The organism is Erythrobacter sp. LQ02-29 (assembly GCF_022576075.2).
Lineage (GTDB): Bacteria > Pseudomonadota > Alphaproteobacteria > Sphingomonadales > Sphingomonadaceae > Alteriqipengyuania.
Window position 1 is genome coordinate 1,021,432 of record NZ_JANCNT010000001.1, and the last position, 53,994, is coordinate 1,075,425.

Below are 53,994 nucleotides of genomic sequence, written 5' to 3' on the forward strand. Positions count from 1 at the left end.
ACATTGGGCTCGACGACATAGCGCGTGTCGCCCATCCGCTTGTGCCGCGCGTCCCGCTCGGCCAGCTTCTCGGACACGAACTGACGCTCGGTACCCTTCACGACCTCGGCCCTATAGCGCGCCGCGGCGGCGTCGTAGAGGTCGCGGTCGCCCCACAGGAAGCGCCCTTCGAGCAGGGCGGTGCGGATCGTCAGGTCTTCCTTCGACATGCGGATCACGTCGTCGGGGGTGCGGCTGGAATGGCCGACCTTCAGGCCCAGGTCCCACAGCAGGTACAGCATCGCCTCGGTCACCTGCTCGCACCACGGCGTGCGGCGGGCGGGGTGAAGGAAGGCGATGTCCACGTCCGAATGCGGCGCCATTTCCGCCCGGCCGTAGCCACCCACCGCCATGACCGCGATCCGTTCGGAGGCGGACGGGTTGGCGACGGGATGGACGTGCTGAACCACGTAATCGTGGATCAGCCGCACGATCTGGTCGATCAGGAAGGCGTAACCGGCGGTGATCTGATGCCCGGCGGACGGCTGATGTTCCAGCCGCGTGCGCATTTCCACCCGCCCGGTATGGAGCGCGTTGCGCAACAAATGGAGCACGCCGGCCCGCGCGTCCTTCTCCTCCCGCTCGATCACCTGTTCGATGGCGGTGGAAAGGGCGCGCCGGTCGATCACGGCGCGCTGGTTGGGGATCTTCAGATTATTCAATCGCCGAGGATTTCCTTGGTGTAGTGGTCGCGTAGGGTACGCTTGTCGATCTTTTGCGTGCCCAGCCGGGGCAGCGGCTCATGCGCCTGCCAGATTTTCTCCGGCCGCTTGAAAGGTGCCAGGCGCGTCTCGAGGAAGCTGCTCAGCTCGTCCGCGGACACGCTGTGCCCTTCCTTTGCCAGATAGGTAGCGCCGACGATTTCGCCATAGCGTTCGTCGGGCAGGCCGAACACGGAACATTCGGCGATGCCTTCGCAGCCGTATATCGCTTCCTCCACCTCGATGCACGAGATGTTCTCGCCGCCGCGGATGATGATGTCCTTCTTGCGGTCGACGATGAAGAGATAGCCGTCCTCGTCGAAGCGCCCGAGGTCCCCGGTGCGGAAGAACATATCGTCGGTGAAGGCCGCCCTGGTCGCTTCCTCGTCGTTCCAGTAGCCGATGAAGTTGCACGCAGTGCGCAGGCAGATTTCGCCGATCGATCCCTGCGGCAGCCGGTTTCCGTCATCGTCCATGATCGCCATGTCCACCAGCGGACGGCTCGGCTTGCCGGTGCTGTTGGGCTTGGCCATGTAGTTCTCGTTGAAATTGCCGCAGCCAACCGCGTTGGTTTCGGTGAGGCCGTAGCCGAGCAGGGGGAAGCCTTCGGGAAACGCTTCCTTGATCTTCGCCACATGGTCCGCCGGGCGCGGTGCGCCACCGGCGGCGAAGCTGCGGCAGGTGGACATGTCGAACCGGTCGCGTTCGGGATGGGTCGCCATCTCGTAGGTCATCAGCGGGACGCCCGCGAAGTAGGTCACGCGCTCCTGCTCGATCAGCCGCATCGCTTCGGCCGCGTCCCACTTCGCCATCAGCACGATCTTGCGGCCCAGCGCGTAGCTTTGCAGGAACAGCGGCACTTCGCCGGTAACGTGGAACAGCGGCACCGCGATCAGAGTGCACGGCTGTTCGCTGGGAGCGTCCCCGGTGGCCTCGAGATAGCTTTTCGCCATCAGCGATTGCAGCGCGTAGCTCATGGTGCCGTGGACCACCCCGCGATGGTCCGAATAGGCGCCCTTGGAGCGGCCGGTGGAGCCCGAGGTGTAGAGAAGGGTCGCATAATCGTCCGGGCCGACCTCGGGCAGCGATGTCGCATCGGGATCGCCCCAGACGGCGGCGAGACCTTGCGCCGGCGCCTTGTCGTGTTCGAGCGGCAGCAGGGTGGCACCGTGATCGATCCCGTCGAGCCGCGCGGCGCGCTGGCGATCAGCCAGCACCAGCCGGGAATCGACCATGTCGATCGCGTCGGCCATTTCCTCGCCATTGGAGAAACCGTTGACCAGCGTGGCGCAGCCGCCCGCCATCATGATGCCCATATAGGCGACGATCCAGTTGACCGAATTGCGCGCCGCGATCCCGACCCGGTCGCCCTTGACCACCCCGTGGCTCGCGATCAGGCCCGCCGCGACGTGGCGTGCCGCATCGAAGGCCTGGGCGAAGGTCAGCCGGTTGTCCGCATCGACCAGGAATTCCAGGTCGGCATGCTCCGCGCAATAGTGCGCGAAATAGTGCACCATGCTGGGCGGCGCGTTCTTCAGCACCGGCATCTGCGCGCCGTTGCGCGTGAACGGAACGGTTTCCGCCGGGGCCCCCGGTGCGGTCATCTTGTCCATGATGGCATCGAGGGAATTGTCGAGCTGGGTCGGCATGGTCTCTCCTGGTCGTCGTTCGCCCCGTCCGGTAAACGCGCAGGGTTTCTTCGGGCTCCGGCATGTGCCAAAGCCCGCCCCAGCAAATCCGACGGGTTTCTTGCTGCTACCGATAAGGGGTCTCGCGCGTGCTGTCACTACTGGCCGGGGCTGTGGCCCAGCATCCGATCTACTGGGCCGATCTGGGCCTGCGGCCCGGCATCGATCTCGGCTTCTTCACGCTGCGCTTCTATTCGCTCGCCTACATCGCGGGCATCGTGCTGGGCTACTGGCACCTCAGCCAGATGGTGAAGGCCCCCGGCGCACCGATGGCGCAGCGGCATGCGGAGGATCTGTTCTTCTACTGCACGCTCGGCATCATCCTGGGCGGGCGGCTGGGCTTCGCGCTGTTCTACCGCCCCGAACTGTTCACCGATTTCAGCCATCCCGGCTGGATGCCGTGGGGCCTGTTGCGGCTGTGGGACGGCGGGATGAGCTTCCACGGCGGGGTGTTGGGCGTGCTCGCGGCGATCGCCTTCGTCAGCTGGCGCGGCCAGCTCAACTGGATTCGCGTGTGCGACTACATCGCGGTCAACGTCCCGTTTGGGATGTTCTTCGGCCGGATCGCGAACTTCATCAATGGCGAGCTCTACGGCCGCCCGACCGATGTGCCATGGGCGATGATCTTCCCGACCGACCCGCTGCAGGTGCCGCGCCATCCCAGCCAGCTCTACCAGGCGGCGCTGGAGGGGCTGGTGCCCGCGATCGTGCTGCTGTGCGTGTTCTGGTACACCAAGGCGCGGTGGCGGCCCGGCCTGCTGGTCGGCCTGTTCACGGTGTTCGTCGCGGGTGCGCGCTTCATCAACGAATTCTTCCGCGCGCCGGACAGCTACCTCGCCTATGTGGTCACGGAAACCGGGCTGTCGCGCGGGCAGTGGCTGTCGATCCCGATGATCCTGGTCGGGCTGGCGATCATGGCGTGGTCGCTCTGGCGCCGCCCGACCGTGACCAAGCCCGTGGGAGATACGCGCCTCGATGCCTGACGAGCCGGGCGTGGAGGAAGGGGTGCGCGATACCGCAGCGCGCTTCCGCCGCCTGATCCGCACCCACGGGCCGATCCCGGTCTCGCAGTTCATGGGCGAGAGCAATGCGCGCTATTACGCGGCGCGCGACCCACTGGGCGAAGCGGGCGATTTCACCACCGCGCCGGAAATCAGCCAGATGTTCGGCGAGCTGGTCGGGTTGTGGCTGGCCGATCTGTGGATGCGCGCGGGCAAGCCGGAACGTGCGCACTATGTCGAGCTCGGCCCCGGACGCGGAACGTTGGCGAAGGATGCCCTACGCGCGATGCGGCAGGTCGGCCTCGCGCCAGAGGTGCATCTGGTGGAGGGTTCGCCCGCCTTGCGTGCGGTACAGGCGCAGGCCGTGCCGGAGGCGCATTTTCACGACGATCCCGCCAGCGTGCCGGAGGATGCGCCGCTGCTGCTGGTCGCGAACGAGTTCCTCGATGCCCTGCCGGTGCGCCAGCTGGTCCGGTCCGGGCCGGGCTGGCGCGAGCGGATGGTGGGGCTCGACGGCGAGGCCTTCGTCTTCGTCGCTGGCGACCGACCGATGGACAGCGCCGTGCCGCCGGAACGCCGCGACGCGCCCGAGGGGACGATCATTGAAACCAGTCCCGCCGCGGCGGCGAGCATGCAGGAGATCGCGCGGCGACTGGCGGCGCAGGGCGGTGCGGCGCTGCTGATCGATTACGGATACGACGCGCCGCGCACCGGCTCCACGTTGCAGGCGGTGAAACGGCACGAGAAGATCGGTGTCTTCGCGCATCCGGGAGACTCCGACCTGACCGCGCATGTGGACTTTGCCGCGCTGCGCGATGTGGCCCATGCGCATGGCGCGCGCTGGGACGGTACGACCGCGCAGGGCTGGTGGCTGCGCGCGCTGGGTATCGACGCGCGCGCCGCCGCGCTCGCCCGCTCCGCTCCGGACCGCGATGAGGAGATCCGGGCCGCGCATCGCCGCCTCACTGACCCGAAAGAGATGGGCGCGCTGTTCAAGGTGATGGCGATCGCCTCTCCCGACTGGCCGGAAGGGGCGGGGTTCGGCTAAGGTATCCGGCGCGGGGCCATGGACGCTCGCACTTTTCCGGAAGGATTGCCGATGAGATCTCATTTCACCGTCGCCGCACTCGCGCTTTCACTCGCGACCCCGACCGCAGCCGCGCTGGCGCAGGAATCGGTCGCCGGCCGCTGGATCACGCAGGATGGCGATGCGATCGTGGAGATCGGGCGCTGCGGCGAAAGCGTGTGCGGCAAGGTCGTTAAGTTCCTGAAGCCGCCGCCCCAGGGCGTGGGCCAGCGTGACGTGAACAATCCCGATCCGAAGCTGCGCAGTCGCCGTCTTCTCGGTATGGCGGTGCTGACGGGCTTCCGCCCCTACAAGGGCGACGAGTGGAAGGGCGAGATCTACGATCCGAAGGCGGGCAAGACCTACAGCTCCCGCCTCCAACGCGCGGACGCCAACACGCTGACGGTGAAGGGCTGCGTCGGCCCGTTCTGCAAGTCGCAGACCTGGAAGCGCGCCCGCTAGTCCAGCCCGATCCTGCGGGCGAGCCATTGCGCGGCCTGCTGGGGCGAGACCTTCTTCGCATCGGTGCGGTCGACCGAGAGGTTCGCCTGCCGCATCGTTTCGACGTCGATCGCGCCCAGCAATGGCTGCAGCGCCGCGCGCAACCGCGCATCGTCGGCCACGGTCGGTGCGAGCAGGATCAGCGCATCGTAGCTCGGCAAGGCGCCTTTCGGATCGGCCAGCGTCACCAGGCTGTCCGCCGCGATCCGCCCGTCGGAACTGTAGGCGCTAATGACGTCGGCCTCGCCCGATTTCAGCGCATTGTACATGAAGGTGGGTGAAAAGGTGCGCGCGTCGCCGAACCGCAGGCCGTAGGCGTCCGTCACCGCGACCCATTCGGGCCGCTCGAACCATTCGGGATCGCCGCCGATCACCAGCCGGGGGGCGAGGGGCGCGAGGTCGGCGATGGACGAAATGCCCAGCGCGCGGGCTCGGTCCTGCCGCATCGCCAATGCATAGGCGTTCTCGAAACCCAGCCGACCGAGCACGGTCACACCCGCTTTCTGCTTCTCCCAGTCGACGATGGTGCGGTACATCGCCTCGCGCCCCGGATTGTCCTCCCGCTTCAACTCGTTGGCCCACAGGGTGCCGGTGTAATCGACCGCGATATCGATCGCGCCGCTCGCAACCGCCTGCTGCACCACCGCCGAGCCGAGCCCGTCGCGATAGTCGACCCGGTAGCCCGCGCTCTCCAGCCGGTCGCCGATCAGGCGCGAGAGGATGTATTGCTCGCTGAACGGTTTGGACGCGATGGTGATCGTTCGCCCTTCCCCGCGCGGTGTGGGGCCGTACAGGACCCAGGCAGAGGCGGCGATGCCGAGCGCCGCGATGCCCAGCCCGGTCCAGACCAACCAGCGTTTGCGGCTGGCGAAGCCGCGCTCGATCGTGCCCAGCAGGGCGTCGGCCACCATGGCCAGCGCCGCGCTGGCGACGCAGCCCGCCAGCACCAGCGTCCAGTTCTGCGTCTGCAACCCGGCGAAGATCGGATCGCCCAGGCTCGGCTGGCCGATCGTGGTGGAGAGCGTCGCCGCGCCGATGGTCCATACCGCCGCAGTGCGGATGCCCGCCATCACGTAGGGCGCGGCCAATGGTGCCTCGACCAGCCGCAGCTTTTGCCACCCGCTCATGCCGACGCCGTCCGCCGCCTCCAGCACGCCGGGCTCCATATGCTCGCGCGCGGTGACCGCGTTCCGCAGGATCGGCAGCAGCGCGTAGAGCGACAGCGCCAGCAGAGCGGGCAGGAAGCCGAGCGTGGGCAGCCCGTCGCCGAACAGGCCGCGCGCGAACAGCAGGACGGGGAAGAACAGGGCGAGCAGCGCCAGCGCGGGGATCGTCTGGACCAGACTGGCGAAACCCAGCGAAAGGCGCGCCACGGCGGCGTTGCGGCTCGCCCATAGGGCCAGCGGCAGTGCCACCGCGATGCCCAGCGCGATCGCGGCGGAGGCGAGCACGACATGCGCGGCGAGCTTGTCGCCGAGCCCGAACAGCGTGGCCCAGAACCCGCTCAAATCTCCAGTTCCGCCAGCCGCTCGGCCTGCGCGCGCGGCACCGCGACGAAGCCTTGCGCGACGGCGCCGCCCGCCCCGTTGACCAGTGCGCGCGGTTCCTCGTCGGCGACGACGCGTCCGCCATCCATCACCAGCACGCGATCGGCCAGCAGCAGCGCCTCGGCCATGTCGTGCGTCACCATCACGCTGGTGAGGTCGAGATCGCGGTGCAGCTTACGCACCCGCTCGCCCAGCTGGTCGCGCGTGACGGGGTCGAGTGCGCCGAACGGCTCGTCGAGCAGCAGCAGCACCGGATCGCCCGCCAGCGCCCGCGCCACGCCGATGCGCTGGCGCTGCCCGCCCGACAGCTCGCTCGGCATGCGGGTGGCATAGCTGCCGTCCAGCTCCACCAGTTCGAGCAGTTCGGCAATCCGGTCGGACCCGATCCGATCGCCTGCCAGGCGCGGAATGATGCCGATATTCTCGGCCACGGTCATATGGGGGAAGAGGCCGATCGACTGGAAGACGTAGCCGATCCGGCGGCGCAGCTTCGCGGGCGGCAGGCTGGCGACGTCTTCGCCGCGCAGGAGCACGCGCCCGCTATCGGGCACCACCAGCCGGTTGACCGTCTTCATCAGCGTCGACTTGCCCGAGCCCGACGCACCGACCAGCGCGACGAAACTGCCGCGTGCTATATCGATCGAGACATCGTCCACCGCGCGGACGCTGCCGAAGCGCTTGGAAACGCCTTCGAAACGCAGCGCGGTGTCGGTTTCCCCCTTGGCCATCGCCCGACCGTCGCAGGCGGGCGGGCCGGGCGCAAGCGAATCAGTCGCCGGTCTCGATCGTCAATCGTAGTCGCTGGCACGCATGTCCTCGGCGAGGTCGGAGAAGCGGGTGATGCGCGGCTCGAACTTCAGCCGCACCTTGCCGGTGGAACCGTGGCGCTGCTTGGCCACGATCAGCTCGGCCAGGCCATAGACCTGTTCCATCTGCGCCGCCCATTGCGCGTGTTGTTCGTGGATCGCCTGATCGTCCGCCTCGGTGGGGCGCTTGGGCTCCTTCGCGGCGACGTAATAGTCCTCGCGATAGACGAACCAGACCATGTCGGCGTCCTGCTCGATCGAGCCCGATTCGCGCAGGTCCGACAGCATCGGGCGCTTGTCGTCGCGCTGTTCGACCGCGCGCGACAGCTGGGACAGCGCGATCACCGGCACCTCCAGCTCCTTGGCCAGCGTCTTGAGGCCCCGGCTGATCTCCGAAATCTCGTTCACGCGGTTGTCGTTGGCGCGGCCCGAACCCTGCAGCAACTGGAGGTAGTCGACCACGATCAGGCCGATCTCGTGCTTCCTCTTCAGGCGCCGCGCACGGGTGCGCAGCCCCGCGATGGTGAGGGCGGGGGTGTCGTCGATGAACAGCGGCAGCTCGGCCAGCTTCTGGCTGGCGATGGCGAGCTTCTGAAAATCGTCGCGGCTGATCTTGCCCATGCGCAGCGCCTCGGAACTGATCTGCGCCTGTTCCGCCAGGATACGCGTGGCGAGCTGGTCGGCGCTCATTTCCAGGCTGAAGAAGGCGACGCCCGCACCGATCGATTCCTCGATCCCGTCGCGCCGGTCGCGCAGCAGCCGGTCGGCGCAGTTGAAGGCGATATTGGTTGCGAGCGAGGTCTTGCCCATGCCGGGCCGCCCGGCCAGGATGATGAGGTCGGAATCGTGCAGGCCGCCGACCTTCTCGTTGACGCTCGTCAGCCCGGTGGTCTTGCCCGAAATGCCGCCGCCCGCATTGATCGCGAGCTGGATCAGGCTCAGCGCCTTTGTCGTCGCGGCGGAGAACTTGCTCGCCTCGTTCGCGGTGATCGCGCCTTCGGCCACGGCGTAGAGCGAGGCCTCGGCCCGCTCGATCTGCTTCATCGGCTCGACTTCCTGCGAAGTGTCGAACGCCTCCTCCACCAGCCCGCGGCCCACGCTGATGAGCTCGCGCAGCAGGGCGAGGTCGTAGATCTGCTGGGCGAGGTCGCGCGCCGCCAGCAGCCCGGTACCGTCCTGCGTCAGCTGCGCGAGATAGGTCGTCCCGCCGAGTTCCTTGAGCAATTCGTCCCCTTCGAAATAGGGCTTCAGCGTCACCGGGCTGGCGGTGGCGTTGCGATCTATCAGCGTCAGCACGCGCTCGAAGATGCGGGCGTGGATCGGCGCGTGGAAATGCTCGGGCCGAATCGGGGCGGCCAGGTCCTCGACCACGCGATTGTCGATCAGCACCGCACCCAAGAATGCCGCCTCCGCCTCCAGATTCGCGGGCAGCGCGCGCGCGCCGGCAGCCTCGGCAGAGGATGCGATTTCGGGGCGTTCGAGCAGGGTATCTTGGGCCATGCGCTCTCTCATGCGGATCGCCCGGGATGCTGGCAAGCGATCCGGCAACACCCGCGCTGTGGAAAGCGGGGATGATGCGCGAGCCCCTTGCCGAGCGGTCGCTTCTTCTGCGATTGCGCTTCCCGAACCGATGGACCAGCACCGCATCTCTCACATCTCGCTCGACGAGGAGACCATCCTGTGGCGCAACGCCGATATCGAGCAGGAACGGCGGGTGGCGATCTTCGACCTGATCGACGAGAACACCTTCCGCCCGGTGCGCAGTGCGGAAAACGGGCATGACGGGCCGTACCGGCTCCAATTGAGCGTGGTCGATGGGCGGCTGAAGATGGACATCCGCTCCGACGACGACGAACCGCTGGAGGAGCTGCAGCTCGGCCTTGCGCGGTTTCGCCGCCCGATCCGCGATTACTTCGCCATCTGCGACAGCTATTATCAGGCGATCCGCAAGGCGACTCCGGCGGAAATCGAGACGATCGACATGGCCCGGCGCGGGGTCCACAACAACGCTGCCGAGCTGCTGATGGAGCGGCTGGAGGGGAAGGTGGAGACCGACTTCGCCACCGCCCGGCGGCTGTTCACGCTGATCTGCGTCCTTCACATCAAGGGCTGAGGGCGATGGCGCGCACCACGAAGAAGGCCAGGCGCTGGCGTGCGCGGATCATCGGTGCGCTGGTGCTCGTTGCATTGCTGGCTGCGGGCTGGGGGTGGTGGGAAATGCGCAACTTCCGCCCGGCGGAGGATGCCTATCCCGATCAGGGCGCTTTCGTGAGCGCGGAGAGCGGTGCGGTCGAGTTTCCCGTGCTGCACGCGATCGGGGCCGACTTCGTCTATCTGCTGGCGACGTCGGGCGCGGACGGGGAGGATCCGGCCTTCGCGCGCGATTACGCGGCGGCGCGCGCCGCCGGCCTGCAGGTCGGGGTGGTGCATGTGTTCGACCCGTGCCGGCTGGCGGACGGGCAGTCGGCTAATTTCGTCACCACCGTGCCGCGCGGCCAGGCCATGCTGCCGCCCGCGATCGCGCTGACAAAGACCGGCGAGGAATGCGACCCGCAAGTGGGCGACGCGCAGGTCGAAAGCGAGCTGATGACCTTCATCAACCAGATCGAGATGCATGTCGGCAAGCCGGTGATTCTGAAGGTCTCGCCCGAATTCGAGGACCGCTACACCATCGCCGCGCGGCTGGAGCGCCAGCTGTGGCTCACCCGCGACCGCTTCGCCCCGACCTATGGCGGGCGGCCCTGGCTGCTGTGGAGCGCCAACCACGCGCTCCCCACGCAAGCCGCCGACGAACCGCTCGAATGGGTGGTGGTGCAGCCGTAAGCGCGCTCGCCATTCGGCCGCGCACGCAGTAGGGCACACCGCATGACCGAAGACGACCTCATCGCCGCCGCGCGCGAAGCGGCGGAGCGCTCCTATGCCCCCTATTCGAACTTCGCGGTCGGCGCGGCGCTGGCTTTTGCCGATGGCTCGGTCGTGACCGGCACCAATATCGAAAACGCCAGCTACGGCCTGTCGCTGTGCGCCGAGACGGTGGCGGTGTCGAAAGCGATGGCCAATGGCGTGCGTGGCGGACTGGTGCGGGTAGCGGTGACCGGCCCCGGGGTGGAGCCGATCACCCCGTGCGGCCGATGCCGTCAGGTGCTGAACGAGCTGGCCCAGCTGGGCGGAACCGACCCGGAAATCCTGTGCGTCGGCCCGGAGCAGACGCATCGGGTAAAGCTGAGCGAGCTACTTCCGCGCGCCTTCGGACCTGCCAGCCTCGGCTGACGCGGGTCGGTTATCCCAGACACAGCCGCGCGCGCATCGGGCGGTGATCCGCGCCGACATCGCGGAGCACCGAGAAGCTTTGGACCTCCATCGCGTTCTTCACCAGAACCTGGTCGAGCGGCCATCCCAGCCATACATGACCGGCGGGAAAGGTCGGGAACGTCCCGCGTCCGATCCGCGGATCGCGATAGCCGCCCTCGTGCCGGAAACGGCTGGTGGTGCTCGACCAGGGGACATCGTTGAAATCGCCCATTACCAGCACATCGGCTAGTCGGTTCGGCGTGACCTGCCCCGCGCGGGCGATGTTGGCATCGCGCGTATCGGTATCCTGCCCCGGTCTGGGCGGGCGCGGATGAAGCCCCACGAACTCGAACCTTCGCCCGTTGGGTAGGCCCAGCGTCGCGTACATAGTCGGCGTGTCGGCGGAGGTGTTGGCCACCATTCGCGCCTGTTCGAGTTCCAGCCGGGTGGCGAAGATCATGCCGTAGGTGTTGTCGAGCGGCATGGCGCTCACATGGGCGAACCGGGCCAGTTCGTCGGACAAAGCGCTTTTCCAGGCGCCATCGGTTTCCATCAACAGCAGCAGGTCCGGCTCCTGCTCGCGGATCAGGGAGGCGACGCGCCCATACTGGTCGTTCGATTGTTTCACGTTGAGCGCAAGGGCGGTAAAGCACGCCCCCGCGCCGGTCTTGTGCGACAGACGGATCTGGTCGTTCGCCAGCGGGACATAAGGCCAGATACGCACCAGCTGGATCAGCACGGTCGCCACGAACAACGCGCCAACGGCATAGCCCGCCGGACGTTTGACCAGGACCGCCACGACCCCCAGCAGCAGCGCCAGCCAACCCCAGGGTTCGCGCAGGAAATCGAGCACCCGCACGAACCACTGGTTGGAATTCGACAGCGAAATCAGGCTGGCGACGAGAAAGACGGCTCCGACGACACCCAGGGTGACGACGGTAAAGTTACGTACCGGTTCAGCCTTCATCGAGCCATTCGAGCAGTGCGGCGAGGCAGTCGCGCGCCAGAGCCTTGCACCGCTCGGGGCTCCACCCCTGCGCCGGATCGGGCCAGTCGGCGTTGTCCTTGAACGGCATTTCCAAAGTCATCGCGGTCGCGCCGTAACGCTCGGCGACCTGGTTGGTGCTGATCGTCAGGTTGGCAGTGCCGGGCTTCGATTTGGGATAGCCCTTCTCGGCCTGGAAGTCGGGCGTGCGCCGGGCGAGGATACGCTGGAAGCGATAGAAGCGCTCGCCGCCCTCCTCGGTCCAGCTCGGGATGCCTTCGTACCCGGCGAGGAAATTGGCCGCGATCGCCTCGTCGCCGTGGACGTCCATCGCGAAATCGACGCCGGTCTGGTCCATCGCGTTGCGGATGGCGAGCACTTCGGGCGATTTTTCCGCGCTGGGGCTTTCCCATTCGCGGTTGAGATTGGTGCCAATCGCATTGGTGCGCAAATGCCCGCGGCGCGAACCGTCCGGATTGCAATTGGGCACGATGTGGAAACGGCACTTTTCACGCAGCGCGCGGGCGAGCGTGTCGGCCGGGTCGGTCAGGCATTCGAGCGCGCCCTCCATCCACCATTCGGCCATGCTCTCGCCCGGATGCTGGCGGGCATAGAGCCACACCTGTTTGTCGCCCTCGCCCATTTCGAGGCAATCGAGCGGCTGGCCGTCGAGCGTCGCGCCCAAGCGGCGATAGGCGACGCCCTCCGCCGCGGCGGCCTCGGCCACCAGATCGTGGTGCCGCTCCATCGAATAGGGCGCGAAATAGGCGAACCACGCGATATCGCTCGCGGGGGTATAGCGGATCGTGAGCGTGCCGTTTCCGGCATGCTTGTCGAAGGTCGTGTCGGCCCGTCCCCAGAAGGCGCGATCTTCCGACACGCAGGCGCGGTAGTCGGGCCAGCCCGCGGGATAGGCGCTGTCGTTGAGGCCGGTCAGCGTCAGTTCGAGCGCGCGCCCCGCGGCACCCGTCACCCGAAAATGGAACCACTGCGCGAATTCGCTGTCCTTATCCTTGCGCAAGGCGAGCTGCGCGCTCGCGCCGTCCACCGATTTGACTTCGATATTTCCGCTGTCGAACTGGGTATCGATCGCGATGTCGCTCACTCGGGCACCTCCACTCTTACTGTTTCGCCATTATTGCCGGGAAAGTTCTGGAACACGGCGTCCGCCAGCACCTGCGCGCTCCCGGCAGGGGTCGCGTAGCGCGATGCGGCGGGCGCGTCGAAATCGGCGCGGCCTTCCCACAGCACCTCGTTGGTCGCGCGGTCGCGGATCATCACGCCCAGCTGGGTTGCGATGCGCGGGCCGCCGCCGCCGCCCAGATTGATGCCGAGGCCGAGCCCCAGGCCCGAGCCATAGCTGCCGGTGCTACCGCCCACGCCGACGCTGACGGGGCCGCGCCGGCCCTGCGCGTCGATCTGCGAACGCTGGATGCGCACCTGCACCACCTGATCCGCCGTGCCGCGCGCCATTTCGCGATAGCCGATCCGGTTGAGCTGCGAGGCGACTGCGGAAATATAGGGGCTCATCGCCAGCCCGTCCTCCGGCGATCCGGGCGCCGCCTCGACGAAAGCGGTGCCGGTGCCCAGCCGCGCGGTCGCGCTTGGCTCGACGAAGCGGGTCACGTCGACCGGGCTGGGGCTGCCCATGGTCGCGCACGCGGCGAGGGTAATGGGCAGGGACGCGGCAAGCAGGGCGGACCGGATACGCATGGGAGGACTCCTCTCTCTTCCCCACCCAAACGCGCCGCCGGCGCTTCTGTGCCGAGCCGTGCTCTCGGCGGTTCGGCGCTTGACTCGCATCGGGCCCCCGATTATCCGCCCGCCTTGATTTTTGCGGCATCGCAGACCATCTGCGGTGCCGATTTCAATTCCCGGGAACGAAACCATGAAGATTCGCAACAGCCTCAAGTCGCTGAAGAACCGCCATCGCGATTGCCGCGTGATCCGCCGTCGCGGTCGCACCTACGTCATCAACAAGACGGTGCGCAAGTTCAAGGCCCGCCAGGGTTGATGGCGCGCGTCCGCATGCCGGACGCTTCGCAGAATCCGACAGCATGAGCGACCGGGCGGGCCCTTCCGCGCCGGTCGTTTCGCGTGTGGACGCGGTCGTCTTCGATGTCGGCCGCGTGCTGGTGCAATGGGATCTGCGTGTGCTGTTCGCGCAGGTGCTGGACGATCCGGACGAGATCGCGTGGGTCTATGCCCACGCCGTGACGGAAGCGTGGCACGGGCAGGTCGATCGCGGTCGCGCCCTTGCTGACATGGTGGCCGAACGCCGGGCGCTGTTCCCGCAATATGCCCCGGTGATCGAGGCCTACGCGACCCGCTTCCCGCAAAGCATTCCGGGGCCGATCGCGGGCACGGCCGAGCTGGTCGAGGCGCTGGCGGCGCGCGGGATGCCGCTCTACGCGATCACCAATTTCGGTGCCGAGTTCTGGGACCAGTTCGCCCCCGACTGGCCGGTGCTCGACCATTTCCGCGACATCGTCGTCTCGGGCTGCGAGAAGCTCGCGAAGCCCGATCCGGCGATCTACCGCCTTGCCGCGCGGCGGTTCGGCTACGCGCCCGAACGAATGCTGTTCATCGACGACAATGCCGACAATATCGCCGCGGCCCGGGCGCTGGGCTGGCAGGGGCACCACTTCCGCGATGCCCCGACCTTGGCGGTGGATTTGCGCGCACGGGCGCTGATCTAGCGCCTTATTTCGCGCAGTCGGCGATCTCTTCGGCGCTGAAATCGACACCTTCCACAGTGAAGCGAGTCACTTCGCCGGCCTTCTTCGCCAGATGGCGGCAGACGTGGATCGGGCGCAGATTGCTCTTCTTCGGAGCGGCGCAAACCGTATCCTGGCACGACCAAGCGGTGCCGCGCGCGATGATCGTCGCCTCGCCCGCAGGCTGGGCCAGCTCTGCGCGATAATAGGGGCCGCCATCGGCGGAGGCGGGCGCGGGGCTCAGCGCCGCGCCGAAGCTCAGCGCGGTCCAGCCGAGGGCGAGCCCGGCGATGGAGGCGCGGGTGGCGAGAGAGCGGTTCGATTTTGCGGGGTTCAGCATGGGTTGTCCTTCCTTCGTGCATCGAACCGCCGATGACGACGCAACGCTTTCGATCCGGTTCGAGTTGCGGATCGCCACCTATTATGAAAGGTAGCGGGTTGCAACCTGAAACGTATATTCCCTTGGGTGATTGCCTGCGCGGGCGTAGCGTGGCCCGTTCGAGAGGATTGCGATGAGCGACAAGGTACGAGAGCCCCTACGCGAACTGAGTGCCTGCGGCCTGCCCGAAGCGCTGGAGGTGATGGGCGAACGCTGGGCGTTCATGATCCTGCGCGCCAGTTTCAACGGGCTGCATCATTTCGAGGAATTCCTGAACGAGCTCGGCATCGCGCGCAATATCCTCTCCAACCGGCTGACCAAGCTGGTGGAGAACGGCATTCTCGATCGCGAGCCGCATCCCGAGGACCGGCGGCGGATCGAATATCGCCTGACGGAGAAGGGCAAGGACCTGCTCCCCGCCATGCTCGCGCTGCGCCAGTGGGGGCAGAAATACTCCGCCGAATGTACCCCGACCGACCCGGTTCTCGTCGACGAACGCGACCGCATGCCGGTCGGCCCGATCGCCCTGCTCGCCCATGACGGGCGGATGCTGACCGGCATGGACCTGACCATGATCGCCCGCGCCGACCTCCCCGAACGAGCCCGCGGCGTGCGCGAGGGCACGCTCGATGGCGAGTTGGCCGAGCCCGCCGAGTAGGTGAGCGAGGGGGACGACGGGCCGGAGCATACGCCCGATGGTCGCTACATCGTGGTCGATGGCGTGCTGTGGCGCGCGACCGATCCTTCCCTTTCCGAAGACCGCAGACAGGCCTTGGTCAACGACCTGATGGATGCCCGCCGCGCGGTCGGCGCAGCGAAGCGCGCCGGCGATGCCGGGGCTGAGAAAGCCGCCCGTGCAAAGGTACACGCGGCGAAAGTCGCGCTCGGTGAACGCGGCCCCGTCTGGTGAAGCGACGGCGCGCCCGACTACACGCGTCACAAGCTGGAGAACACGCCGTATTCGGAAGCCTAGGCCCGCGCCTCCCCGCCCGGATGCGATCCGGCGCGCTGCGGTATCAGCCACACTAGCAGCGCCACCGCCGCCAGCAGCACCAGCGAGGCGATCGGGCGGCTGAGTGCGAGCCCGCCTTTCGCCACCGGCTTGTCGAGGAAATCGCCCACCGTCGCTCCCAGCGGGCGGGTCAGCACGAACGCCGCCCAGAACAGCGCCACGCGGTTCGCGCTGGTGGTCAGATAAAGCAGCGCCAGGATCGCCAGCCCGCCGCCGAACAGCGCCGCCCCGCCCAGATAGCCCAGCCCGCCGGTATCCGCCGCCCAGTCGCCCAGCGCGGTGCCGAGCGTCTGCGAAAAGGTGATGGTTATCCAGTAGAAGGTCTCTGCCCGGGGGCTGTCGATCCGGTTGACCGAGACGGTGCCCATCGCGCGGTGCCATACCAGCAGGCTCAGCAGGACGAGCGCCAGCAGCAGGCTTGCCCCGCCGGGATAGCCGATCCCGATGGAGCGGGTCGCGAAATCCGCCATCGTCGTGCCCGCCGTGGTCGAGGCGATGATCGTCGCCCAGTACAGCGCGGGGCGGAACTTCGCCGCCCGCACCTGCCAGATCACCAGCGCGACCAGCGGCACCACGAAGATCGCGGTGCTGACGAGGTAGCCCAGGTTGAAGGTCATCGACAGCGTATCGCCGCCGGTTTCGCCGAGCGTTGTGGCGAGAATCTTCACGATCCAGAAGCCCAGCGTGACGGCGGGCACCTTGGACAGGGTGTCTGTGGCAATGTCTCGATCGGTGGTCATGGCGTACCTCGTGCTGCGTGTGAGCGGGGAGCTAGTGCCGGGCGCACGCAGCGGCCATAAGCAGGCGCTTACCCGAGAGGATTCCAGCGAAAGCGGATGCACGAATGACCACCCGAACCCTGCCGCAAGACGCCGTCGCGCCGCTCGCCATCGTGGCGGTGCAGCTTGCCGCCGCGCTCTATTTCGTAATCGACGGGGTGGCCGACTGGCTGGAGCTGGCGACGCGCGGTGCGGTGGGCGAGGTGCTGCTCGAATGCCTCGTCGCGCTGGCCCTGTTCCTCGCCGTGGCATTAGGCGCGAAGGTGCTGCGCGACACGCTGCGCCGCGCGGCGCGGCAGGAGGAGGCGCTGGCGATCGCGCGCGGGGCCATGGCCGACCTGCTGGACGCGCGCTTCGCCGCCTGGTCGCTCTCGCCCGCGCAGTGCGATGTCGCGGTCTTCGCGCTGAAGGGCTGCAGTGTCGCAGAAATCGCTGCGATGCGCGGCGCGGCAGAGGGCACCGTGCGCTCCCAGCTCAGCCAGGTCTATGCCAAGGCCGGCGTCACCAGCCAGGCGATGCTGATGGCGCTGTTTATCGAGGAGCTGGTTTAGCGTTGATGTGTTTAGCGTTGATGTATTGTGGTCTATTCGGCGAGCATCACCCGAATCCGATCGAGAATAAGGTTCTTGTACTTGTAGATATCGTGCACTGCATCGATGGGGTTTAGCGCCTCTTCCTTATCCTTGTCGAAAGTCCCGAGATGCCGGGTCGTGCTAGAATTGAACCGCAATCGAACGACGGGCTTCCGATTGTTGTCGTCGAGCAAAACTGCACAGTACGATTTAGAATCTCGAATCACGATGCGGGACGGTTCAACTAACTCCGATCCGATAGACCTCACTATACGAAAACCTTCGAGTTCGTCGGGCGTAGTTTCGATCTCGGAACTGCTCGCAGGCTCGATTTCATCGGCATCGCTCATTGCTGAACTGATCCGCTCGTTGAACCGGTCCCGAATGATCGCATTGAACGCATTCGGGATATGACGCGCCACCGCGGACCGAATGCCTGAGGTGAGGCGTCGATCAGTCACTCGCGCTGCGATCAGCTTGACGAACTCGGAAGATGGTTCGCGCATTTCAGTCTCGATCGCCTTGGTCACCGCCCCTTCCATCTGGAGGTTTGCAGCGGTTTCCACGATCTGGTCGATGTCGAACCCCGCGCGCTGAAACTTCGCAAGATTCTTTACATCGGTTTTTTTGAGCGAGCGAAGGTCGAACTCAAAGAAGGGCTTCTCGTCCATTCGATTAGAAGAGTCGAGGTCAGAGAATATCTTAAAATGCGCTCCGTTCGTAAGGATCGCGAATTTCGCATCGGTAACGCTAAAATAGCGATATAGTTGGGAGGCATGTCGCAGGGAGAGGTCTTGATTGGCAGGTTTGCATTCCACCAACATTCGCACGTCGCCATCGAGGCAGATTGCGTAATCGACTTTTTCCCCTTTCTTTGTTCCAACATCACACGTGAACTCGGGAACTACCTCGGCGGGATTGAAGACATCGTACCCCAAAGCTTGCAGAAACGGCATTACCAACGCGGTTTTTGCTGCCTCTTCGGTTTCAAGAATGCTGGCATGCTGTTTTACCTTGTCGGCAAGAGCTTCGATGCGAGCTTCAAATTCCATTCGTCATCCCCCTGAATTTGGCGCAGCAAAAACTTTCAGAACTAAAAGTCAATAAGTTCTCACCCCCGCACCCCCATCCGGCGGTAGCTCAGCGCTTCCGCCACGTGGATGCGCCCCACATTCTCCGCGCCGGCGAGGTCGGCGATGGTGCGCGCGACCCTCAGCATCCGGGTGTAGCCGCGCGCGGAGAGGCGCATCGCCTCGGCCGCCTGCATCAGCAGTTTGCGGCCCGCCTCGTCCGGGGTGGCGAAGGCTTCGAGCGCATCGCCGTCCAGCTCTGCATTGGTGCGCGCGCCGCTCGCTTCGCCGCGGGCGGTCTGGCGGCGGCGGGCCTCGGCGACCCGCGCGGCGACTTCGGCGCTGCCCTCCGCAGGTGGGGGTAGAGCGAGGTCGGCGGCGCTGACGGGGTCGACCTCCACATGCAGATCGATCCGGTCGAGCATCGGGCCCGATACCTTGCTCTGGTAGTCGGCGGCGCAGCGCGGCGCGCGGCTGCAGGCGAGCGCGGGGTCGCCCAGATGGCCGCAGCGGCACGGGTTCATCGCCGCGACCAGCTGAACCCGGGCGGGGAAGCTGACATGCGCGTTGGCGCGCGCGACGTCGACCTTGCCCGTCTCCAGCGGCTGACGCAGCGAATCGAGCACCGCGCGCTGGAATTCGGGCAGCTCGTCGAGGAACAGCACCCCCAGATGCGCGAGGGAGACCTCTCCCGGCTTCACCTTCAGCCCGCCGCCGGTCAGCGCCGCCATGCTGGCCGAATGGTGTGGCGCGCGGAATGGGCGGGTGCGGCTCATCCGTCCGCCCTCCAGCGTGCCGGCGACCGATTGCACCATGCTCACCTCCAGCGCTTCCCCGGCGGAAAGCGGCGGCAGGATGCCGGGCAGGCAGCTGGCGAGCAGGCTTTTCCCTGCGCCCGGCGGCCCGACCATCAGCAGGTTCGATACGGCTACACCGTCAAGCGAGATTGCTGTGGAAAGTGCTTGGGAATGGCAGGAGGTGGGCCGATTGCCGACTGTCCGCTCCTGGCGGCGGCACCTCAGAAGTTGGCCGCTCGGGCACTCGGCAGCCGCCAGTCTCCTCACGACCCCGTTGTGGACAGATAGGATGCGACAGGCCGTGCGGCTGAGCGGGCGTTACTAGCAGTGGGCCGCTGTGATAGTTATGAAATCAGCATGGAATTTTCTAAGCGCAGCTTTATCGCGGCAATTTTGAGCGGGTCGATGGCCGCCTGCGTGCCGCTTATGCTTGGCCGCACAACTGAAGGTAAGCCTATGTACGGATTGATCGGCAAAATAATCGCAGTTGATGGACAGCGCGATGCGCTGGCTGAGATTCTGCTTGAGGGTTTGCGCGATATGCCAGGCAACCTGTCCTACATCGTGGCGGCGACGACCGACGATGCGCACGCTCTTTGGATAACGGAAGTTTGGACTGATGCAGAAGCTCACTCCGCTTCGCTCTCTCTCAATTCGGTGCAGGAAGCCATAGGCAGAGGAAGGCCCCTTATCGCGGGAATGGAGCGAATAGCCGAGACCAGCCCAATAGGGGGTCATGGCCTAATCTGATTGCGACCGTTCTTGCGGCTTTTGGATTATAGGCCGACATTTCGCTTCCCACCCCGTTCGAGCCGTTCGGTAGAACATCTCGTTTCCACCCAGAGGGTCGGCGGCTTCTGGGCCGAGTGCGGAAGGCCCGCTTTAAGGCGATTCCCCTCTCTATAGGGCATCGAAATGTACTCCCTCATCGTACTAAGGTGATCCCCTTCGATCCCAAGCCTAGGGCCTACCGTTCAGGGCTCCCTCCATCCCAATCCCAAGGACTTCTGGATCGCGATCCAGCCATTTGTCATGGCGGCGATCGCCCGATCGAGATTTGCTCTGGCCTGTTCGCGCTGGCGGATCGAAGTGTTGAGTTCGCCTTGCGAGATTACCCCCGCGGCGCGGCGTTGCTCGTTAAGCTCCGCAGCCGTGTCGGCCTGTCGACTGATCTGCGCCAGCGCGGCTACGTTGGCTCTTTGTTGCCCGAACCGGGCAAGCGATTGTTCGGCGTCGCGCAGTGCGCCAAGGACCACTTCAACATAACGCGCTTCGGCCTCGTCGCGCGCACTCTCGGCCTGATCGATCGATGCTGCCGTGCGGCCGAAGTCAAGCAGGTTCCACTGCAGCCGCGGCAAAGCGATTGCCGATAAGTTGCCCGGGTCCAGGATGTCGTCCGGCTCTGATCCGCCCAAACCGAGAATCCCCATGAAGGAAAGCTTAGGGAAACGAGCAGCCTCTGCCACGCCAATGCGCGCATTCGCCGCGGCCAGCGTGCGTTCGGCGGCTCGAACATCCGGCCGCCGCGCTATCAGCGCTGCGGGATCGCCCACCGCGACCCGTTCGGGGGGAAGCGGAATTTCGGCCTGAGCCGCCAGGAGCCCGTCGAGTGCGCCGGGCGCTTCGCCCGTCAGCACTGCGAGCGTGTCCTTGAACACATCGATGTCCGCTTGAGCTTCCGCGATCTGCGACTTGAGCAGTTCGAGCTCGGCGTTCGCGTCACCGACCGGAAACAGTGGGAGAGTGCCCTGTGTATAGCGCTGATAGGTCAGTTCGAGAATCTGCTGCTGCAATTCCCGTTCTCGCTCGACAAGCTCGAGCCGCCCCTGCGCTTCTCGCAGGCTCACATACGCCCGCGCGACTTCGGCGGCGAGCTGGACTTTCGCATCCTCGGCGTTCGCCACCGAGGCCGCAGCCTGAGCGTTAATGGCCTCGACACGCCGTGCCTGCCCCCCAGCGAAATCGATCTCCCAGTTTGCGTTGAGCCCGACGTTGTAGACGCTGAGGCTGTCCTGCTCTTCGTCGTCAGCAGGAGCGCCGGGCGATCCCGGTGGCGGGCCGCTGCCGATATCTAGCCCTGGGATATTCGCCTGGACCGCAGTCGCCTGCGCAGCCACGGCGGGTAGCCGGTTGGCGCGTTCCTGGCGGACAGCAGCCCTTGCCTGTTCGATGCGAGCGCGCGCCGCGGCCACGCCCGGATTGCCGGCCAGCGCGCGCGCCTCCAGTTCATTGAGAACCGGATCGCCGAGCAACGTCCACCAGTCGCCGGCAATCGGCGCTAACGGATCGATTTCGGGCCCGGCCCGTACGAACGCATTGCCTGCGGCGGTCGCAAGTTGCGGGGGACCGGCATAGTCGGGACCGGACATGCAACCCGCGAGGAGCGCCATGGGAGCGAGGAGGGTTAGGGTCTTGCGCATAGAGTTCTCAGTGCATCGAAAGGGATACGTTCTTCGGGAGAGGCTTGAGGAACAGTACCAGCGGCACCGTGACCAGGGTAATCGCGCCCATGGCGAAAAAGACATCGTTGTAGGTCATCACGAACGCATCGCGCTGAATGATGCGGGAAAGCATCTCCAGCGCGGCCTGTGGGCTGCCCAGCGACGCCGTCATGCCATCCAGATATTCCTGTAGTCGGGGGCTGTTAGCGTTGAGGGTTTCTTCCATGCGCCGACTATGATGCCACAGGCGCTGATCCTGGAACGAGGCGAGCCCCGCGAGCGCGAACGAGCCCCCGAGGTTTCGCGCCGCGTTGAAGATCCCGGAAGCATCGCCGGCATCCTCCTTGGCAACCGAAGCTACCGTCGCCTGGTTGAGGAACATCATCGTGAGGATCATGCCGATGCCACGCAGGAACTGGCTTTCGGTGAACACTCCACCTCCCGATTCCGCTGTCAGATTTATGCTGACGAAACAGCTTAGCGCCATGATGAACATGCCCGCGCCCACAGCAATCCGGATGTGAATCCTTCGTATCATGAAGGGCAGCACAGGCATCAGCAAGAAGGCCGGAACACCCATCCAGAAGATTACGAACCCAGTCTGCAAGGCGTTGTAATCGGAGATTATCGCAAGAAATTGCGGGATCACGTAGGTCGAGCCATACATGACCATGCCGAGCGCCAGTGCCATCACCACGACGCTGGCAAACTGCCTGCTGAGCATCAGGCGCAATTTGAGCACCGGTTTGCGCGCGTAAAGCTGTCCGTAGGTCAGAAGTGCAAATCCCACGACCGTCATCAGTGTGAGCTGGACGATCAGCGTGGAATCGAACCACTCCTCACGGTGGCCTTCTTCAAGCACGATGGTCAGCCCACCCAACCCAAGGATCATACCAGCTATTCCCGCCCAATCAGCCTCGCGCAGGTAAACCCAGTCGGGCTTTTCATGGGGTAGCCCGATGAATAGTAAAGCAAGGAGCAACGCGCAGACGGGCACGTTGACGAAGAAGGCGTAGTGCCAGCTCAGGTTCTCGGTAAGCCAGCCCCCCACCAACGGGCCCATTACCGGCCCAAGAACCACGGTCATTCCGAAGAGCGCCATGCCGATCGGCTGTTGCGATGGAGGCAGTCGCTTTGCGACGATGGTCATGGCGGTTGGAATAAGCGCGCCGCCCATGAACCCTTGACCGGTGCGACCGATGATCATCGTCGTCAGATCGGTGGCAATGCCGCACAACACCGAAAAGGCCGTGAAGGCAGAAACCGCGACGATGAGCAGCGTGCGAAGGCCGAGCAGTCTTTCCAGCCACGCGCTCAGAGGGATGACGATGATCTCGGCAACAAGGAAGGCTGTCGCGATCCAGGTGCCCTCGGTTCCGGTCGCGCCGATTTCCCCCTGGATCGTCGGCAGCGCCGAATTGACGATCGAGATGTCAAGCGTTGCTAGCATCGCCCCCAGCGCACCGGCGGCTACGGCGATCCAGGCCGTAGCATCGGCCTTTTCGACCGGCGGCGAAACCGCTCCAGCGGCGCCTGCCATCGGTCAGTCTCCGGCCGCGTTGCGGATCGAATCGAGTTCGTCTCTGGCGGCGCGCGTATCGACACTCGCGACAACAGACATGCCCGGCACCAGCAGACGCAGGATCTCGGGCGAAGCCTCGATGGATATGCGGACCGGCACGCGCTGAACGATCTTGGTGAAATTACCCGTCGCGTTTTGCGGAGGTAGGATCGAGAATTCCGCCCCGGTCCCGGGGGCGATGCTTTCCACTCTCCCCGATAACTCGAGATCGGGCAGCGCGTCGATTTCCAGGGTGACGGGTTGCCCGGGGCGGACGAGGCCGAGCTGCGTTTCCTTAAAATTCGCCGTCACATAAAGACGGTCGGTGGGAACCACGCTCATCAGGCGCTGGCCGGGCTGGACAAATTGTCCGGGCCGGACCGTGAGGTCACCCACCCGCCCGGAAATGCTCGCCCTGAGCGTGGTCGACGACAGGTTCAGGCGGGCCGCCTCAAGCTGCGCACGAGCTGCGTTGGCTTGCGAATTGGCCTGGTCTATCTGTTCGCCCAGCGTGCCTTGCCGCCGCTGTGCAGCCGTGAGCGCGGCGCGCGCCGCCGCGACCTGGGCTTGCGCTTCTCTGGCCTGGGCCTGCAGCTGGTCGAGCCTTTCGCGCGGCTCCGCTCCGGAAGCGGCAAGGGGGCGATAACGCGCAACCTGCTCCGCAGCCAGACCGGCCTGCGCAGATGCCGCGGCAAGTTGGGCACGGGCCTGCTCGATAGCCGCATCCTGCTCTCGCTGTTGTGCGCGAACCGTATCAGCTCCGGCGAGCGACGCCGCGATCTGGGCTTCGACCTGGCTGGTCTGGGCGCGATAATCCCGCACGTCCAGCTGCACAAGTGCATCGCCCGACGCAACCGTTTGATTCTCGGTCACCAGTACGCGCTCGACATAGCCGGCAATTTTGGGGGAGATGATGACGCTGTCGGCGGCGATATAAGCGTTGTCGGTGGACTGCTGGAATCGGCCGTACGTCTGATGATTGTAATACCAGTAGCCCCCGGCGAGCAGGACCAGAATGACGGCGATCAGCAGACCAAGCCGGACCCGCGGACTGGACAACCCCTTCGGACGTTCGCCTTGATCGCTATCGCCTGCTGTCTCGTCCGCCATGGTAATTTCGCTCCTCGCCATCGTTTGGCCCGTTGCACGAGCGATATAGCGGTCAAAATAAAATACGAAAGTCCTTTACTATTTTTTCCTGATCGATAGGACCCACTCATGACGGAAGACGAGGACACTCTCGCACTCGACAATGTCATCACCGACGATGATCGAGCGATCTTCATGATGGACGAGATCAGTCGCGCCGCGCGCAAGGCATTCGATGACCGGGCACAGCCGCTTGGCCTCAATCGTACGCAGTGGCGTGTGCTGGCGCAGCTCATCAAAGATCCTGCCCTGAACCAGACCGACATCGCCAGGCGCCTCGAACTCGAATCCGCCACCATTGGCTTGGCGGTCACCGCCTTGACCCAGAAAGGCTTTATCGAGCGCCGCCGTGACCCGGCGGACGGGCGGTCTTGGAGTCTCGGCCTGACGAGACGGGTTGAGGAAATACTCCCTGACCTCAGACGGGCCGCAGACGCGACCCACCTGCGAATATGGAGCGGAATGACGCCGCAACAGAAGAGTACTTTGCATTCGCTTTTGGAGATGGTCAGCGAAAACGTACGGCGGGATGCTCTCTGATGGCAGACATGCCGCCTTCGCGCATGAGTGACCGGAAGCGGCTTGCGCAGGTCATAGCAATTCTCGGCCGTCACGGGCTGGGCGGCATCGTGTCCGCGTTGGGATCCGGCCGATCTCAAACCAATGCACATCCGACGCGCCCGGAAGCCCTGGTCGAGGCACTGCGCGAACTGGGACCAGTCGCGACCAAGCTTGGCCAGATCCTCGCGATGCGAAGCGATCTCTTGGGGCCGGATTGGACGGCAGCGCTATCGCAGCTGCACGATCGCGTTCCGGGTGTACCGTTCGAGCGTGTCGAGGCTCCGCTCACCCATGCTCTCGGGGAAGACTCCGGCCAGTATTTTCGTGAGCTGGATCGGGAGCCGATCGCGGCGGGCTCTATAGCGCAGGTGCACGCAGGAATACGGAGCGACGGCGTACCGGTCATCGTCAAGATCCGGCGACCGGGAATCGAAAGTGTCGTGGATGCCGACATGCGTTTACTGCGGCGCATTGCCCGATTGGCACAACGCGCCAGTCCCCTTGTCGAAAGACAGAGGCCCGATGAGCTGTTGCGGTTCTTCGCCGAAAGCCTCGATCGTGAGATGGATCTGGGCGCTGAAGCACGCGCGAGTGCGGAGATCGGCAGCTATCTTGCACGGTTCGGGATCGAGACAGCCCACTTCGACAACGAGGTGAGCGGGCGCAGTCTCAATGTCCAGGAGCGGGTCGACGCGATCCCGGCGACCGACTTGGCCACACTGAGGGACGCCGGCGTGGATTTTACGTCCGTCGCGCGCGGCTATTCACGCGCGGTGCTGAGCATGATAATCTTCAACGGTCGCTTCCACGCCGATCCGCATCCGGGCAATGTGCTGATCCGCCCCGACGGGACCTTGGTGTTCATCGACTTTGGCGCGGTAGGCACTCTGCTGCCAGAGCGGCGGGACGAACTGGTGCGCCTGTCACTGGCGATCGCCGGAGAAGATATCGACGATCTGGTCGATGTTCTCCTTCAGTGGGCAGGCAATCCGGCGGTCGATCGTGAGGCGCTGAAGGCATCGCTTAATCAATTGGTCGGCAAGTTTCGCAACACGCTTCTCGACCAGATCGACCTGTCTGGCATTTTCGCCGATGTATTCGATCTTCTGCGGACTTACCAACTGGCCCTACCCGGCGACCTCGCCTTGATGCTGCGCACGCTGCTCACCGCCGAGGGGTTCGTACGCCGTCTTGACCCGCGCTTCGACATAACGTCCGAACTTGCTCCGATCGGCAAACAACTGCTGATGGAGCGCGCCAGCCTGGCAAACCTGCGCGGAAATGCCCGGCGGACAGCATCGACGCTGATACGCGCGCTTCTCGGCACCCCGGAGATCGTCGAGAACCTGGCGTCGATCGCTCGCCGCGGACAGCTGCCGATCCGGTTGGATCCTCAGGATCTTGCGCGACTGGAAAGGCCGTCAGGTGCGGCGCCCATGCGTTCCAGCGACCTGATTGCGGCAGCGCTCATCGTATCGGCAGCTATCCTGGCAGACCTATCGATAATTGCAGCCATTGGCTGTGCCTTGGCGGCGCTGACATTCTTTTTTCTTGCCCGGAGGCCGCGCTCGTGAACGAGGATCGCCTGTTGCTTCCTGGTGCCGACGGCCTGACGCTTGTCGCAAGTACATTCGGACCGGCTGACGGTTTCCCTGTGCTTCTGGCTCATGGAGGCGGACAGACACGGCGCGCCTGGAGAAAGGTCGGCACTCGCCTGGGCCGGGCCGGATACCGAGCGATTGCCCTCGATCTCAGAGGGCATGGCGAAAGTCCATGGTCCCCGACCGGCGCTTATGATGTGCACGATTTCGGCCGGGATCTCGTTGCAGTTGCGCAGAGTTTCGAGCGCAATCCGGCGCTGATCGGTGCGTCGCTGGGAGGATTGGCGGGCCTTGTGGCCGAGGGCACGATCGCGCCCGGCACGTTCGCCTCGCTAACCCTCGTAGACATTACGCCGCAAATGGAAGCGAACGGGGTCGCGCGGGTCCTCGGCTTCATGGCGCAGCACGCCCGAGAAGGGTTCGAATCGCCCGAGCACGCTTCCGCTTCAATCGCAGCATATCTGCCGCACCGCGAGAGACGGCAAAGTTCCTCGGGATTGAAGAGTTACCTTCGAAAGGCACGGGACGGGCGGTATTATTGGCACTGGGATCCGGCATTCGTCGAGAACGTTACGCGCCGACGCACCATTACCGACGACGTTTCCGCCGGGTCGACCGAGCTTGTTCAGGCTGCGTCGGCGCTGTCGCTCCCGGTCCATCTCGTGCGCGGTGGATCTAGCGACCTTGTTTCTCCCGAAGGCGCCGCTGAATTCCGGAAACTGGTTCCCCATGCAAAATTCAGCGATATCGCTGGTGCGTCGCATATGGTCGCGGGCGACGAGAACGATGCGTTCGGCGACGCAGTACAGCGTTTCCTGGTCGAAACTCACCCTGTAAAACTGTGACCCTAATGATTGCGCCACAAGGCCAACCTCGGTCAGGTACTGTGGCGGACACCCTAGGAGCACGCGGGGCGCGAACTTTCAATGTTTCGGCACCTCTGCCGGACGGAAAAATCCCTGTTTGCGTGCAAGATGGAAACTAACGCAAACTTTTCCTTAGTGGGGTGGATCGTTGGCATTCTGATGCTTGCCACCATCGCTTTTGCGGTGTGGCTTCTCGATCCCACGCCCAATCAGGAAACATATCTCGTCAGGTTTGATCGCTCCGTGGAAGGCCTTCAGCCGGGGTCGACCGTAACATTGTCGGGTGTTCCTGTGGGTCGGGTAACATCGGTCCGCCTGGCGGAAAATGGACCGGGAAACGTTCTCGTTGTGCTGACTCTCGATCCTGATGCAGCGAAAGTTGACGGCCTTGAAGCGACAATCAGTACCAACCTGATAACCGGCGAGGCCGCGCTGGTGCTCGAGGGTCGAAGGGGCCGTCAAGGCATATACGCCGACAATTCAGGAAGGAAGATCATCCCGGCCTCGGACGGAACCGGACTTTTTGGGGGGAATGCGACCGCTACCGTCGAGAGCGTGGCAAACAGTGTCCGCGCTTTGAACGAAGGACTGGAACCAGAAAAGCAGCGGGCGATCACCTCGGATCTTGCCCGGCTTCGAGTCACGACGGCCGATCTGGCATCGGACGCGGAAGGATGGGACGAAGATTTGGCCTCAACAAAAGGAAGACTGTCGGACTTGCGGCAACGGGTCGGTGGATGGGGAAATGATCTTCGAGACGCAGATCGCCGAATTTCCGACGGAAGCGCTTCCACCAGCGCGCGAAGACGTCTTCGCCAATTCCGCGAAGGGGTACAGAACGCTGAGAATAAGCTTTCCCAGGCAAAGAGCGGCATTCCGGCGATCGAAAATTCTCTGATCGAAGGGGAAGCGGTCTTTCGCGGACTCAGTCGCGACCTCGGGCCTGTCAGAGAGAAAATCGAAGATGTCGAGGTCAGGGGAATGACATCAGATCCTCCTCTCCCAGACTATCGGGCTGGGAGAAGAGACGCTGGAGCGAATTCCGAACATTAAAAGTGAGCCTAACGAACGACGGCTCTCGGAGAGAGAGCACAGCCCGTTGAATGGCGGAAAGGAGGGCGCAAAGCTGACATCACGGATCCTAAACTCCGAGGTGCTTGGGCTGCATGTCGCGAGCGACCTATAACCGGTTCGAAGTTCTTGCCGGTAGAGGTGCTATTATGTCCAACTCACACACGTCGATGCATTCGAACCGTGTCCAGAAGATCGTGTTTACGAACGATGAGATGGACCGGCGCGCAGTTTGGACAAACGCTCAAGGGTACGAGCATGCCTTCCGCAAGGTCTTGCGTCGGATGGGCTTCGAGCAATCCTTCCCCATGGAACTAGCGGGCGGTCACGGGTTCACTAATATTGCCTTAAGTGTGCTCGACTGCCAGCAGGCATCTGGATCGGGACCTCGGCTTCTCATTCCGATAGATCCTCAATCCAATCCCGACGAGCGCGTGATTGAGGCATCGCTTGCCCGATCCATCGGACTGATGCTCGCGGACGCGGCGATGTACGATCAGATCTGGGTCGATACCCACAGCGATCTCCAGTCAAGGTTTGCGAAAAGACCGGAGGCTTCCTTGGAAAGGCTGGATTTTGCGGCGGGGCCTCATGACGGTCTGCTATTTCATGCCGAGTTTCTTCGGCTCAATCACGATTTCTCGACAACCCGATCAAGGCGAAGCGCTTCCGATATCGAAGAGCTGATCGAGGCGATTGATTTCGACCTTCGCGAACATGATCGCATCGTCGCGGCCCTGACAGTCGACGAGCTGGGATCTTATCGACGGAAGATTACAGGTCTTTCCGCCCACGTTCTCGAGCTCGCTGACATCAGCCCGGACGACCTGCCGTCGCTTTTCAATGAAAATGGTGATCAACCCTTCACATCGATCGATGGCTCTCTCCCGTTTTCCGCAGGGCGGTTCTATTGGTCGAGAGGAACGCTCGAGTGCTCGCTCGAAATGCGCAACGGCCGGGGCTGGATCGATGGCAGAAGGGTCGTACTTTCGCACCCTTCCAACCTACCTGTGACAACCCTTTCGTCCTGTGTCGGACGGCCACTACATACTCTACTTCAGATTGAAGGGTTGAAATTCGAAGCGACCATAAAAGAAGTACACGCGGCAAGGGATTGCATTGTAGTTGAAATCGAGATGCCCAACGATGAATTCCTGGAAAAACTCGGTTGAAACGCAAAGAACAGATCTGATTGCGCATCTTGCAATACCCGGTCGCGCAAATTTGAGCAGGTTAGATATGCCTACACTCGCACCGACATTAGCTGTGGAAAGGTACCGGAATGGCCGAAACTGGGCCGGCAGGAGACTGTCCGCTCATAGGAGCTTGGGCCTCCGAAGCCGCCATTAGACTGACGCCATCTGTCGCGCCCCTTCGAATGGGCGGTCGAGCGTTGCAAGTTCGCCTGTCGTGTTGCCTGGGATACGGTTCGCGCTCTGGTTTTGGCGTTGACCCCGGCGAAGCAGGCGCTTCTGCGCCGCCGGGGTTCCCCATCACGAATAAGCGCCTTCCGAATAGGTTAGCTCGTAGCTGTGGCTGTAGACTTCGAAGACGATGCCGAACGGATCTTCGACATAGCACATGCGATAGGGCTTCTCGCCGGGATAGTATTCGCGGATCGGCATGCGCTGCTTGCCGCCGGCGGCCACGATCTTCTCGACCAGCCCTTCCACGTCCGGATCCTGCACGCAGAAATGGAAGGTGCCGTGGCGCTTGTGGTCGAGATTGTCCTTCGGCGCGTAGTTTTCCGGAAACTCGAAAATCTCGATGCCGACACGGTCGGCAGTGGCCAGATGGGCGATCTTCAGCGATTTCCAGTCCGGGCCGAACACGTCGGTGCACATGACACCGATCGGGCTCTCGTCCTCGAACACCTCGGTCGGCTCCATGATCGTGTAGAGCCCGAGGACCTCGGTGTAGAATTTAACCGCGGCTTCGAGGTCGGGGACCGAGAGACCGATGTGCGAGAAAGTCTTGGGGGATACCTTCATTGCAGTTCCTTTCGTTGGGGTGCAGCCAAGATCGGGCCTGCAAGACCAAAATAGAAATTATCATATGCCATAGTTGTGATAACAGCATGTTATGCGCGAACTGAATTCGACTTGGCTCGAATCCTTCCGGATCCTCTGCGAAGAGCGAAATTTCACTCGCGCCGCCGCGCGTCTCAACATGACCCAGCCGGGCATGTCGCAGCACATCGCGAAGCTCGAAGAGCGGCTTGGCACACGACTGGTCGAGCGCGACGCGCCGGGCTTCATGCTGACCGAAGCTGGCGAGAAGACGCTGGCGCTGGCCCGGTCTCGCTGGCGCGAAGAACGCGACTTCCTCGCCAGTCTCGAGGATGGAGATGCCGACAGCGGCAAGATGGCCCTAGCCTGTTCGGGCAGCTTCGCGATGCTCGTCTATCCCGGCCTGATCGGCTGGATGACATCGGCCCCCGACCTGACGGTCGTTCTCGACGCTGCTCCCGAAGACCGGATCGTGGAGGGCGTGCTATCCGGCGCTTTCGATCTCGGTGTCGTGTCCGGCGAACCACGTCATCCCAGGCTCAGCGTGGAGCGGCTGTGCGACGAGCACCTCGATCTCATCCTCCCGCAGGACTGGGCGGGCCGCTCTCCGACTTTCCAGGACCTGCAAGCGCTTGGTTTCATCCAGCACCCCGACGGCACGCGCTACGCCGACCGCGTGCTAAGCGCGAATTTCGCGAACGACTATCGCGGCCCCGAGGGACTACGCATTCGGAGTGGGGTCAACCAGATCGGCCAGATCCCCGCCCCGGTCGCGGCAGGACTGGGCTACACTGTCCTTCCTCGCAGCGGCATTCTTGCATTTCCGGGCCGTCATCGACTGGCCATCGCCGAGCTCCCCGAACCCAACATGCTCGAGCTTCGCCTCATTGAGCCGAGGGGCAAGAGCAGGTCGAAGCGGATCGAAAAACTGGTCGATTTGGTGCGGCGGGAAGCGGCGAAGCTGGACTGAAGCGGCGGGGATCGGGCTCCCGCCACCGCCCCAGTCCACCTAGGAGCCGATCAGGCCTCAACTGCGAGCGCTTCGAGCAGCTTTTCGGCAGCGCGCTCGCTCGAGGGCGGGTTCTGGCCGGTGATGAGCAGGCCATCCTCCACCACATGGGTCTCGAACGGGCCGGCCTTGGAGAAGGAACCGCCCTGCTCCTTGAGCACGTCTTCGAGCAGGAAGGGCACTACCTCGGTCAAGCCGACTGCCTCTTCTTCCTCGTTGGTGAAGCCGGTAACCTTGCGATCCCTTACGATCGGGTCGCCGCCGGGCGCGGTCACGTTCTTGAGCACGGCAGGCGCATGGCACACCAGTGCGACCGGCTTCCCGGATTCGAGCGCACCTTCGATGATCGCCTTCGATACCGGGCTTTCGGCCAGATCCCACAGCGGGCCGTGGCCACCGGGATAGAAGACCCCGTCGAAGGCCGCGACATCGACATCGGCCAGTTTCACGGTCGCCGCGAGTTGCGCCTGTGCCTCCTCATCCTGCTTGACCCGTTTGGTCGCATCGGTTTGCGCGTCGGGTTCGTCCGACTTGGGATCGAGCGGAGGTTGGCCGCCGGCGGGGCTGGCGAGCGTGATCTCGTGCCCGGCATCCTTGAGCACATAGAAGGGTGCGGCGAACTCCTCGAGCCAGAAGCCGGTCTTCTTGCCCGTATCGCCCAACTCGTCGTGGCTGGTCAGAACCATCAGGATTTTCATGCTCTTCGCCTTTTCGCTGCATTGGGGAACGCGAACGCATCTGCGCACGCCTTGCAATTCGAACCGGCGACCATCCTTTCGGTTTCGAAGAGGCGAAATTTGTGCGCTGCGGAACCGTTCGGCATCCCGCGGTTATCCTGCAGTAAGGGTCGCGCCTTGCCGCGGGGACGACCGCCAGTTTGGACGAATATTCAACGACTATTGAATATTGGGTCAAAGGCCCCATCTTGCTGCTTTCGAGGAGCGGCAGATGACCCAGCGACGCGGCCGCGGACGGCCAAAGCACACCGATAGTGATACCGGCGCCGCGATCGCCAGCGCCGCCCTGCAGCGCTTCGCCGCGCAGGGCTACGAGGCGACCTCGCTGCGCGAAGTCGCCGCGGACGCTGGGGTCGATGTCGCGCTCATCTCCTATCGTTACGGCGGGAAGACCGGGCTCTGGCAATCCATTGTGTCGCAGGCGGCGTGCGACTTGCGCGAAGCGCTCGAAGAAACGCTGGCCGCCACGAGCGACCGCCCCGCGATCGAGCGCCTGCGCCATTCGATGAAGGCGTTCCTCGCCTATCTCCTGAAGCGCCCCGAAGTCCCGCGCCTGCTGCTGCGCGACATCACCATCGACACCGAGCGCTCGCAATGGCTGCTCGACGAATTGTCGCTGCCCCTGCACCGGCACTTCAACGAGCTCGCACAGGAGGCAGTCAGCGACTGCCCGGCCACACCGGCACACCTCGATTTCCGAGTGGCGAATTTCATCTATTCCGCGGCCAGCACGGTGGCCCGGCGCGAGCGGCTGGCGAGGCTGGTCGACGACATCGCCGAGGAAGACCAATTCTCCGCGGCCCTCGAAACCGTGCTGATCGAAGGAGCCCTGTGCGATGACTGAGCGCCAGGTCCTGATCGATGAAGCTGCCGGTTACCGGTTCAAGCCGCACGAGATGCCGATCCTGCCTGGCTCGCCGGCCAATCCCGATCACCCGCCCGCAAGGCGCGCAGCCTATCTTGGCATCGGCATATTGCTCGGCCTGATCGGGGGTGCGCAGAACGGCTTCCTGCTGGCGAACACCGGCGCCCTGCAGGCGGAATTCGCGCTGACTCCGGTCGAGGCCGGCTGGCTGACGGTCGCCTTCTATTCGACCTATGCCTGCATGAGCATGCTGCTGTTCCGCGTGCGGCAGGAATTCGGCATCCAACCTTTCGTGCGCTGGGCGATGGCGAGCCTCGTCGCGGCCAATTTCATCCAGATGATCGGGCCGGGATATTATCCCGAGCTCGCGGCACGGGCGGTTGCGGGGATCACCGCGAGCGGGTTGTCGGCGCTGTCGATCTACTACCTCATGCAGGGCCTGCCCGCCGCCATGCGCGTGGGCGGCCTGGTGATCTCGCTGGGGCTGGTGCAGATCGCCTTTCCCCTCACCCGCGCGCTTTCGCCCGCGCTGCTGGTCGATGGCGACATCACCCGCGTGTTCCAGTTCCAGTTCGCGCTGTCGCTGCTGGGCTTCGGGCTGGTCTATTTGCTGCGGCTTCCACCGGGCATCCGGAAGAAGACCTTCGAGCCGCTCGACATGCCCAGCATCGCGCTGTTCATCGTCGGCGTCGGTGCCCTGTGCGCCTTCCTGATCCAGGGCCGCATCCAGTGGTGGGACACGCCGTGGCTCGGGCTCGCGCTGGCGATCGCCGTGGTCGGCCTGGGCGGGTGCTTCCTGATCGAGGCGAACCGCAGGAGCCCGATGCTGGACCTCAGCTGGCTGTCCAGTCGGGCAATCCTGAGCCTTGCCATCATCGGCGCGACGGTCCGCATCCTGGTCGCCGAACAGGGCTTCGGGGCCAGCGGGATGTTCGCCGCGCTGGGTTACGGCAACCAGCAGCTGACCGGCTATTTCTGGATTCTGGCGGGCGCGACCTGCGGCGGGATGGTGCTGTCGGTCGTCCGGCTCGATCCCAAGGATCTCACCCGCCCGGTGCTGGCTGCCGTGCTGGTGATCTGCATTGCCGCCTTCGCCGACACGCGAACCGGGGTGATGACGCGGCCGCAGGACCTCTATCTCACGCAGGCCGCCATCGCCTTCGCCGCCGTTTTCGCCATGGGGCCGATCATGATGGAAGGGATGCTGCGCGCGCTCGCGGCGGGGCAGAGCTACGTAATCAGCTTCATCGCCGTCTTCTCGCTGTCGCAATCGCTTGGCGGGTTGGCGGGGATTTCCCTGCTCTCCGCCTTTCACACGGTGCGGCTCAAGACCCATCTGATCGACGCCGGGAACACGCTGACGCTCGGCAACGCGCCGCTGGCACAGGCGCTCGCGAATGCTGCCCGCCGCGCCGCGCCGTTGCAGCCCGATGCGGCCCTGCGCCAGCAAGCGGCGGCAGCGTCCATCTCGCAGGAAGTCGGACGCGAAGCGGCAGTGCTCGCCTTCAACGACGTCTTCTTCCTCATCGGCACGCTCGCCGCGGTGACCTTCGCGGTGCTCTTCGCCGGCTGGCTGACCAACAAGATCCGCGGGCGCAACCCGCTCGCCAAGGAACTGGCCTTCCTCGAGGCCATGCTCGCAAGGACCCGACAATGAACGATAGCATATCCACCACGGCCGAAAGTCCCGAGACCGTGACGGCGGAACCGGACGAGACCGAGATCGAAACCGAGACCCAGACCGAAACCGCAGGCGGCTGGTCGCCCAACCCCTCGCGCCGCCGGATCGGCGTGGCTGTGCTGCTCATCTTCGCAGGCGTGCTCGCGGCGCTTTACGCATGGGGCTTGCCGCCCTTTGACAGCGGCAAGGAAACGACGAACAACGCCTATGTCCGCGGACGCACCACCATCGTCAGCCCACAAGTCGCGGGCTATCTGGTCGAAGTTCCCGTGACGGATTTCCAACGGGTCGAGGAGGGGGACCTCCTCGCCCGGATCGACGACGCCCCGTTTCAGGAGAAGGTCCAGCAGGGCGCGGCCAATACCGAGGCGCAGAAAGCCACGCTCGCCAACAGCGCGCAGAGCTTGCGTTCGGCGAAGGCGCAGCTCGAACTGCAGGATGCCGCCGTCGCCAGCGCCCGCGCCGGACTTCAGAAGGCGCAGGCGGACATGAACCGGATCGCCGAACTGGTCGACGAGGGATCGGTATCGCTGCGCGAGCGCGACCAGGCCCGTGCCGCGCTGCAGCAGGCGCAGGCCGGAGTAAGGCAGGCCCAGGCCCAGCGTGCCATCGCAGCGGAAAACGTCCGCTCCGTGACCGTTGGCAGGGGTGCGCTCGAAGCACAGGTCGCGGGCGCCGAAGCATCGAAAGGCCTCGCCGAATTCGAACTTTCGAAGACCGAGATCCGCGCGCCGCGCTCGGGACGGCTGAGTGAGGTGACCGCCCGCGTGGGTCAGCTCGTCAGCGCCGGGACGCAGCTCATGTACATCGTTCCCGACGATCTCTGGGTGGTCGCCAACTTCAAGGAAACGCAGACTTCCAGGATGGCAGTCGGCCAGCGGGCCACACTCGAGATCGATGCGCTCGGCGGGGTCCAACTCACCGGCAAGGTGCAAAGCATCGCGCCCGCAGCCAGCAGCGAGTTCAGCCTGGTCAAGCCCGACACGGGGGCGGGCAATTTCGTCAAGGTGCCCCAGCGGATCGCCGTCCGCATCGTGCTCGATCCGGGTCAGGAGGCGGCCAAGCGATTGGGGCCGGGCATGTCGGTCGTCGCGACGGTGCACACGAGGGACTGATGGCCATGCGCAGCTCGCTCCTCCTCGCCGCGACCTCGGCCCTGGCCCTGTCCGCCTGTGTACCTACGCTCCAGGACGCCCCCGTCGGCGCAGCCGTTGCTCCGCCTGTGGAATGGCGGACGCAACTGGCAACGACCGCGCCGGTCGAGGCGCAGTGGTGGGCGAGTTTCGGCGACCCCCAACTGACCCGGTTGGTCGAACAGGCACGGCTCAACAATCCGGATGTCCGCATCGCTGCAGCCAAGGTCGAGGAAGCGCGTGCAACCGAACAGGGCTCACGCGGCTATCTCCTCCCCTCGCTCGGCGCAGGTGTCGAGGGCGGCGTGAGGCGCGAGGTTTCGCCCTTCGGGCAGGCACAGGAATCGGTCGTTGCCCGACCTGCCTTCCGCGCTTCCTACGAGGTCGACTTGTTCGGCAAGAACGCCGCCCGCATCGATGCCGCCGAAGCCGGCGTCGCAGCGAGCGCTGCGGGCGAGGAAGCCGCCCGGTTGGCGGTGACCGCCGCGACCGCCAGCGGCTACATCACGCTCCTCGCACTGGATGCGCGGCTCGCGGTGCTCGAGGAAACGCTGACTTCCCGGCAGGAGGCGGTCAAGTTCGCGCGCGACCGGGCGGAAGTGGGCTATACCTCGCAGCTGCCACTGCGCCAGGCGGAGGCGGAATATCAGGCCACGGCGCAGCTGGTGCCGCAGCTGAAGGCGCAGATCACGCGGCAGGAGAACGCCCTATCGACCCTGACCGGGGAATTGCCCGGCAGCATCGAGCGGGGAGGCACGCTGGCCGATCTTAAGGCGCCAGCACCTCCGGCGACACTGCCTTCCGAACTGCTCCGCCGCAGGCCCGATATCGCCGCTGCCGAATATCGGATCGCGGCCGCCGATGCCAAGATGCGCGTGGCGCGCGCCGACTTCATGCCCTCGCTGGACCTCGGGGCGAGCGCGGGCCTCGTCCTGTCCGACCTCCTCGCCGACCCGATCGGCATCTGGTCGCTCGGCGGGAGCATCCTCGCCCCGGTCTTCCAGGGCGGGCGGCTGCAGGCGCAACTGGACGGGGCAACCGCCCAGCGCGACCAAGCGGCCTTGGCCTATCGCTCGACCGTTCTCACCGCCCTTCGCGAGGTCGAGGACCGCATGGCGGTGCTGGCCAACCTCGGCGACCAGGCGGCCGCATTACAGGCGCAGCGCGCCGCAGTCGCCGATGCGCTGCGCCATGCGCGCAACCGCTACCGCGCCGGCTACACCCCCTATATCGAGCAGGTCGATGCCCAGCGCGCGCTGCTCGGCGTCGAGCTGTCGCAGATCCAGACCAGAGCCGACGAACTGACGACACTGGTGGGCCTGTATCAGGCGGTTGGCGGCGCGCCGGAATGAAAAATGAGGGCACTCTGGTGTGTGACTGAAAACGGCTGCTTTCCACCCATCATTTAATTGCCGAAGCAATGCTGGCGGTCCGCTTTTAGGGATTCTCTGAGTGAGCTCGAGCGTCCGAAATTAGGGCGCGAAGCTGCCGTTGCGCGCAGCGCAATCAACGGCGACGCGATCAAGAGCAGGTTGGATATGCCTACACTCGGCGCGTTATGAGCTGTGGAAAGGTGCCGGAATGGCCGGAAAGGGCCGGAAGCGGACTGGCCGCTTGCGGGTGAAGCGATAACGAAAGCCGACGTTCCGCAAACGACCCAACGTGGCCGTTCATGATCCTCGTCAGTTCGGTCGAACACGTCCTTTAGGAAGGCAAGATCATTAGGCGCGACTTCGCGAGCCGAGAGGGCAGAGCCAGGATTCCGACATGTTCCCGAGTTCAAGAATCAAGACGAACTCCGACGTTTTGCATCTTCCGTCCTGACTTCATCATGCCTGTCCGCCGTGTGCCGAGGGATCATGTATTCGTCTGGTCGGCCGGCACATCACTCGGCAAGTTGGCCGCGCCCGTTTTTTCGGTGCATGCCACACCTTCAGTGCCAAGACCGTAACACGTCATGGACACTGAACCCATCGAATAGCCGCGCACCAGCGGATCAAGGGTTTCGTTGCGGGCAGCCGCCATTCCGGCAAGATAAAGCAGCGGAACGAAATGGTCGGGCGTGGGAACCGCCGCGGCATAATCGGGATGCTCCACAAGGCGCAGCAGATCGCCCGGGTTTTCTGCCAGTTGGCGAACCGCTGCTTCGTCGAAACGCTCTGCCCAGTCGAACGCAAAATCGGGCTGGTTCCAGCGCACGGCTCGGAGGTTGTGAACGACATTTCCGCTAGCGACCACCAGGACGCCGCGGTCCTGCAAGGCTGCCAGTCTTGCGCCAAGGTCAAGATGATAGCTCAGCGGCTTGAGCGCGTTGATCGAGAGCTGCACCACCGGGATGTCCGCCTCAGGGTAGAGGTGCGCGAGCACCGACCACGTTCCGTGATCGAGACCCCACTGATCCTGGTCGAGACCCACCCACTCGGGCTTCACCAGCTCAACGATCTCTTTCGCGAGGTCCGGATCGCCCTTGGCCGGATATTCAAAGTCGAACAGCTCCTGTGGGAAACCGTAGAAATCGTGGATTGTGCGAGGGCGCGCCATGGCCGTGACCGCCGTGGCACCGAAATACCAATGTGCAGAAACCACGAGGATCGCCTTGGGGCGGGGCAACTCACGCCCGAATGCCCGCCAGGCCGAGGTGTAGCCATTGCTCTCGAGCGTATTCATCGGGCTTCCGTGGCCGATAAAGAGTGCGGGCATCCGATCCATAAGAAGACTCCTAGTGGTTCACCTTGCTGCGCGAAGGCTTGCGAAGTGATAGTTCACGCTCCAGTGGCAGGCTCAACAAGTTTAAATTCCGCTTCTACCGCTGATCCGGCTTACGCTCTGTTCCTTCGAGCGATAATATCGTCATCTGATGCTAAAGCATCTCGAGTGGACGGCGGTCGCGTGGCCTGGGAAATGCCGCGTCGAGTGTCGCAAGCTGAGCGTTGGAAAGAACGATATCGGCGGCCGCGCGGTTCTCCCGCACATGTGCGACTGAACTCGCTTTCGGGATGGCGATGAGACCATCTTGCCGCAACGTCCACGAAAGTGAGACCTGCACAGGGGTCGCGCCAACCTCGGCTGCAATTTTGTTGAGAGCGGGGTGGGTAGAAAGTCGTCCCTGCTCGACTGGACTATACGCCATAACCGGTATGTTATGCTCGGCGAGCCACGGCAGCAGGTCCAATTCGGGACCTCGCCGGACCAGATTGTAGAGGATCTGGTCGGTCACGCAGTCATCCCCGCCCGCAGCGACGAGCTCTTCCATATCATCGGTATCGAGATTGCTGACACCCCAGTGCCGGATCTTTCCTGCCGATTTGAGCGCCTCCAATGCCTCCGCAGTCTCAGCGAGCGGCACCGATCCCCTCCAATGGAGCAGGTAGAGGTCCAGCCGGTCGGTGCCGAGCCGCTTCAGGCTCGCCTCGCACGCACCGGCAAGGCGGGAGCGCGATGCGTTCTGCGGATATGCCTTGCTGACGAGGAACAACTGGTCACGAACGCTGCCCAGCGCCTCGGATATCAGCGTTTCCGCCGCACCATCGCCGTACATTTCGGCCGTATCGATGAGCGTCATGCCCAGTTCGACACCGGCGCGTAGCGTGGCGATCTCATCGGATCGGCGCTCGGCACGTTCGCCCATCTTCCAGGTGCCTTGACCCAGTGAAGGAACCACTTCCCCGCCGGGCAATGTCACGTGTTTCATGTGCTTTCGTCCTATGAGATGAGTTCGACTGTTCGGTCGCGGGAGGCGGATTGGCAGATGACCACCAAGTAACGATCATATCGCGGCCGGCCATCGATCGAGCGCCATTTTGGCGATGGAGAGCAGTTCGTTGAGCGTAGCGCCGTCGCGCGCCTGAACGGACATGCCTTCCATGACCGTATTGATGAATTTGCCTAGCACGGCCGGATCGGTGTTGGCCGCAAGCTCGCCCTGCTCGACGCCGCGTTGCAGACGCTCGATCAGGAGGGCCTCCGCCGCGATACGCTTGTCGCGCAGCAGGCATTCGATGGTGGCGGACGCTGGCGAAACCGCTGCCGCTGCCGAATACATGAAGCAGCCGGCCGGCGTTCCAGGTTCCGAGAATGATGACGCTGCTCGTTCCAGCAGGCCTTTGACGGCCTCGTAGGTGGACAACGCCGGATCGTTGATGGGTGCATAGAGGTGGACGCTGAACGTCGCGGCGTAGCGCTCGATCACCGCCGCAAACAGCCCCGCCTTGTTGCCAAACGCTGCATAAAGGCTGGCTGCGGCGACGCCAGTCTCCGCCACCAGATCGGCCATCGATGTCGCCTCGTAGCCGCGCTGCCAGAACAGACGAACCGCCCTGTCGAGCGCAGCGTCAGTGTCGAACACACGAGGGCGACCTGCGCGGCGACGGGCTTTCGTCTCTGTCATTTCTGGCGCACCATATGGAACGATCGATAAATAATATCTTGAAACTGGTGGTTTGCACCCTTACAGAACGATCATTCAATAATCAAGGAGCATCCCATGAGCCGCATTGTCCGTATTCACGAATATGGCGACGCCAGCGTCCTCAGGATTGAAGATGTGGAAGTCCCCGCGCCGGCGGCCGACGAAGTGCAGATCGCGGTGAAGGCGATAGGCATAAACCGCGCCGAGGTGATGTTCCGCAACCATGCCTACCTTCAGGAAGCCGAGTTCCCGAGCCGCCTCGGCTACGAAGCTGCCGGCACTGTCGCTGCGGTCGGCGCGGACGTGACCGGGTTTGCGGAAGGCGACGCCGTCAGCGTCATCCCTCCGCTCGATATCGCGCGCTGGGGCACTTATGGCGAGGTCGCCAACGTTCCCGCCCGCCTCGTCGTCAAGCATCCGGCGGCGCTGTCGTTCGAGGAAGCGGCGGCCGTGTGGATGCAGTATGTCACCGCCTGGGGTGCGCTGGTGGAGCAGGCGAAACTCGGCAAGGGCGATTTCGTCATCGTCACTGCTGCCTCCAGCAGCGTCGGCCTTGCTGCCTTCCAGATTGCGCGGATGGTCGGCGCGACGGTAATCGCGACGACGCGTACCGGCGCCAAGCGCCAGGCTCTGATCGATGCCGGTGCACATCATGTCCGCGCGACCGGGGAAGAGGATCTGGTAGCGAGGGTGATGGAGATAACCGACGGCGCAGGTGCGCGCGTGGTGCTCGATCCGGTCGGAGGCCCGTCGTTCGAGCCGCTGACCGAGAGCATGGCACGCGGCGGCATCCTGCTTCAATATGGCGCGCTCAGTGGCGAACCGACGCCGTTCCCGTTGTTCTCCGTGCTGGGCAAGAGCCTCACGCTCAAAGGGTATCTCTACAGCGAGATCGTCTCGGACGATGCCGCCCTCGATCGCGCCAAGGCGTTCATCGTTGCGGGTCTGGAATCGGGCGCGCTCAAGCCGCAGATCGCGCGCACTTTCCCGCTCGACGCCATTCAGGAAGCTCACCGCTTCCTCGAATCGAACGAACAAATCGGCAAGGTCGTCGTTACGGTCTGACCGGCATACCGGGGGGAGTGAGCGATCGCTCCCCCTTCCCCGACAGAGGATCGGACGATCGGCGTCCATACCAGTATGCGAATGTCGACGAATTTGCGCTGACGTAACGGCCTCGCACCAGCAACCAGTTTAACTCAACGAGGGTATCCCAACATGAAATCTCGCGCCGCTGTAGCCTTCGAGGCGGGCAAGCCACTCGAAATCGTCGAAATCGATGTCGCCCCACCCCGTAAAGGCGAAGTGCTGATACGAGTGACGCACACCGGTGTGTGCCACACCGACGCGTACACGCTGGAGGGGAGTGATCCGGAGGGTGTTTTCCCGGTGGTTCTGGGCCACGAGGGCGCGGGCATCGTTGTTGAGGTCGGTGAAGGCGTCACCAGCGTCGTGCCGGGCGATCACGTGATTCCGCTCTACACCGCCGAGTGCGGCAAGTGCGAGTTCTGCCTGTCGGGCAAGACCAACCTGTGCGTCGCTGTCCGCGAAACGCAGGGCAATGGCTTGATGCCCGATGGGACCACCCGCTTTTCGTACAACGGTCAGCCCCTCCATCATTACATGGGCTGTTCGACCTTCAGTGAATATACTGTCGTCGCCGAAGTCTCGCTCGCCAAGATCAATCCCGAGGCAAACCCCGAACATGTCTGCCTGCTCGGCTGCGGCGTCACGACCGGCATCGGCGCAGTCCACAATACCGCCAAGGTCCAGCCCGGAGACTCGGTCGCCGTGTTCGGCCTCGGCGGCATCGGCCTCGCGGCGATTCAGGGTGCGCGCCAGGCGAAGGCCGGTCGCATCATTGCCATTGACACCAATCCGTCCAAGTTCGAGCTGGCACGCCAGTTCGGTGCGACCGAGTGCATCAACCCCAATGACCATGACAAGCCCATCCAGCAAGTGCTGATCGAGATGACGGGCTGGGGCATCGATCATACCTTCGAATGCATCGGAAACGTCCACGTCATGCGCGCCGCGCTTGAATCAGCGCACCGTGGCTGGGGTCAGTCGATTGTAATTGGCGTTGCCGGCGCGGGCGAGGAAATCTCGACCCGCCCATTCCAGCTCGTCACGGGCCGTGTATGGAAGGGGTCCGCTTTCGGTGGAGTCAAGGGACGGACAGAGCTCCCCGGCATGGTCGAGGACGCGATGAAAGGCGATATCGATCTGGCCCCGTTCGTAACCCACACGATGGGTTTGGAGGAGATCAACGAGGCCTTCGAACTGATGCACGAAGGCAAGTCGATCCGCTCGGTCATTCACTACTGACCCATCGATCCGAAGCGGTGCGAAGCGCTCGGATCGACAACTCGGCCGTCATCATGGCCCGACCCCCGGCCATGATGACGCGCGCTCTGGCAAATGGGCAACGCGTCGCGATACGGTAACAAGCGCCGAAGTGCGGTCGTTACATGCCGATAGCGGCACGAACCAAGGCCGCCTAGCCCAAGCGTTCACCAGCGGAGTGTGTGCTGCCTCGTCGCGCGACCCAACGGGAAAATGGTTTTGTCGTAACCGTTGTCCAATGCTGGAAAAATATCTCAAAGGTGCCGAATATCGGGCCAGCCTGACCCTTGGATGTATTGAGTCGGAAAAGCATTCATCTGTTACCCGACTGTGATGAACCAAGGCTCAGCCGCGCGCGAACGCCTGCGTCGCCGCCTCGGCCACGCACTGACCTTGCTTGTCGTTGCCGCCCGACACGCCCACCGCGCCGATCACCATCTCGCCACCCTTGATGGGCACGCCCCCGGCGAAGATCATCACCTTGCCATCGTTGGAGGCATGGATGCCGTAGAAGTCGGCGCCCGGCTGGGCGAGCTTCGCCAGCGCCTTGGTCTCGACGTCGAACGCGCGCGCCGTCCACGCCTTGTCGATCGCGATGTCGACGCTGCCGCGCCACGCATCGTCCATTCGCGCGAACGCTAGCAGGCAGCCGCCTGCTTCCACCACCGCGATGTTCATCGGGTTGCCGATCCGCTCGGCCTCCGCGATCCCCGCATCGACAATTGTTCGCGCGTCGTTCAGGTCGAGCGTCTGGGTAGTGCGCATGGAGTATCTCCGTGGCCGGTTCGGGGAAAGCTGTTCAGTGCACGCCGCCGCGCGCGGGTCCCCCCCCCGGGCGAGAGCGACGTGCTAGGGTGCCGACCGCTCCGCTATTTCGCGGCCAGCAGGGTGAACTTGTGAATCTGCGGCGGTTCGGAAAACAGTTCGTCTGCCTTGTCCATCAGTGCGGCGGCAACCTTGCCGTCAAGATGGGCCTGCCGATCCTCCTCTGTCTCGAACGTATCGAAGATCGCGTACGCACCGGGACCTTCCTCGATCGCGTACCAGGTCTGAGTGCCCGGCTCAGCTTGAACGAGCGGCAATGCCGAGGCCAGGAAATCGGCGACATCGCGCTCTTTTCCGGGCTTGGCCTTCAGCGGTACATACAGGGCAAGTTTGGGCATAAGTGACTCCACAAGTGAAACGGACAGATATTGTTCGGCAAACTAACGGACGAGCGAGCCGGCACGTTCCCTAAGAGGCGGAGCACACCCGGCCCCGCCTCCTCGTCGAAATCAGAACTCCTGTGCGGTCGGCCGGATGACGATCGCGTTGATGTCGACGTCATCAGGTTGTTCGACAGCGAACGCGATAGCACGCGCCACCGATGCCGTCGGGATGGCCTGCTTGTAGAAGTCGAGCACCGTTTCGGCAGCCGTGCCTGATGTCGTGAACTTCAAATCGCTTTCGACAGCTCCAGGCTCGATTGACGTGACCCGGACCTTTTTCCCCACCTCGTGGCGCAAGCCTTCGCTGATCGCGCTGACGGCAAACTTGGTGCCGGAGTAGACCGTGCCGCCCGGTGCGAAGACCTTGATACCCGCAACCGAGCTCAGGTTGATGATGTGACCGCTGCCCTGCTCGAGAAAACCGGGAAGGGCCGCCGCGATGCCGTAGAGCGTACCCTTCAGATTGACGTCGATCATCTGGTCCCACTCGTCGGTGTTGACCTCGGCCATCGGACGGATCGGCATCAGCCCAGCATTGTTGATCAGCACGTCGAGGCGGCCGAAGTCGGCAATGATTGCGGCGACGACGGACTGGACCGCCGATTTGTCGGTCACGTCCAGCGCGTAGCTACGTGCCGTGCCGCCGTTTGCGGCGATGTCCGCGACGACCTCGTCGAGCCTGTCCTTGCGCCGCGCGGCGATGGCCACCTTCGCGCCGCGTTCCGCGAGAAGACGCGCTGTTTCCGCGCCGATGCCGCTGCTGCCGCCGGTAATGAGAACGACCTTGCCTTCGAAACCCTTTGTCATGTCTGTATTCCTTCAAGTCAGTTGTTGATTTTTTGCCGGATCTCGGCCCGCGCGAGCCTGCCCGGCCTGATGGGATCACTGTGAGCGCAAGAGGACGGGCCCGGCGCCCACCCGGATGCGGAGCAGCTCGTAAGGCTTGCGGCGCAAATCCCGCCCGCCGTGGAAGCCGGGTTGGCGGTGGAGCTGGTTGGCAGTGAAGTAGAGATAGCCGTCGGTGCCGATCGACAGCGTGTCGGGCCAGCTAATGCGGGGGTCGCTGACCACCGTCGTCCAGCGGCCCTGGTCGAGCAAGCGTATCGCGTTGTTCTCGTAATCGCCGGCGAACACGCGGCCCCGGTCGTCTTCCGCAATCCCGTCCGAAGCGCCTTTGCGCCCCAGGCTGCGGACCGCGCGGGCCAGTTCCTCCTCGGTCACCGCAGGATCGCGCAGCATGGCCGTGGGGACCGCGTGCAGCGTGCGACCCGATAGTGGCCCGTAGTAGAGCAAGCTGCCGTCGGCGCTAAGCCCGATTGCGTCGCTCGCGATTGCTAGCGGCGTCACGGGTCCACCAGCGGGACGGTTCATCAGCACCGCACCGTCGACAACCGGGGTGAAGCCGGGCTCCGGGTTGGTCGTCACATGGTTCGACAGGCGCCGGATCGCACGCCCACTGGCGATATCGACGACGATGATGCCGCCGATCCCCGCGTTGCTGCTGTCGGTGATGTAGGCGACGCCCTCGGCGCCCTGACGCAGATCAAAGCGCACGTCGTTGAGGTAGGTCGTGGGCAGCACCACGCTGGGCGGCAGGACGATCGTCTTCACCACCCGGTCGGTCGCGAGGTCAATTGCCACCAGCTTTGCACCGCCGGCCTGCGGCTGAGAGAAATTGGGCGCAGCCGTGTCGAGCACCCAGAGGCGATTGGTGCCGTCGGCCACCACGCTCTGCACCGAGATGAAATGCCCAGCCGGGTCGGCCGGATCGGGCTGGTTGGTCGCGGCGTCGGGATAAGGCACCGCCTTGCCGTCGACCAGCTCGGCAACCGTGAACGGCGCGTTGTCGCCCCATTGCGGGAAGTTGACGAAGATGCGCCCGTTGGGGGCGACGGTCACGCCAGTCGGCATCGCGCCATCGAAGGTCGCGACCTGTTCGATCTGGGGCGCGGATGCACCCTCGCGGGTCGTCGAGCAGGCGGCAAGCGAGAGGGCAGCGCCAGCGGCCAGAAGCAGTTTGACGGAGATTTTCATGGGATCATTTCCTTGAGGATGCGGCCCGCTTCGTGGGGCTCGGACCGGAGATATTGCGGGGGCGCCTTTACCGATGCGCCAAGCGCCGCAGCGGCGTGCCAGGGCCAGCGCGGATCCCACAGCGCAGCGCGGGCTATCGCTATGGCGTCGGCCTGCCCGTCTTCGAGGATGCGCTCCGCCTGGTGCGGATCGGTGATCATTCCGACCGCCACGACAGGCATGGCGACCGCGTCCTTGACCGTCCGCGCCAGCGGCACCTGATAGCCGGGACCGACAGGGATTTGCTGGCGTGGGTCGAGGCCGCCGCCAGAGACGTGGATTGCCGAACAACCGCGCCGCTCCAGCTCCTGTGCAAACAATGCGGTTTCCTCCGCTGTCCAGCCGCCTTCAACCCAGTCGGTCCCGGAAACGCGGACGGTCACCGGGCGGTCGGCCGGAAACACTTCGCGCACGGCATCGAACACTTCGAGCGGGAACCGCATCCGGTTGTCGAAGCTGCCGCCGTAGTCGTCGCCGCGCCGGTTGGAGATCGGCGAAAGAAACTCGTGGAGCAGATAGCCATGCGCGGCGTGGATCTGGATGGCTTCGATGCCGAGCCTGCCGGCGCGCCGCGCGGCATCCGCGAACGCCTCCCGGATGCGGGCAAGCCCTGACTTGTCCAGTTCGACAGGGGGATGGTCGTCCGGAGCGAAGGGAATGGCGCTGGGTGCCACGGTCTGCCAGCCATTCTCCGAATCGGAAGCGATCTGCGTTCCGCCGTGCCACGGCTTGGCGCAGCTCGCCTTGCGCCCGGCATGGGCCAGCTGGATGATTAGCGGCATGTCCGACCAACGGCGCACACTTTCGAGCACGCTTCGCATCGCCGCTTCGGTACGGTCATCGTACAGGCCGACGTCACCGTAGGTGATGCGCCCTTCCGGGCTGACCGCCGTCGCCTCTATCGTCAGCGCGCCCCCGCCCGAGAGCGCCAACTGGCCGAGATGCATCCGGTGCCAGTCGGTCATCGCGCCGTCGACTGCCGAATACTGGCACATCGGCGCGATGACGATGCGGTTGGCGAGCCGCAGCCCGCCAACCTCAATCGGATCGAACAATTTCGCCATCACCATTCGCCCGTGTTGGGCATGGAGGCCCAGGGTTCGGCCGGAGCCTTGGGTTCGCCCTTCTGCAGCAGTTCGATCGAGATCCCGTCCGGCGAGCGGACGAACGCCATGTATCCGTCACGCGGGGGGCGATTGATCGTCACGCCGCCCGCCTGCAGCAGCGCGCACGTTTCGTAGATGTCGTCGACCCCGTAGGCGAGATGGCCGAAGTTGCGGCCCCCGGTATAAGTCTCGGCAGGGCTGCCGTCCTCCGGCGGCCAGTTGTACGTCAGCTCGACCTCGGCATCGCCCTGCTCGCCACCGCCGCGGAAATCCTCGTCGGCGGCAAGGTAGATCAGCGTGTAACGCCCGGCCTGGTTCTCCATGCGCCGGGTTTCCTTGAGACCCAGCAGCGTGAAGAAACGGATCGCCGCCTCGGGATCGGCGACGCGCACCATGGTGTGGAGATAGCGCATGATCAGGCGACCTTGTCCTGGAGGGCTTCCATCACGAGCTCCGCGGTGCGGGTAGCGCTGGCGGGGTTCTGGCCGGTCACCAGATTGTCGTCGCGCAGGGCGAAGGGGGCAAAATCGGGGCCGCTCTCGTGCTTGCCGCCGAGTTCCTTGAGGCGCGTTTCGAGCAGGAACGGCACCGCCTGATCGAGGCCGACCGCGCGTTCCTCGCTGTCGGTGAAGCCCGCGACACGGCGGCCAGCCACGAGGGGCGTGCCATCGGCCTTCTTCGCCGAGACCAGCCCTGCCGGTCCATGGCAGACGGCGGCGACGATCTTGCCTTCGCGGTCGAAGCGTTCGACCAGGCGGGCCAGTTCGTCGCTGCCGGGGTAATCGAACATGGTGCCGTGGCCGCCCGGCAGGAACAGCGCGTCGTAGCCGGCGGGATCGATACTGGTGAACACCGGGGTGCTGGCAACCTCGGCCTTCAGGGCGTCGTCCTTCAGATAGCGCTCGACCGAAGCGTCGTTCTCGCCGTCGGCGTTGACGCTGCGCTGGTCGACGGGGATGGCGCCGCCCTTGATCGAGGCCAGCGTCACCTCGGCGCCCGCATCGCAGAAGGCATAATACGGGGCGGTAAGTTCCTCGAGCCAGACTCCCGTCGGTTCGGTGCCGGGTGTCATGCGGTCGGCGGAGGTGGCTACCATGAGAATGCGGGTCATCGTCAATTGTCCTTTTCCGTTGATGTCGGAGACATGAGCAAACGCACCCGGCGCAGCCGCACCCGCAAAGACAGCGGTGAGAGCTTTCAGCAGTTGGCGGCGATTTTGCATTCGCTCGTTCCTTTCGGCGGCCTAGATAGGCAGGGAACGGCATCATGAAATCCAGCGGGAATGGCGGACGGCCATAAATCAGGTTATGGAACCGGAATGTCCCTCCTGCAGTTGCGCACCTTCGTCGAAGTCTACCGCCGTCGTTCGACACTACGGGCGTGGGCGATGCATGCCTGGAACTCCACAGCAACAAGGCGAACAAGCGCGCGGTGCTCGACGAACTGCGACGCACCTGGGAACTCGCGAGGATAGCCGAGCGCGTTGCCAACGCTCCCGACGCGGACGCGCAGGTCTTCGCGGCGTCACTCTGGGATAGCGGAGTGGAGCGAGCCGGAGACTTGGTGGAGAACATCGCAACGTTCGAGACCGCCCGTGCCGATACGAAGGACGGACTACTGGACAGTGCGTGGGATGTCGATCTGTCCTCCGAGCGGGCCGTCCTCGCCAGCCACGGCGAAGGCATCCTGCGATATCTCAGCGGGGAGTGGCGCCGCGCCAACAGGCTGGTGCGATCGTTCCTCGCCAGACCCGACCAGTCGCTGGGCGAAACCCTCGCTCTGCTCGATGCATTGGCGACGGGCCAAGCGGCGCGCAGAAGGATCGAGGAGGGAGAGGAGCTCGGCAGGGCCGCCTTCCACGACCATTGGAGAGGCGAGCGCAGTTCGTCTGCTCCGCTCGCAGCGATCGTAGATTGGATGCGATCGCTGCGCGGCATGGGCTCGGAGCCCCGTATGATCGCCTCGCGCAGCCCCGACCGGCAGCGCATCGCCGTTCTCGCCGAGACAGTCGAAGCGCAGACGGCACCCATGGCCGATCTGCTGGAGCAGCTGCGCATCGCACTGGCCGACCGAGGAGAACCGGCCTTCGGGACCGACGAACACCCCGAGACGGCGGATCTGGGGTGCCTGCTGGAGGTCGTGACCAGGGTGAATTCCGCCGAGCGCAACAGCTCTGCCATCATGACCCCCGCTCCGGACTCGGCGGGTGACCTCAGCCGGTGGTCGACGATTGAGGAGACCTGCTCTCGACGAACCTGAGGATCGCGACCACCGTCTCGAATATCAGGCGCGCCTCGTCTGCGTCGACCACCTCGTTGTCGTGAGCGAAGGAGCGGTTGTTCCGTATGTCGTTGAACTGCTGCAGGATGCCCATCGCGTTCTTCAGGATCTGGAGCGTCATAGCGCTCGGCCCAGTCTCTTCGCGTAGCCACCTCACGTACTTCCCGACCCTGCTCTGCAGCGGCTCCTCGCGCGTGCAGGGCACTCCCACCTCGTCGAGCAGGTGCATGAAGCGCTTCATGCAGTAGGTGTGAAGCCGGTCGAGCGAGGCGGCGTGGCGACCGGCCGCGACGTCCCGGTTTATCGCCTCGACGAGCTGTTCCAGCGTCGCGCCTTCCACGAACGAGCCGAGCGCCTCGGTATCGGACCGGCCGGCCTGACGCTCGAGGCGAGCGACCACGGCCATGAAACGCTCGCGCACTTCTGCGGGCCGCGGTTCGACGATGTCGCCCGGGGTCCAGCTGCGTAGCTCACGATGTTCCCACAAGGCGCGAAGGACTTCGGCCACCGCCCCCGCATCCGACTTGTCGAAGAAAGACCGCAACCGATTGGCCTTCGACCCGCCCCTGTCGGCATAGGTCGGGTCGTCGATGTCGATGCCAGCCTCGGCCCGGAGGACTTCGGAGAATTCGCGGTTCGAAAGGTCCATGACGTATCCGCTGCCCATTCCGAGCAGTTCCTCGATGCACATCCTGTCCGATCGGGCGAAGGCAACCATTCCAGAGGTCAGCCAGCTTGGATCAGCTCGTCATAGTGGATGGATATCAAGCGCTCACCTGCCACTTCCATTTCAACACCCAGCGGATACGGACCGAAGAAAGTCAGGCGATCCACCAGCGCATGGACGGCGGCCATCACCTTGGACCTGGCCTCGAAACGGGTCGTCTCGTCCTCATCCTGAAGCGATGAACGCAGGGCCCCGACGCGCTTCTGTTGCTCCTCGACGCTCGGAGCATGGACCAGACTGACGAGGCGCGCGCGTGCGTCGTCGAGTTGATCGCCGGCGGCGTCTGATGCCGCCGCCAGTTCAGTCCATAGAGTCTGCGCCTCGTTACGTCCCGTCTCGACTGCGATCCGCAAGGCGGAATCCGACTTCGCCTGGGCGATCTCCCATGTCCGTTCGAGCCGTGCGACCTCGATCTCCAACTCGCGTACCTCGGCCTGCGTTGCGGACCGGTCCTCGTGCAGGGCTTCGAGGATGATGGGATCGAGTATTCCTTCTTCCCATATCGCGTAGTTGTAGTGGACGCCGTTCGAGCACCCTTTCCCCCGCTGGTATCCATCGCAAACGAGGTAATCCTCGTTCACCCAGGTGCCATCGGCCCGCTGCTTCCGTCCTTTTCCGCGAAATGTCATCTTCGACCCGCAGGTTCCGCACTGGGCGAGGCCAGAGAACAGGTTCACCAACTTTCGTCCGCGGCCCGTGAATTTCCGTGAGCGTTCGGCCATCGCCGCGATGGCGCGTCGGTGAAGGTCTGCATCGACGACGCTCGGATAGTAGTCGAGTATGATCTCGCCCGTGACCTGCCGCTTCGACCCACGAGCCTTGCGCGCCAGGTGCAGCTCTCCGACGACCGCCGGATTGTGCAGGATCTTCTGGACGTAGCTTGCGTGCCAGGCATCGGCCCTCCCGAAGGGCGGGACGCCCTCAAGATTGAGGTTCTTCACGATGTGGTTCTTCCCGAACCCTGCGACCGTCTCCTCGAAGATTCGGCGAACGATCGCCGCGCGTTCCGGGATCGGAATGAAGACAGGCGGCGAACCGATCACCTCGAGCCACGCAGGAGCGCGACGGGTTATCACGAACTTCTCGCCCGCGTTGAGGCGCCGTCGCTTCGCAGCCCAGGCCGCACCGAGGCGCTGACTCTTCTTCTCGCTCTCCTCGTGGCTCAGCTGGGCCTTGACCACGACCTCGAGGATCGAGGCCATGTCGAAGTTGCCCTTGCTGTAGCGCCGGGCACCGTCGACGGTCGCGACGACGACGCCCGCGTCCGTCAGGTTCATCATCCACATGAAGACGCGACCCGGCTCCTGACGCGACAGGCGATCGAGCTGCTCGCAGAGCAGGATCACGCCATCAGGGTATAGACCTTCCTCGACATCCTTCACGAAGCGGCCCAGCGAACCGGAGGACGCGTGCTCCCCCTTGAAAGCGCTGATGCCATCGTCCACCAGCTCGTCGACGACAGTCCATTGGTTCTCGGCCGCATGACGGCGACAGATGTCCTGTTGGCGCTCGAGACTCGATCCTTTGCCCTGTTCGGAGCTCGACCAGCGGATGTAGATTACGCAGTCCATCGTTACCCCTGTTTATCGATATTATCGATCAAGGTGTAGGGATATCTTATCTGAATAAATTGTGTCCACCCGCGGCGGCGATCTCCAGCGCGCGTTTGGCGGTTTCCTGCCCCTTCACCCGTTTCAGGTCCGGCCCCGGCTCGGTCTCGGCGACGCTGCCCGGTTCGGGATCGGGCAGGCGCGCGGTCCCCTTCAGGTGATTGAGCAGGCCGATGAGATCGGGCGCGGCGACCACCGGCACTCCGCTCGCCCAGCGGGCCTCCGCCCCTTGCGCGGCGGGACAGATCAGCCCGCATTCCGCCTCGCTCGCATGCAGCGCGGCGAGCAGCACGCCGGGGCTCGGCACCACGCGGCCATCCAGCGCGAGTTCTCCCACTGCGACGAAATCGGCGAGCTGTTCGGCATCGGTGACCCCCATCGCGGCGAGCAATGCCAGCGCGATCGGCAGGTCGTAATGCGACCCTTCCTTGGGCAGGTCGGCGGGGGATAGGTTGATCGTGATCCGCTTGGGCGGCAGCGCCAGGCCCATGGCGGAGAGCGCGGCCTGCACCCGCTCGCGGCTCTCGCCCACCGCCTTGTCCGGCAGGCCGACCACGGCGAAGCGCGGCACGCCGGGCGCGACCTGGCACTGCACCTCCACCGCGCGCGCTTCCAGCCCAAGATAGGCGACCGTGCGAACCAGTGCGACCAAGCCGAAATTCCCCCTGTTGGCGGCCACGATGGCGCAGCGCGCGCGGCAAGTCGAGCCCCGCCGCGCGTCGGCTAGCGCGAAAGCAACCATTCCGGTTGAACCGCCGCTAAGCCTGCCGCTTGAACCGATGATAAGGGCTGGCGCGCGGCGCGGCCACGGTCGATGTCGCGATGGCCGGCCGGCCTGCCGTACCATGCATCGCCTATCTTGACTTGGATCGCTGCTCCCTTTAAGTGCGCGCGCTGTATGGCGGTCGCCTTCGCGGGCGGCCCTTTTTGTTTTACCGGCGCTGATGCGTCGCCCATTCTATCGAACGAGGACGATCCGATGAAGCGGACATTCCAGCCCAGCAATCTCGTACGCGCCCGTCGCCACGGGTTCTTCGCACGCAAGGCGACCGTCGGCGGCCGCAAAATCCTGCGCGCCCGCCGCGCGCGCGGCCGCAAGAAGCTTTCTGCCTAATTTCTGGTGCAGGCCCATCCGGGCCTGCGATATCCTCGCTCGTGCGACCTTACGGTTGCGTCGCTGCGGGCGGCCGGTCGGCCTTGCGGGCTCCCAGTAGGGAGCCCGTTGTCGTTCCTGCAATCACGGCTGCGAACGGTTCGAGGCCCGTGGGCCTCGCAAGCGCGACTGCGCGTCGCGGCTTATGCCGCGAAGCCAAGGCGGGCGGATGCCCGCCGCCCGGCGTTTGAGGGCGCTAAACGAAAGACTCGGTCAGCAACCATGTCATCGCTAATATCCGCGAAATGACCGACTCCATCTCCACCCTCCGCAAGCGCGCCGATTTCCTCGCCGCGAATCGCGGGCTGCGAGTCGCGCGGCCCGGCTTCGTGCTGCTGGCGCGGGCGAACGACGGGGCGGGCAAGCGGTTCGGCATCACCGTGACCAAGAAGATCGGCAATGCCGTGGTCCGCAACCGGATGAAGCGGCGCTTTCGCGAATTGCTGCGCGCGGCGCTGCCGGCCGAGGGGCTGGCCGACCACGACCACGTGCTGATCGGGCGCGAGGGCGGGGTGGAGCGCGACTTCGCCGAGCTGCGCGCGGAGCTGTCCGCCGCGCTCGCCCGCGCCGCCGCGGGGAAGGGCGATCCGCCGCGGCGCCGCCGGTCCGGGCGCAAGCCGCAAAAGGTGCACGGGCGAGGCCGCCAGCCATGAAGCGCGTGCTGATCTGGATCGCGCGCGGCTGGCAACTGGGGCCGTCGCTCCTGATCCCGCCGACCTGCCGCTATTCGCCCAGCTGCTCGCATTACGCGATTGAGGCGCTGGAGAAGCACGGGGCAATCAGGGGTGGATGGCTGGCGACGAAGCGTATACTGCGCTGCCATCCATGGGGCGGGCACGGCTACGATCCGGTGCCCGAACGCTCCGACAAGGGCTGACACTACCGATCGGACGGGATCGACGTTTTGGAAAACTCACGCAATATCATCTTCGCCGTGCTGGCGTGCGCGCTGATCATCTTCGGATGGGACGCGGCGATGAACTATTACTATCCGCAACCCGACAAGGGCGAGACCAACCGGGCCGATACGCCCGCAGAGCGGTTGGAGCAGGAAACCGGCGATGCGCCGGTCGCCCCCGGCTTGCCCGGCGCCCAGGGGGCGGTCAAGCAGGTCGATCTCGCCACCGCGCTGTCCAGCGCGCAGCGCGTGCGGATCGATGCGCCGCGCGTGGCGGGTTCCATCAACCTGGTCGGCGCGCGGATCGACGATGTCGAGCTGAAGGATCACCGCGAGACGGTGGAGAAGGACAGCGGCCCGGTGCAGCTGTTCGCGCCCGAAGGCACCGCGACGCAGGAATACGCCCAGTTCGGCTGGGTCGGCAGCGGGGCGAAGCTGCCCGACGCGCAGACCCGCTGGCAGGCCGATGGCGATCTGCTGACCCAGGCGAAGCCGGTCACGCTGAGCTGGAACAACGGCGAAGGGCAGACCTTCCGCATCCGTTTCTCGA

The 53,994-nt window shown here is 64.6% G+C and carries 57 protein-coding genes and 2 pseudogenes (2 of these 59 cut by a window edge); 29 read left to right on the forward strand and 30 right to left on the reverse strand.

Going from position 1 to position 53,994, the window contains the following annotated elements:
* Both MKP08_RS04985 and MKP08_RS04990 read right to left on the reverse strand, forming a co-directional pair.
* On the reverse strand, positions 1-701 hold the start of the coding sequence (locus tag MKP08_RS04985; RefSeq protein ID WP_241555156.1) for a [protein-PII] uridylyltransferase. 2,059 nt of this gene lie to the left of the window's left edge; the window shows 701 of its 2,760 coding nt (coding positions 1-701); its start codon is at positions 699-701; the stop codon falls past the left edge of the window.
* Positions 698-2,389: a class I adenylate-forming enzyme family protein gene (locus MKP08_RS04990; RefSeq protein ID WP_241555157.1), complete on the reverse strand. Its 1,692-nt coding sequence runs from the start codon at positions 2,387-2,389 to the stop codon at positions 698-700. The genes MKP08_RS04985 and MKP08_RS04990 overlap by 4 nt, the downstream gene beginning before the upstream one ends.
* Before the next feature lie 128 nt (positions 2,390-2,517).
* Here MKP08_RS04990 and lgt point away from each other — a divergent pair, with 128 nt between their 5' ends.
* Genes lgt through MKP08_RS05005 form a run of 3 tightly spaced genes read left to right on the forward strand, consistent with a single transcriptional unit; the run spans position 2,518 to position 4,957 of the window.
* Positions 2,518-3,411, forward strand: a complete 894-nt coding sequence (gene lgt, locus MKP08_RS04995; RefSeq protein ID WP_241555158.1) for a prolipoprotein diacylglyceryl transferase — start codon at positions 2,518-2,520, stop codon at positions 3,409-3,411.
* Positions 3,404-4,477: a class I SAM-dependent methyltransferase gene (locus MKP08_RS05000; RefSeq protein ID WP_241555159.1), complete on the forward strand. Its 1,074-nt coding sequence runs from the start codon at positions 3,404-3,406 to the stop codon at positions 4,475-4,477. Before lgt ends, MKP08_RS05000 begins: the two co-directional genes overlap by 8 nt.
* A 51-nt stretch (positions 4,478-4,528) precedes the next feature.
* Positions 4,529-4,957, forward strand: a complete 429-nt coding sequence (locus tag MKP08_RS05005) for a DUF2147 domain-containing protein (protein WP_241555160.1) — start codon at positions 4,529-4,531, stop codon at positions 4,955-4,957.
* On the opposite strand, the gene MKP08_RS05010 is transcribed toward MKP08_RS05005, so the two are convergent.
* The 3 genes from MKP08_RS05010 to MKP08_RS05020 are packed head-to-tail and all read right to left on the reverse strand — an operon-like array spanning position 4,954 to position 8,849.
* On the reverse strand, positions 4,954-6,504 hold the full coding sequence (locus tag MKP08_RS05010) for an ABC transporter permease/substrate-binding protein (protein WP_241555161.1): 1,551 nt from the start codon (positions 6,502-6,504) through the stop codon (positions 4,954-4,956). The genes MKP08_RS05005 and MKP08_RS05010 overlap by 4 nt on opposite strands.
* Entirely contained in the window at positions 6,501-7,271 is a 771-nt protein-coding gene (locus tag MKP08_RS05015; protein ID WP_241555162.1) for an ATP-binding cassette domain-containing protein, read from the reverse strand. Before MKP08_RS05015 ends, MKP08_RS05010 begins: the two co-directional genes overlap by 4 nt.
* A gap of 60 nt (positions 7,272-7,331) precedes the next feature.
* The gene (locus MKP08_RS05020; RefSeq protein ID WP_241555163.1) at positions 7,332-8,849 is read right to left on the reverse strand and encodes a replicative DNA helicase; all 1,518 of its coding nucleotides are present in this window, start codon (positions 8,847-8,849) and stop codon (positions 7,332-7,334) included.
* A 130-nt stretch (positions 8,850-8,979) separates the two neighbouring features.
* Here MKP08_RS05020 and MKP08_RS05025 point away from each other — a divergent pair, with 130 nt between their 5' ends.
* Genes MKP08_RS05025 through MKP08_RS05035 form a run of 3 tightly spaced genes read left to right on the forward strand, consistent with a single transcriptional unit; the run spans position 8,980 to position 10,619 of the window.
* A complete protein-coding gene (locus MKP08_RS05025; protein WP_215229157.1) occupies positions 8,980-9,462 on the forward strand; it encodes a UPF0262 family protein in 483 nt (160 codons plus the stop codon).
* 5 nt (positions 9,463-9,467) lie between these two features.
* Positions 9,468-10,172, forward strand: coding sequence for a glycoside hydrolase family 25 protein (locus MKP08_RS05030; protein ID WP_241555164.1), 705 nt, complete (start codon positions 9,468-9,470; stop codon positions 10,170-10,172).
* A gap of 42 nt (positions 10,173-10,214) precedes the next feature.
* On the forward strand, positions 10,215-10,619 hold the full coding sequence (locus MKP08_RS05035) for a cytidine deaminase (RefSeq protein ID WP_241555165.1): 405 nt from the start codon (positions 10,215-10,217) through the stop codon (positions 10,617-10,619).
* Positions 10,620-10,629: 10 nt separating this feature from the next.
* Here the strand turns inward: MKP08_RS05035 and MKP08_RS05040 are convergent, their stop codons facing one another.
* Genes MKP08_RS05040 through MKP08_RS05050 form a run of 3 tightly spaced genes read right to left on the reverse strand, consistent with a single transcriptional unit; the run spans position 10,630 to position 13,338 of the window.
* Positions 10,630-11,607, reverse strand: a complete 978-nt coding sequence (locus tag MKP08_RS05040) for an endonuclease/exonuclease/phosphatase family protein (RefSeq protein WP_241555166.1) — start codon at positions 11,605-11,607, stop codon at positions 10,630-10,632.
* Positions 11,597-12,730, reverse strand: coding sequence for a M14-type cytosolic carboxypeptidase (locus tag MKP08_RS05045; protein WP_241555167.1), 1,134 nt, complete (start codon positions 12,728-12,730; stop codon positions 11,597-11,599). The genes MKP08_RS05040 and MKP08_RS05045 overlap by 11 nt, the downstream gene beginning before the upstream one ends.
* Positions 12,727-13,338, reverse strand: coding sequence for a DUF4136 domain-containing protein (locus tag MKP08_RS05050; protein WP_241555168.1), 612 nt, complete (start codon positions 13,336-13,338; stop codon positions 12,727-12,729). Before MKP08_RS05050 ends, MKP08_RS05045 begins: the two co-directional genes overlap by 4 nt.
* A 175-nt stretch (positions 13,339-13,513) precedes the next feature.
* On the opposite strand from MKP08_RS05050, the gene ykgO reads away from it, so the two are divergent.
* Together ykgO and MKP08_RS05060 are read left to right on the forward strand one after the other, a co-directional pair.
* Entirely contained in the window at positions 13,514-13,639 is a 126-nt protein-coding gene (gene ykgO / locus MKP08_RS05055) for a type B 50S ribosomal protein L36 (RefSeq protein ID WP_160735550.1), read from the forward strand.
* Between the two features lie 43 nt (positions 13,640-13,682).
* Positions 13,683-14,324, forward strand: a complete 642-nt coding sequence (locus MKP08_RS05060; protein ID WP_241555169.1) for an HAD family phosphatase — start codon at positions 13,683-13,685, stop codon at positions 14,322-14,324.
* Between the two features lie 4 nt (positions 14,325-14,328).
* Here the strand turns inward: MKP08_RS05060 and MKP08_RS05065 are convergent, their stop codons facing one another.
* Positions 14,329-14,682 (reverse strand): hypothetical protein, encoded by a 354-nt coding sequence (locus MKP08_RS05065; protein WP_241555170.1) that lies wholly within the window; start codon positions 14,680-14,682, stop codon positions 14,329-14,331.
* A 172-nt stretch (positions 14,683-14,854) separates the two neighbouring features.
* On the opposite strand from MKP08_RS05065, the gene MKP08_RS05070 reads away from it, so the two are divergent.
* Positions 14,855-15,379, forward strand: coding sequence for a helix-turn-helix domain-containing protein (locus MKP08_RS05070; protein ID WP_241555171.1), 525 nt, complete (start codon positions 14,855-14,857; stop codon positions 15,377-15,379).
* Positions 15,380-15,631, forward strand: a complete 252-nt coding sequence (locus MKP08_RS05075) for a hypothetical protein (RefSeq protein WP_306300123.1) — start codon at positions 15,380-15,382, stop codon at positions 15,629-15,631. It begins immediately after the preceding gene.
* Between the two features lie 59 nt (positions 15,632-15,690).
* Here MKP08_RS05075 and MKP08_RS05080 read toward each other — a convergent pair whose 3' ends face one another.
* Entirely contained in the window at positions 15,691-16,473 is a 783-nt protein-coding gene (locus tag MKP08_RS05080; RefSeq protein WP_241555172.1) for a hypothetical protein, read from the reverse strand.
* Positions 16,474-16,577: 104 nt separating this feature from the next.
* Here MKP08_RS05080 and MKP08_RS05085 point away from each other — a divergent pair, with 104 nt between their 5' ends.
* Positions 16,578-17,063, forward strand: a complete 486-nt coding sequence (locus MKP08_RS05085) for a LuxR C-terminal-related transcriptional regulator (RefSeq protein ID WP_241555173.1) — start codon at positions 16,578-16,580, stop codon at positions 17,061-17,063.
* 32 nt (positions 17,064-17,095) lie between these two features.
* On the opposite strand, the gene MKP08_RS05090 is transcribed toward MKP08_RS05085, so the two are convergent.
* Both MKP08_RS05090 and MKP08_RS05095 read right to left on the reverse strand, forming a co-directional pair.
* Positions 17,096-18,136, reverse strand: a complete 1,041-nt coding sequence (locus MKP08_RS05090; RefSeq protein ID WP_241555174.1) for a type I restriction endonuclease — start codon at positions 18,134-18,136, stop codon at positions 17,096-17,098.
* 59 nt (positions 18,137-18,195) lie between these two features.
* Positions 18,196-19,077 (reverse strand): annotated as a pseudogene (locus MKP08_RS05095) (YifB family Mg chelatase-like AAA ATPase); the annotation flags it as partial.
* A gap of 231 nt (positions 19,078-19,308) precedes the next feature.
* Here MKP08_RS05095 and MKP08_RS05100 point away from each other — a divergent pair.
* Positions 19,309-19,701, forward strand: coding sequence for a putative quinol monooxygenase (locus MKP08_RS05100; protein WP_241555175.1), 393 nt, complete (start codon positions 19,309-19,311; stop codon positions 19,699-19,701).
* 224 nt (positions 19,702-19,925) lie between these two features.
* On the opposite strand, the gene MKP08_RS05105 is transcribed toward MKP08_RS05100, so the two are convergent.
* The 3 genes from MKP08_RS05105 to MKP08_RS05115 are packed head-to-tail and all read right to left on the reverse strand — an operon-like array spanning position 19,926 to position 24,084.
* Positions 19,926-21,341: an efflux transporter outer membrane subunit gene (locus MKP08_RS05105; protein ID WP_221544110.1), complete on the reverse strand. Its 1,416-nt coding sequence runs from the start codon at positions 21,339-21,341 to the stop codon at positions 19,926-19,928.
* A 37-nt stretch (positions 21,342-21,378) separates the two neighbouring features.
* Positions 21,379-22,932 (reverse strand): DHA2 family efflux MFS transporter permease subunit, encoded by a 1,554-nt coding sequence (locus tag MKP08_RS05110; protein WP_221543371.1) that lies wholly within the window; start codon positions 22,930-22,932, stop codon positions 21,379-21,381.
* Positions 22,933-22,935: 3 nt separating this feature from the next.
* The gene (locus tag MKP08_RS05115) at positions 22,936-24,084 is read right to left on the reverse strand and encodes an HlyD family secretion protein (RefSeq protein ID WP_221543370.1); all 1,149 of its coding nucleotides are present in this window, start codon (positions 24,082-24,084) and stop codon (positions 22,936-22,938) included.
* Between the two features lie 87 nt (positions 24,085-24,171).
* Here MKP08_RS05115 and MKP08_RS05120 point away from each other — a divergent pair, with 87 nt between their 5' ends.
* From MKP08_RS05120 to MKP08_RS05140, 5 genes are all read left to right on the forward strand, one after another.
* Complete coding sequence (locus tag MKP08_RS05120; RefSeq protein ID WP_215227341.1) at positions 24,172-24,642, forward strand: MarR family winged helix-turn-helix transcriptional regulator; 471 nt, start codon at positions 24,172-24,174, stop codon at positions 24,640-24,642.
* On the forward strand, positions 24,642-26,237 hold the full coding sequence (locus MKP08_RS05125) for an AarF/ABC1/UbiB kinase family protein (protein ID WP_187337189.1): 1,596 nt from the start codon (positions 24,642-24,644) through the stop codon (positions 26,235-26,237). The genes MKP08_RS05120 and MKP08_RS05125 overlap by 1 nt, the downstream gene beginning before the upstream one ends.
* Positions 26,234-27,109 carry an alpha/beta fold hydrolase gene (locus MKP08_RS05130; protein WP_187335529.1) on the forward strand — a complete coding sequence of 292 codons (876 nt, stop codon included), beginning with the start codon at positions 26,234-26,236 and terminating at the stop codon, positions 27,107-27,109. The genes MKP08_RS05125 and MKP08_RS05130 overlap by 4 nt, the downstream gene beginning before the upstream one ends.
* Positions 27,110-27,289: 180 nt before the next feature.
* Complete coding sequence (locus MKP08_RS05135; RefSeq protein WP_241555177.1) at positions 27,290-28,183, forward strand: MlaD family protein; 894 nt, start codon at positions 27,290-27,292, stop codon at positions 28,181-28,183.
* Between the two features lie 167 nt (positions 28,184-28,350).
* Positions 28,351-29,373 carry a hypothetical protein gene (locus MKP08_RS05140; protein ID WP_241555178.1) on the forward strand — a complete coding sequence of 341 codons (1,023 nt, stop codon included), beginning with the start codon at positions 28,351-28,353 and terminating at the stop codon, positions 29,371-29,373.
* Between the two features lie 321 nt (positions 29,374-29,694).
* Here the strand turns inward: MKP08_RS05140 and MKP08_RS05145 are convergent, their stop codons facing one another.
* Positions 29,695-30,192 (reverse strand): lactoylglutathione lyase family protein, encoded by a 498-nt coding sequence (locus tag MKP08_RS05145; RefSeq protein ID WP_241555179.1) that lies wholly within the window; start codon positions 30,190-30,192, stop codon positions 29,695-29,697.
* Positions 30,193-30,283: 91 nt separating this feature from the next.
* Here MKP08_RS05145 and MKP08_RS05150 point away from each other — a divergent pair, with 91 nt between their 5' ends.
* Entirely contained in the window at positions 30,284-31,180 is an 897-nt protein-coding gene (locus MKP08_RS05150; RefSeq protein ID WP_241555180.1) for a LysR family transcriptional regulator, read from the forward strand.
* A gap of 50 nt (positions 31,181-31,230) precedes the next feature.
* On the opposite strand, the gene MKP08_RS05155 is transcribed toward MKP08_RS05150, so the two are convergent.
* Positions 31,231-31,917 (reverse strand): type 1 glutamine amidotransferase domain-containing protein, encoded by a 687-nt coding sequence (locus tag MKP08_RS05155; protein ID WP_241555181.1) that lies wholly within the window; start codon positions 31,915-31,917, stop codon positions 31,231-31,233.
* 250 nt (positions 31,918-32,167) lie between these two features.
* On the opposite strand from MKP08_RS05155, the gene MKP08_RS05160 reads away from it, so the two are divergent.
* From MKP08_RS05160 to MKP08_RS05175, 4 genes are read left to right on the forward strand one after another with little or no spacing between them, the layout of a single operon-like run.
* Positions 32,168-32,800: a TetR/AcrR family transcriptional regulator gene (locus tag MKP08_RS05160; RefSeq protein WP_241555182.1), complete on the forward strand. Its 633-nt coding sequence runs from the start codon at positions 32,168-32,170 to the stop codon at positions 32,798-32,800.
* The gene (locus MKP08_RS05165) at positions 32,793-34,478 is read left to right on the forward strand and encodes an MFS transporter (protein ID WP_241555183.1); all 1,686 of its coding nucleotides are present in this window, start codon (positions 32,793-32,795) and stop codon (positions 34,476-34,478) included. The genes MKP08_RS05160 and MKP08_RS05165 overlap by 8 nt, the downstream gene beginning before the upstream one ends.
* Positions 34,475-35,617 carry an HlyD family secretion protein gene (locus MKP08_RS05170; protein ID WP_241555184.1) on the forward strand — a complete coding sequence of 381 codons (1,143 nt, stop codon included), beginning with the start codon at positions 34,475-34,477 and terminating at the stop codon, positions 35,615-35,617. The genes MKP08_RS05165 and MKP08_RS05170 overlap by 4 nt, the downstream gene beginning before the upstream one ends.
* Entirely contained in the window at positions 35,617-36,987 is a 1,371-nt protein-coding gene (locus MKP08_RS05175; RefSeq protein WP_306300124.1) for an efflux transporter outer membrane subunit, read from the forward strand. The genes MKP08_RS05170 and MKP08_RS05175 overlap by 1 nt, the downstream gene beginning before the upstream one ends.
* 505 nt (positions 36,988-37,492) lie before the next feature.
* Here the strand turns inward: MKP08_RS05175 and ygiD are convergent.
* The 3 genes from ygiD to MKP08_RS05190 all read right to left on the reverse strand — a co-directional run bounded on the left by ygiD (position 37,493) and on the right by MKP08_RS05190 (position 40,022).
* On the reverse strand, positions 37,493-38,344 hold the full coding sequence (gene ygiD / locus MKP08_RS05180) for a 4,5-DOPA dioxygenase extradiol (RefSeq protein ID WP_241555185.1): 852 nt from the start codon (positions 38,342-38,344) through the stop codon (positions 37,493-37,495).
* Positions 38,345-38,495: 151 nt separating this feature from the next.
* Positions 38,496-39,326, reverse strand: coding sequence for an aldo/keto reductase (locus MKP08_RS05185; protein WP_241555186.1), 831 nt, complete (start codon positions 39,324-39,326; stop codon positions 38,496-38,498).
* A 75-nt stretch (positions 39,327-39,401) separates the two neighbouring features.
* The gene (locus tag MKP08_RS05190) at positions 39,402-40,022 is read right to left on the reverse strand and encodes a TetR/AcrR family transcriptional regulator (RefSeq protein ID WP_256970011.1); all 621 of its coding nucleotides are present in this window, start codon (positions 40,020-40,022) and stop codon (positions 39,402-39,404) included.
* A 96-nt stretch (positions 40,023-40,118) separates the two neighbouring features.
* Here MKP08_RS05190 and MKP08_RS05195 point away from each other — a divergent pair, with 96 nt between their 5' ends.
* Both MKP08_RS05195 and MKP08_RS05200 read left to right on the forward strand, forming a co-directional pair.
* Positions 40,119-41,108, forward strand: a complete 990-nt coding sequence (locus MKP08_RS05195; protein ID WP_241555188.1) for a zinc-dependent alcohol dehydrogenase family protein — start codon at positions 40,119-40,121, stop codon at positions 41,106-41,108.
* Between the two features lie 153 nt (positions 41,109-41,261).
* On the forward strand, positions 41,262-42,371 hold the full coding sequence (locus tag MKP08_RS05200; RefSeq protein ID WP_241555189.1) for an S-(hydroxymethyl)glutathione dehydrogenase/class III alcohol dehydrogenase: 1,110 nt from the start codon (positions 41,262-41,264) through the stop codon (positions 42,369-42,371).
* Positions 42,372-42,734: 363 nt separating this feature from the next.
* On the opposite strand, the gene MKP08_RS05205 is transcribed toward MKP08_RS05200, so the two are convergent.
* From MKP08_RS05205 to MKP08_RS05235, 7 genes are all read right to left on the reverse strand, one after another.
* A complete protein-coding gene (locus MKP08_RS05205) occupies positions 42,735-43,154 on the reverse strand; it encodes a heme-binding protein (protein ID WP_241555190.1) in 420 nt (139 codons plus the stop codon).
* 104 nt (positions 43,155-43,258) lie between these two features.
* Positions 43,259-43,552 carry a putative quinol monooxygenase gene (locus tag MKP08_RS05210; protein ID WP_241555191.1) on the reverse strand — a complete coding sequence of 98 codons (294 nt, stop codon included), beginning with the start codon at positions 43,550-43,552 and terminating at the stop codon, positions 43,259-43,261.
* A gap of 111 nt (positions 43,553-43,663) precedes the next feature.
* Positions 43,664-44,404 carry an SDR family oxidoreductase gene (locus tag MKP08_RS05215; protein ID WP_241555192.1) on the reverse strand — a complete coding sequence of 247 codons (741 nt, stop codon included), beginning with the start codon at positions 44,402-44,404 and terminating at the stop codon, positions 43,664-43,666.
* A 75-nt stretch (positions 44,405-44,479) separates the two neighbouring features.
* A complete protein-coding gene (locus MKP08_RS05220; RefSeq protein WP_241555193.1) occupies positions 44,480-45,631 on the reverse strand; it encodes a major royal jelly family protein in 1,152 nt (383 codons plus the stop codon).
* Entirely contained in the window at positions 45,628-46,734 is a 1,107-nt protein-coding gene (locus MKP08_RS05225; protein ID WP_373418068.1) for an NADH:flavin oxidoreductase/NADH oxidase, read from the reverse strand. Before MKP08_RS05225 ends, MKP08_RS05220 begins: the two co-directional genes overlap by 4 nt.
* Positions 46,734-47,189 carry a VOC family protein gene (locus MKP08_RS05230; protein ID WP_241555195.1) on the reverse strand — a complete coding sequence of 152 codons (456 nt, stop codon included), beginning with the start codon at positions 47,187-47,189 and terminating at the stop codon, positions 46,734-46,736. Before MKP08_RS05230 ends, MKP08_RS05225 begins: the two co-directional genes overlap by 1 nt.
* 2 nt (positions 47,190-47,191) lie before the next feature.
* Complete coding sequence (locus MKP08_RS05235) at positions 47,192-47,887, reverse strand: type 1 glutamine amidotransferase domain-containing protein (protein WP_241555196.1); 696 nt, start codon at positions 47,885-47,887, stop codon at positions 47,192-47,194.
* A 269-nt stretch (positions 47,888-48,156) separates the two neighbouring features.
* Between MKP08_RS05235 and MKP08_RS05240 the strand changes: the two genes are divergently transcribed.
* A complete protein-coding gene (locus tag MKP08_RS05240; RefSeq protein WP_241555197.1) occupies positions 48,157-49,035 on the forward strand; it encodes a hypothetical protein in 879 nt (292 codons plus the stop codon).
* Here the strand turns inward: MKP08_RS05240 and MKP08_RS05245 are convergent.
* From MKP08_RS05245 to MKP08_RS05255, 3 genes and pseudogenes are all read right to left on the reverse strand, one after another.
* Complete coding sequence (locus MKP08_RS05245) at positions 48,989-49,774, reverse strand: abortive infection family protein (RefSeq protein ID WP_221543360.1); 786 nt, start codon at positions 49,772-49,774, stop codon at positions 48,989-48,991. The genes MKP08_RS05240 and MKP08_RS05245 overlap by 47 nt on opposite strands.
* An 8-nt stretch (positions 49,775-49,782) precedes the next feature.
* Positions 49,783-51,354, reverse strand: coding sequence for a recombinase family protein (locus MKP08_RS05250; RefSeq protein WP_241555198.1), 1,572 nt, complete (start codon positions 51,352-51,354; stop codon positions 49,783-49,785).
* 55 nt (positions 51,355-51,409) lie between these two features.
* Positions 51,410-52,045 (reverse strand): annotated as a pseudogene (locus tag MKP08_RS05255) (magnesium chelatase domain-containing protein); the annotation flags it as partial.
* A 327-nt stretch (positions 52,046-52,372) separates the two neighbouring features.
* Here MKP08_RS05255 and rpmH point away from each other — a divergent pair.
* The 4 genes from rpmH to yidC form a co-directional block, all read left to right on the forward strand.
* The gene (gene rpmH, locus MKP08_RS05260; RefSeq protein WP_160597292.1) at positions 52,373-52,507 is read left to right on the forward strand and encodes a 50S ribosomal protein L34; all 135 of its coding nucleotides are present in this window, start codon (positions 52,373-52,375) and stop codon (positions 52,505-52,507) included.
* Between the two features lie 284 nt (positions 52,508-52,791).
* A complete protein-coding gene (rnpA, locus tag MKP08_RS05265; RefSeq protein ID WP_241555199.1) occupies positions 52,792-53,199 on the forward strand; it encodes a ribonuclease P protein component in 408 nt (135 codons plus the stop codon).
* Complete coding sequence (gene yidD, locus MKP08_RS05270; RefSeq protein WP_215229145.1) at positions 53,196-53,423, forward strand: membrane protein insertion efficiency factor YidD; 228 nt, start codon at positions 53,196-53,198, stop codon at positions 53,421-53,423. The genes rnpA and yidD overlap by 4 nt, the downstream gene beginning before the upstream one ends.
* Positions 53,424-53,450: 27 nt before the next feature.
* Positions 53,451-53,994: the beginning of a membrane protein insertase YidC gene (gene yidC / locus MKP08_RS05275; RefSeq protein WP_215229144.1), read on the forward strand. Its footprint extends 1,220 nt past the window's final position; 544 of the gene's 1,764 nt are visible here — the first part of the coding sequence; it begins with the start codon at positions 53,451-53,453; its stop codon lies off the right edge, out of view.

Excerpts from the sequence above, each read along its gene's own strand:
- MKP08_RS05125 (WP_187337189.1), top strand. The coding sequence starts at position 24,642 with ATGGCAGACATGCCGCCTTCGCGCATGAGTGACCGGAAGCGGCTTGCG.
- yidD (WP_215229145.1), top strand. The coding sequence starts at position 53,196 with ATGAAGCGCGTGCTGATCTGGATCGCGCGCGGCTGGCAACTGGGGCCG.
- MKP08_RS05085 (WP_241555173.1), top strand. The coding sequence starts at position 16,578 with ATGACCACCCGAACCCTGCCGCAAGACGCCGTCGCGCCGCTCGCCATC.
- MKP08_RS05145 (WP_241555179.1), bottom strand. The coding sequence starts at position 30,192 with ATGAAGGTATCCCCCAAGACTTTCTCGCACATCGGTCTCTCGGTCCCC.
- MKP08_RS05115 (WP_221543370.1), bottom strand. The coding sequence starts at position 24,084 with ATGGCGAGGAGCGAAATTACCATGGCGGACGAGACAGCAGGCGATAGC.
- MKP08_RS05185 (WP_241555186.1), bottom strand. The coding sequence starts at position 39,326 with ATGAAACACGTGACATTGCCCGGCGGGGAAGTGGTTCCTTCACTGGGT.
- MKP08_RS05070 (WP_241555171.1), top strand. The coding sequence starts at position 14,855 with ATGAGCGACAAGGTACGAGAGCCCCTACGCGAACTGAGTGCCTGCGGC.
- MKP08_RS05160 (WP_241555182.1), top strand. The coding sequence starts at position 32,168 with ATGACCCAGCGACGCGGCCGCGGACGGCCAAAGCACACCGATAGTGAT.
- rnpA (WP_241555199.1), top strand. The coding sequence starts at position 52,792 with ATGACCGACTCCATCTCCACCCTCCGCAAGCGCGCCGATTTCCTCGCC.
- MKP08_RS05080 (WP_241555172.1), bottom strand. The coding sequence starts at position 16,473 with ATGACCACCGATCGAGACATTGCCACAGACACCCTGTCCAAGGTGCCC.
- MKP08_RS05245 (WP_221543360.1), bottom strand. The coding sequence starts at position 49,774 with ATGGTTGCCTTCGCCCGATCGGACAGGATGTGCATCGAGGAACTGCTC.
- MKP08_RS05035 (WP_241555165.1), top strand. The coding sequence starts at position 10,215 with ATGACCGAAGACGACCTCATCGCCGCCGCGCGCGAAGCGGCGGAGCGC.
- MKP08_RS05040 (WP_241555166.1), bottom strand. The coding sequence starts at position 11,607 with ATGAAGGCTGAACCGGTACGTAACTTTACCGTCGTCACCCTGGGTGTC.
- MKP08_RS05165 (WP_241555183.1), top strand. The coding sequence starts at position 32,793 with ATGACTGAGCGCCAGGTCCTGATCGATGAAGCTGCCGGTTACCGGTTC.
- MKP08_RS05200 (WP_241555189.1), top strand. The coding sequence starts at position 41,262 with ATGAAATCTCGCGCCGCTGTAGCCTTCGAGGCGGGCAAGCCACTCGAA.
- MKP08_RS05150 (WP_241555180.1), top strand. The coding sequence starts at position 30,284 with ATGCGCGAACTGAATTCGACTTGGCTCGAATCCTTCCGGATCCTCTGC.
- MKP08_RS05030 (WP_241555164.1), top strand. The coding sequence starts at position 9,468 with ATGGCGCGCACCACGAAGAAGGCCAGGCGCTGGCGTGCGCGGATCATC.
- MKP08_RS05215 (WP_241555192.1), bottom strand. The coding sequence starts at position 44,404 with ATGACAAAGGGTTTCGAAGGCAAGGTCGTTCTCATTACCGGCGGCAGC.
- MKP08_RS05000 (WP_241555159.1), top strand. The coding sequence starts at position 3,404 with ATGCCTGACGAGCCGGGCGTGGAGGAAGGGGTGCGCGATACCGCAGCG.
- rpmH (WP_160597292.1), top strand. The coding sequence starts at position 52,373 with ATGAAGCGGACATTCCAGCCCAGCAATCTCGTACGCGCCCGTCGCCAC.
- MKP08_RS05220 (WP_241555193.1), bottom strand. The coding sequence starts at position 45,631 with ATGAAAATCTCCGTCAAACTGCTTCTGGCCGCTGGCGCTGCCCTCTCG.
- MKP08_RS05230 (WP_241555195.1), bottom strand. The coding sequence starts at position 47,189 with ATGCGCTATCTCCACACCATGGTGCGCGTCGCCGATCCCGAGGCGGCG.
- MKP08_RS05120 (WP_215227341.1), top strand. The coding sequence starts at position 24,172 with ATGACGGAAGACGAGGACACTCTCGCACTCGACAATGTCATCACCGAC.
- ygiD (WP_241555185.1), bottom strand. The coding sequence starts at position 38,344 with ATGGATCGGATGCCCGCACTCTTTATCGGCCACGGAAGCCCGATGAAT.
- MKP08_RS05170 (WP_241555184.1), top strand. The coding sequence starts at position 34,475 with ATGAACGATAGCATATCCACCACGGCCGAAAGTCCCGAGACCGTGACG.
- ykgO (WP_160735550.1), top strand. The coding sequence starts at position 13,514 with ATGAAGATTCGCAACAGCCTCAAGTCGCTGAAGAACCGCCATCGCGAT.
- MKP08_RS05020 (WP_241555163.1), bottom strand. The coding sequence starts at position 8,849 with ATGGCCCAAGATACCCTGCTCGAACGCCCCGAAATCGCATCCTCTGCC.
- MKP08_RS05110 (WP_221543371.1), bottom strand. The coding sequence starts at position 22,932 with ATGGCAGGCGCCGCTGGAGCGGTTTCGCCGCCGGTCGAAAAGGCCGAT.
- MKP08_RS04990 (WP_241555157.1), bottom strand. The coding sequence starts at position 2,389 with ATGCCGACCCAGCTCGACAATTCCCTCGATGCCATCATGGACAAGATG.
- MKP08_RS05140 (WP_241555178.1), top strand. The coding sequence starts at position 28,351 with ATGTCCAACTCACACACGTCGATGCATTCGAACCGTGTCCAGAAGATC.
- MKP08_RS05225 (WP_373418068.1), bottom strand. The coding sequence starts at position 46,734 with ATGGCGAAATTGTTCGATCCGATTGAGGTTGGCGGGCTGCGGCTCGCC.
- MKP08_RS05090 (WP_241555174.1), bottom strand. The coding sequence starts at position 18,136 with ATGGAATTTGAAGCTCGCATCGAAGCTCTTGCCGACAAGGTAAAACAG.
- MKP08_RS05205 (WP_241555190.1), bottom strand. The coding sequence starts at position 43,154 with ATGCGCACTACCCAGACGCTCGACCTGAACGACGCGCGAACAATTGTC.
- MKP08_RS05135 (WP_241555177.1), top strand. The coding sequence starts at position 27,290 with ATGCTTGCCACCATCGCTTTTGCGGTGTGGCTTCTCGATCCCACGCCC.
- MKP08_RS05175 (WP_306300124.1), top strand. The coding sequence starts at position 35,617 with ATGGCCATGCGCAGCTCGCTCCTCCTCGCCGCGACCTCGGCCCTGGCC.
- MKP08_RS05015 (WP_241555162.1), bottom strand. The coding sequence starts at position 7,271 with ATGGCCAAGGGGGAAACCGACACCGCGCTGCGTTTCGAAGGCGTTTCC.
- MKP08_RS05155 (WP_241555181.1), bottom strand. The coding sequence starts at position 31,917 with ATGAAAATCCTGATGGTTCTGACCAGCCACGACGAGTTGGGCGATACG.
- MKP08_RS05050 (WP_241555168.1), bottom strand. The coding sequence starts at position 13,338 with ATGCGTATCCGGTCCGCCCTGCTTGCCGCGTCCCTGCCCATTACCCTC.
- MKP08_RS05235 (WP_241555196.1), bottom strand. The coding sequence starts at position 47,887 with ATGACCCGCATTCTCATGGTAGCCACCTCCGCCGACCGCATGACACCC.
- MKP08_RS05210 (WP_241555191.1), bottom strand. The coding sequence starts at position 43,552 with ATGCCCAAACTTGCCCTGTATGTACCGCTGAAGGCCAAGCCCGGAAAA.
- MKP08_RS05105 (WP_221544110.1), bottom strand. The coding sequence starts at position 21,341 with ATGGCGCTCCTCGCGGGTTGCATGTCCGGTCCCGACTATGCCGGTCCC.
- MKP08_RS05005 (WP_241555160.1), top strand. The coding sequence starts at position 4,529 with ATGAGATCTCATTTCACCGTCGCCGCACTCGCGCTTTCACTCGCGACC.
- MKP08_RS05100 (WP_241555175.1), top strand. The coding sequence starts at position 19,309 with ATGGAATTTTCTAAGCGCAGCTTTATCGCGGCAATTTTGAGCGGGTCG.
- MKP08_RS05195 (WP_241555188.1), top strand. The coding sequence starts at position 40,119 with ATGAGCCGCATTGTCCGTATTCACGAATATGGCGACGCCAGCGTCCTC.
- MKP08_RS05250 (WP_241555198.1), bottom strand. The coding sequence starts at position 51,354 with ATGGACTGCGTAATCTACATCCGCTGGTCGAGCTCCGAACAGGGCAAA.
- MKP08_RS05065 (WP_241555170.1), bottom strand. The coding sequence starts at position 14,682 with ATGCTGAACCCCGCAAAATCGAACCGCTCTCTCGCCACCCGCGCCTCC.
- MKP08_RS05025 (WP_215229157.1), top strand. The coding sequence starts at position 8,980 with ATGGACCAGCACCGCATCTCTCACATCTCGCTCGACGAGGAGACCATC.
- MKP08_RS05060 (WP_241555169.1), top strand. The coding sequence starts at position 13,683 with ATGAGCGACCGGGCGGGCCCTTCCGCGCCGGTCGTTTCGCGTGTGGAC.
- MKP08_RS05190 (WP_256970011.1), bottom strand. The coding sequence starts at position 40,022 with ATGACAGAGACGAAAGCCCGTCGCCGCGCAGGTCGCCCTCGTGTGTTC.